Source organism: Blautia sp. HA9023, from assembly GCF_056504095.1.
The window spans coordinates 1-57,671 of record NZ_JBWLUR010000004.1; the positions used below are offsets into that span (position 1 = coordinate 1).

General features: G+C 43.9%; 51 protein-coding genes, 4 pseudogenes and 1 riboswitch (1 of these 56 running past the window's edge). Of the genes and pseudogenes, 47 read left to right on the top strand and 8 right to left on the bottom strand.

The annotated features are described in order from the left end of the window. Nucleotides 1-167 precede the first annotated feature (167 nt). The 8 genes from AC04Q6_RS03665 (at nt 168) to AC04Q6_RS03700 (ending at nt 5,135) form a co-directional block, all read left to right on the top strand. The gene (locus AC04Q6_RS03665) at nt 168-380 is read left to right on the top strand and encodes a DUF6219 family protein (protein WP_005421604.1); all 213 of its coding nucleotides are present in this window, start codon (nt 168-170) and stop codon (nt 378-380) included. 3 nt (nt 381-383) lie between these two features. Beyond that, a complete protein-coding gene (gene bcp / locus AC04Q6_RS03670) occupies nt 384-839 on the top strand; it encodes a thioredoxin-dependent thiol peroxidase (RefSeq protein WP_005421605.1) in 456 nt (151 codons plus the stop codon). Beyond that, on the top strand, nt 839-1,585 hold the full coding sequence (gene yaaA, locus AC04Q6_RS03675) for a peroxide stress protein YaaA (protein ID WP_118069882.1): 747 nt from the start codon (nt 839-841) through the stop codon (nt 1,583-1,585). The genes bcp and yaaA overlap by 1 nt, the downstream gene beginning before the upstream one ends. 75 nt (nt 1,586-1,660) lie before the next feature. Continuing rightward, complete coding sequence (locus AC04Q6_RS03680) at nt 1,661-1,819, top strand: rubredoxin (RefSeq protein WP_005339874.1); 159 nt, start codon at nt 1,661-1,663, stop codon at nt 1,817-1,819. 153 nt (nt 1,820-1,972) lie between these two features. After that, nucleotides 1,973-2,719 carry an SDR family NAD(P)-dependent oxidoreductase gene (locus tag AC04Q6_RS03685; protein ID WP_005421611.1) on the top strand — a complete coding sequence of 249 codons (747 nt, stop codon included), beginning with the start codon at nt 1,973-1,975 and terminating at the stop codon, nt 2,717-2,719. Nucleotides 2,720-2,805: 86 nt separating this feature from the next. Then, nucleotides 2,806-3,111: a thioredoxin gene (trxA, locus tag AC04Q6_RS03690; RefSeq protein WP_005421612.1), complete on the top strand. Its 306-nt coding sequence runs from the start codon at nt 2,806-2,808 to the stop codon at nt 3,109-3,111. A 10-nt stretch (nt 3,112-3,121) separates the two neighbouring features. Further along, nucleotides 3,122-3,442: a rhodanese-like domain-containing protein gene (locus AC04Q6_RS03695; protein ID WP_118069884.1), complete on the top strand. Its 321-nt coding sequence runs from the start codon at nt 3,122-3,124 to the stop codon at nt 3,440-3,442. Nucleotide 3,443: 1 nt separating this feature from the next. Beyond that, complete coding sequence (locus AC04Q6_RS03700; protein WP_118069886.1) at nt 3,444-5,135, top strand: FAD-dependent oxidoreductase; 1,692 nt, start codon at nt 3,444-3,446, stop codon at nt 5,133-5,135. Nucleotides 5,136-5,246: 111 nt separating this feature from the next. On the opposite strand, the gene AC04Q6_RS03705 is transcribed toward AC04Q6_RS03700, so the two are convergent. Then, nucleotides 5,247-5,930 (bottom strand): Crp/Fnr family transcriptional regulator, encoded by a 684-nt coding sequence (locus AC04Q6_RS03705; RefSeq protein WP_106492460.1) that lies wholly within the window; start codon nt 5,928-5,930, stop codon nt 5,247-5,249. A gap of 166 nt (nt 5,931-6,096) precedes the next feature. Here AC04Q6_RS03705 and AC04Q6_RS03710 point away from each other — a divergent pair, with 166 nt between their 5' ends. From AC04Q6_RS03710 to AC04Q6_RS03730, 5 genes are all read left to right on the top strand, one after another. After that, nucleotides 6,097-6,420: a thioredoxin family protein gene (locus tag AC04Q6_RS03710; protein ID WP_015524989.1), complete on the top strand. Its 324-nt coding sequence runs from the start codon at nt 6,097-6,099 to the stop codon at nt 6,418-6,420. 15 nt (nt 6,421-6,435) lie between these two features. Next, nucleotides 6,436-7,359, top strand: a complete 924-nt coding sequence (trxB, locus tag AC04Q6_RS03715; RefSeq protein ID WP_118069888.1) for a thioredoxin-disulfide reductase — start codon at nt 6,436-6,438, stop codon at nt 7,357-7,359. A gap of 365 nt (nt 7,360-7,724) precedes the next feature. Beyond that, on the top strand, nt 7,725-9,266 hold the full coding sequence (locus AC04Q6_RS03720; protein ID WP_106492201.1) for an ASKHA domain-containing protein: 1,542 nt from the start codon (nt 7,725-7,727) through the stop codon (nt 9,264-9,266). Between the two features lie 80 nt (nt 9,267-9,346). Then, nucleotides 9,347-9,577 carry a hypothetical protein gene (locus AC04Q6_RS03725; RefSeq protein ID WP_242997124.1) on the top strand — a complete coding sequence of 77 codons (231 nt, stop codon included), beginning with the start codon at nt 9,347-9,349 and terminating at the stop codon, nt 9,575-9,577. A 92-nt stretch (nt 9,578-9,669) separates the two neighbouring features. Beyond that, nucleotides 9,670-10,260 (top strand): HD domain-containing phosphohydrolase, encoded by a 591-nt coding sequence (locus AC04Q6_RS03730; protein ID WP_476389529.1) that lies wholly within the window; start codon nt 9,670-9,672, stop codon nt 10,258-10,260. A gap of 175 nt (nt 10,261-10,435) precedes the next feature. On the opposite strand, the pseudogene AC04Q6_RS03735 reads toward AC04Q6_RS03730, so the two are convergent. The 6 genes and pseudogenes from AC04Q6_RS03735 to AC04Q6_RS03760 form a co-directional block, all read right to left on the bottom strand. After that, nucleotides 10,436-10,651: pseudogene (locus AC04Q6_RS03735) on the bottom strand (GyrI-like domain-containing protein); the annotation flags it as partial. A gap of 118 nt (nt 10,652-10,769) precedes the next feature. Then, nucleotides 10,770-11,027: pseudogene (locus AC04Q6_RS03740) on the bottom strand (MmcQ/YjbR family DNA-binding protein); the annotation flags it as partial. A 36-nt stretch (nt 11,028-11,063) separates the two neighbouring features. After that, nucleotides 11,064-11,958, bottom strand: a pseudogene (locus AC04Q6_RS03745) (radical SAM protein). Between the two features lie 79 nt (nt 11,959-12,037). Then, entirely contained in the window at nt 12,038-12,508 is a 471-nt protein-coding gene (locus AC04Q6_RS03750; protein ID WP_008707691.1) for a GNAT family N-acetyltransferase, read from the bottom strand. Then, nucleotides 12,508-13,983, bottom strand: coding sequence for an amino acid adenylation domain-containing protein (locus tag AC04Q6_RS03755; RefSeq protein ID WP_118069890.1), 1,476 nt, complete (start codon nt 13,981-13,983; stop codon nt 12,508-12,510). Before AC04Q6_RS03755 ends, AC04Q6_RS03750 begins: the two co-directional genes overlap by 1 nt. Before the next feature lie 20 nt (nt 13,984-14,003). Continuing rightward, on the bottom strand, nt 14,004-14,678 hold the full coding sequence (locus AC04Q6_RS03760; RefSeq protein WP_055058584.1) for an alpha/beta hydrolase: 675 nt from the start codon (nt 14,676-14,678) through the stop codon (nt 14,004-14,006). 129 nt (nt 14,679-14,807) lie between these two features. Between AC04Q6_RS03760 and AC04Q6_RS03765 the strand changes: the two genes are divergently transcribed. Continuing rightward, nucleotides 14,808-15,353 (top strand): winged helix-turn-helix transcriptional regulator, encoded by a 546-nt coding sequence (locus tag AC04Q6_RS03765; RefSeq protein WP_118069893.1) that lies wholly within the window; start codon nt 14,808-14,810, stop codon nt 15,351-15,353. Nucleotides 15,354-16,347: 994 nt separating this feature from the next. On the opposite strand, the pseudogene AC04Q6_RS03770 reads toward AC04Q6_RS03765, so the two are convergent. Continuing rightward, nucleotides 16,348-16,557: pseudogene (locus tag AC04Q6_RS03770) on the bottom strand (transposase); the annotation flags it as partial. 286 nt (nt 16,558-16,843) lie between these two features. On the opposite strand from AC04Q6_RS03770, the gene AC04Q6_RS03775 reads away from it, so the two are divergent. The 33 genes from AC04Q6_RS03775 to AC04Q6_RS03935 form a co-directional block, all read left to right on the top strand. Next, nucleotides 16,844-17,806, top strand: a complete 963-nt coding sequence (locus AC04Q6_RS03775; protein ID WP_476389530.1) for a S1 RNA-binding domain-containing protein — start codon at nt 16,844-16,846, stop codon at nt 17,804-17,806. 91 nt (nt 17,807-17,897) lie between these two features. Beyond that, nucleotides 17,898-18,350, top strand: coding sequence for a zinc-finger-containing protein (locus AC04Q6_RS03780; protein ID WP_055066318.1), 453 nt, complete (start codon nt 17,898-17,900; stop codon nt 18,348-18,350). An 18-nt stretch (nt 18,351-18,368) separates the two neighbouring features. Then, entirely contained in the window at nt 18,369-19,025 is a 657-nt protein-coding gene (locus AC04Q6_RS03785) for a hypothetical protein (RefSeq protein WP_118069895.1), read from the top strand. Between the two features lie 73 nt (nt 19,026-19,098). After that, nucleotides 19,099-19,785 carry a hypothetical protein gene (locus tag AC04Q6_RS03790; protein WP_476389531.1) on the top strand — a complete coding sequence of 229 codons (687 nt, stop codon included), beginning with the start codon at nt 19,099-19,101 and terminating at the stop codon, nt 19,783-19,785. A 4-nt stretch (nt 19,786-19,789) separates the two neighbouring features. Beyond that, complete coding sequence (locus AC04Q6_RS03795) at nt 19,790-20,248, top strand: hypothetical protein (RefSeq protein WP_110103104.1); 459 nt, start codon at nt 19,790-19,792, stop codon at nt 20,246-20,248. A gap of 113 nt (nt 20,249-20,361) precedes the next feature. Continuing rightward, entirely contained in the window at nt 20,362-20,589 is a 228-nt protein-coding gene (locus AC04Q6_RS03800) for a cold-shock protein (protein ID WP_005423033.1), read from the top strand. Nucleotides 20,590-21,065: 476 nt separating this feature from the next. Continuing rightward, nucleotides 21,066-21,197: a hypothetical protein gene (locus AC04Q6_RS03805; protein WP_005423021.1), complete on the top strand. Its 132-nt coding sequence runs from the start codon at nt 21,066-21,068 to the stop codon at nt 21,195-21,197. A gap of 18 nt (nt 21,198-21,215) precedes the next feature. After that, nucleotides 21,216-22,328: a hypothetical protein gene (locus AC04Q6_RS03810; RefSeq protein WP_118031066.1), complete on the top strand. Its 1,113-nt coding sequence runs from the start codon at nt 21,216-21,218 to the stop codon at nt 22,326-22,328. Between the two features lie 56 nt (nt 22,329-22,384). Further along, the gene (locus tag AC04Q6_RS03815) at nt 22,385-22,903 is read left to right on the top strand and encodes a hypothetical protein (protein ID WP_110103106.1); all 519 of its coding nucleotides are present in this window, start codon (nt 22,385-22,387) and stop codon (nt 22,901-22,903) included. Between the two features lie 16 nt (nt 22,904-22,919). Beyond that, nucleotides 22,920-23,633: a hypothetical protein gene (locus tag AC04Q6_RS03820; protein WP_119248216.1), complete on the top strand. Its 714-nt coding sequence runs from the start codon at nt 22,920-22,922 to the stop codon at nt 23,631-23,633. Nucleotides 23,634-23,669: 36 nt separating this feature from the next. Further along, nucleotides 23,670-24,824, top strand: a complete 1,155-nt coding sequence (locus AC04Q6_RS03825; RefSeq protein ID WP_119248217.1) for an ERF family protein — start codon at nt 23,670-23,672, stop codon at nt 24,822-24,824. Between the two features lie 64 nt (nt 24,825-24,888). Beyond that, complete coding sequence (locus tag AC04Q6_RS03830; protein ID WP_476389532.1) at nt 24,889-26,154, top strand: DNA primase; 1,266 nt, start codon at nt 24,889-24,891, stop codon at nt 26,152-26,154. Nucleotides 26,155-26,309: 155 nt separating this feature from the next. Beyond that, nucleotides 26,310-32,828, top strand: coding sequence for a SpaA isopeptide-forming pilin-related protein (locus AC04Q6_RS03835; RefSeq protein WP_476389533.1), 6,519 nt, complete (start codon nt 26,310-26,312; stop codon nt 32,826-32,828). Between the two features lie 64 nt (nt 32,829-32,892). Then, on the top strand, nt 32,893-33,678 hold the full coding sequence (gene srtB, locus AC04Q6_RS03840; RefSeq protein WP_119248218.1) for a class B sortase: 786 nt from the start codon (nt 32,893-32,895) through the stop codon (nt 33,676-33,678). A gap of 703 nt (nt 33,679-34,381) precedes the next feature. Continuing rightward, complete coding sequence (locus AC04Q6_RS03845) at nt 34,382-34,921, top strand: hypothetical protein (RefSeq protein WP_118069909.1); 540 nt, start codon at nt 34,382-34,384, stop codon at nt 34,919-34,921. Nucleotides 34,922-34,946: 25 nt separating this feature from the next. Next, a complete protein-coding gene (locus AC04Q6_RS03850) occupies nt 34,947-36,956 on the top strand; it encodes a leucine-rich repeat protein (protein ID WP_119248219.1) in 2,010 nt (669 codons plus the stop codon). A gap of 61 nt (nt 36,957-37,017) precedes the next feature. Then, nucleotides 37,018-42,198 carry an Ig-like domain-containing protein gene (locus AC04Q6_RS03855; protein ID WP_244832567.1) on the top strand — a complete coding sequence of 1,727 codons (5,181 nt, stop codon included), beginning with the start codon at nt 37,018-37,020 and terminating at the stop codon, nt 42,196-42,198. A 74-nt stretch (nt 42,199-42,272) separates the two neighbouring features. Further along, nucleotides 42,273-42,806, top strand: coding sequence for a DUF4430 domain-containing protein (locus AC04Q6_RS03860; protein ID WP_119248223.1), 534 nt, complete (start codon nt 42,273-42,275; stop codon nt 42,804-42,806). 94 nt (nt 42,807-42,900) lie between these two features. Then, a riboswitch (cobalamin riboswitch) is annotated at nt 42,901-43,056 on the top strand. 55 nt (nt 43,057-43,111) lie between these two features. Continuing rightward, the gene (locus tag AC04Q6_RS03865; RefSeq protein WP_119248224.1) at nt 43,112-43,966 is read left to right on the top strand and encodes a leucine-rich repeat domain-containing protein; all 855 of its coding nucleotides are present in this window, start codon (nt 43,112-43,114) and stop codon (nt 43,964-43,966) included. Nucleotides 43,967-44,265: 299 nt separating this feature from the next. After that, complete coding sequence (locus AC04Q6_RS03870; protein WP_330428474.1) at nt 44,266-45,012, top strand: energy-coupling factor transporter transmembrane component T; 747 nt, start codon at nt 44,266-44,268, stop codon at nt 45,010-45,012. A 5-nt stretch (nt 45,013-45,017) separates the two neighbouring features. Further along, complete coding sequence (locus AC04Q6_RS03875) at nt 45,018-46,739, top strand: ABC transporter ATP-binding protein (RefSeq protein WP_119248234.1); 1,722 nt, start codon at nt 45,018-45,020, stop codon at nt 46,737-46,739. A gap of 477 nt (nt 46,740-47,216) precedes the next feature. Further along, on the top strand, nt 47,217-47,588 hold the full coding sequence (locus AC04Q6_RS03880; RefSeq protein ID WP_476389545.1) for a hypothetical protein: 372 nt from the start codon (nt 47,217-47,219) through the stop codon (nt 47,586-47,588). Continuing rightward, on the top strand, nt 47,585-48,232 hold the full coding sequence (locus AC04Q6_RS03885; RefSeq protein WP_476389534.1) for a TIM barrel protein: 648 nt from the start codon (nt 47,585-47,587) through the stop codon (nt 48,230-48,232). The genes AC04Q6_RS03880 and AC04Q6_RS03885 overlap by 4 nt, the downstream gene beginning before the upstream one ends. A 106-nt stretch (nt 48,233-48,338) precedes the next feature. Then, on the top strand, nt 48,339-49,307 hold the full coding sequence (locus tag AC04Q6_RS03890) for a prenyltransferase/squalene oxidase repeat-containing protein (RefSeq protein WP_119248227.1): 969 nt from the start codon (nt 48,339-48,341) through the stop codon (nt 49,305-49,307). 96 nt (nt 49,308-49,403) lie between these two features. Beyond that, nucleotides 49,404-50,144: an AAA family ATPase gene (locus AC04Q6_RS03895; RefSeq protein WP_476389535.1), complete on the top strand. Its 741-nt coding sequence runs from the start codon at nt 49,404-49,406 to the stop codon at nt 50,142-50,144. Continuing rightward, nucleotides 50,110-50,265 (top strand): hypothetical protein, encoded by a 156-nt coding sequence (locus AC04Q6_RS03900; RefSeq protein WP_476389536.1) that lies wholly within the window; start codon nt 50,110-50,112, stop codon nt 50,263-50,265. The genes AC04Q6_RS03895 and AC04Q6_RS03900 overlap by 35 nt, the downstream gene beginning before the upstream one ends. Nucleotides 50,266-50,532: 267 nt before the next feature. Next, the gene (locus tag AC04Q6_RS03905) at nt 50,533-50,874 is read left to right on the top strand and encodes a hypothetical protein (RefSeq protein WP_476389537.1); all 342 of its coding nucleotides are present in this window, start codon (nt 50,533-50,535) and stop codon (nt 50,872-50,874) included. Further along, the gene (locus tag AC04Q6_RS03910) at nt 50,846-51,451 is read left to right on the top strand and encodes a DUF58 domain-containing protein (protein ID WP_476389538.1); all 606 of its coding nucleotides are present in this window, start codon (nt 50,846-50,848) and stop codon (nt 51,449-51,451) included. The genes AC04Q6_RS03905 and AC04Q6_RS03910 overlap by 29 nt, the downstream gene beginning before the upstream one ends. After that, nucleotides 51,364-53,688, top strand: coding sequence for a transglutaminase TgpA family protein (locus AC04Q6_RS03915; RefSeq protein ID WP_187306458.1), 2,325 nt, complete (start codon nt 51,364-51,366; stop codon nt 53,686-53,688). Before AC04Q6_RS03910 ends, AC04Q6_RS03915 begins: the two co-directional genes overlap by 88 nt. A gap of 13 nt (nt 53,689-53,701) precedes the next feature. Continuing rightward, nucleotides 53,702-55,072 (top strand): DUF4430 domain-containing protein, encoded by a 1,371-nt coding sequence (locus AC04Q6_RS03920; RefSeq protein ID WP_173761653.1) that lies wholly within the window; start codon nt 53,702-53,704, stop codon nt 55,070-55,072. Further along, nucleotides 55,072-55,704, top strand: a complete 633-nt coding sequence (locus AC04Q6_RS03925; RefSeq protein ID WP_476389539.1) for a hypothetical protein — start codon at nt 55,072-55,074, stop codon at nt 55,702-55,704. The genes AC04Q6_RS03920 and AC04Q6_RS03925 overlap by 1 nt, the downstream gene beginning before the upstream one ends. Next, on the top strand, nt 55,691-56,731 hold the full coding sequence (locus tag AC04Q6_RS03930; RefSeq protein ID WP_476389540.1) for a hypothetical protein: 1,041 nt from the start codon (nt 55,691-55,693) through the stop codon (nt 56,729-56,731). Before AC04Q6_RS03925 ends, AC04Q6_RS03930 begins: the two co-directional genes overlap by 14 nt. 27 nt (nt 56,732-56,758) lie before the next feature. Further along, nucleotides 56,759-57,671: the start of a cadherin-like beta sandwich domain-containing protein gene (locus AC04Q6_RS03935; protein WP_476389541.1), read on the top strand. Its footprint extends 2,969 nt past the window's final position; only the first 913 of its 3,882 coding nucleotides appear in the window; its start codon is at nt 56,759-56,761; the stop codon falls past the right edge of the window.

Here is a 57,671-nt window from a genome sequence, read left to right on the forward strand (position 1 = left end):
CACAAGCTTTTTGTCAATTATTTCAAAGAAAAATTAAAGGATAACAATACATAGTTTTGACAATGATATTTTGAAAAAATTTATAGGAATGCTCTATTATCAAATTGACATAGGAATATGGTAGCGTATAATTAGAATTGAATACACTGAAAAAATGGAGGAATTACATGAAAGCACATAAATATTGGTCAGTAGGAGCATTGATCACAATGCTTGGGACTTTTTACACTGGATATAAAAAGCAAAAATCAAGTCACAAATACTTTGCTTTAAGTTCTATGTTATGTATGGTAATGGCGATATATACAGGTCATAAAATGATTACCGGGAATAGGAAGAAAAAGGCGAATAAAGAGAAAGATACAGAAAGGGAGGGATAAATAATGTTGGAAGTAGGGGTTAAGGCACCGGATTTTGAGTTGCCAGATCAAAATGGGAAAATACATAGATTATCGGATTATACAGGAAAAAAAGTGATTTTATATTTCTATCCCAAGGATAATACAGCGGGATGCACGAAACAGGCATGTGGGTTTTCTGAGCGATACCCTCAGTTTACCGAAAAAGGAGCAGTTATTCTTGGAGTCAGTAAGGATTCTGTATCCTCTCATAAGAGATTTGAGGAAAAATATGGATTGACATTTACACTTTTAGCAGATCCAGAGCGGAAAGTTATTGAAGCATATGATGTATGGAAAGAAAAGAAAAATTATGGCAAAGTCTCTATGGGAGTAGTAAGAACCACATATCTTATTGATGAACAGGGGATTATTATAAAGGCAAATGATAAAGTCAAGGCTGCAGATGATCCTGAAAATATGCTCAAGGAATTAGATTAATGAAAATAATATTATCCCCTGCTAAAAAGATGATTACAGATACTGACAGCATAGCGCCGGATGGATTGCCTGAATTTATTGAAAAGACGACAGAGATACAAAGTTGGTTGAAAAGTAAGTCAAAAGAAGAACTGAAGACTATCTGGAAATGTAATGACAAAATTACAGAACAGAACTTCAATAGATTGGAAAACATGGATCTTTATCATTTACTTACCCCAGCTGTCTTATCATATGAAGGAATTGCTTTTCAATATATGGCTCCATCCGTGTTTGAGGACAGTCAGTTCGAGTATGTACAAAATCATTTGAGAATAATATCTGCATTTTATGGTGTGCTAAAACCAAGGGATGGTGTGACACCTTATCGTTTGGAAATGCAGGCGAAGGTTGGAATAGGAGAAACAAAAAATCTGTATGAGTACTGGGGAGATTTATTATACCGCTCAGTGATTGATAACAGCAGGATTATAATCAATCTGGCATCGAAAGAATACTCTAAGTGCATAGAAAAATATCTGACACGACAGGATAGATACATTACGATTATATTTTGTGAGTTATCAGGAGATAAACTGGTGACAAAAGGTACATATGCTAAGATGGCCCGTGGTGAAATGGTTAGGTTCATGGCTGAAAACAGAATTGAAAATCCTGAGGATATTAAGAAATTTGATAGACTAGGCTATTCATTCCGCTCTGATTTATCATCAGATGCAGAATATGTTTTTGAACGGAAAAAATGATGATTGAATGATTATTTTAAATAAAAGGTAATCAGTAATATTGATTATTATAATAATAGAAGGAGGAACAAACTAATGAAATATGTATGTGACGTTTGCGGATGGGAATATGATGAAGAGGAAGGTTATCCTGAAGGTGGTATTGCACCAGGAACAAAGTGGGAGGACGTTCCAGAAGATTTTGAATGCCCATTATGTAATGTTGGAAAAGATCAGTTTTCAGAAGTTGAATAAAATTCTGATTATTTAAATACGGATAGATAAACAAAAACCCTGGTGCGTGTGAGCAACAGGGTTTTTTATTGCGATCGTTTGTGATGATATCACAGAAAATGATTTACCTTTTGCTTATAATGTAACTACAAACAAAGTAAGGAGGTAGTCTAAATGAGATTAAAAGATAAAGTTGCAATCATTACGGGTGGAAGCCGTGGTATAGGATTTGCTACAGCTGATAAATTCTTGAAGGAAGGTGCTTCAGTTGTGTTGGCAGCAAGTTCACAGGAATCGGCAGATGTTGCTGTAGATAAATTAAAAGAAAAATATCCCAATGCAATAGTTGCTGGAATTAGTCCAAATCTGGCAAGCATGGAGTCTGTCAGAAAGGCTTTTAAAGAGGCAACTGAAAAATATGGATGTGTCGACATACTGGTAAATAATGCAGGGATTTCAGAAAACACCTCATTTATGGATTATACAGAGGAGACTTTTGATAAAGTCATGGATCTAAATGTAAAAGGAGTATTTAATACTACTCGTGTAGCAGCAGAATGTATGGTGGCAAGAGGCAAGGGGGTCATTCTCTCAACTTCTTCCATGGTGAGTATTTCGGGACAGCCAAGTGGGTTTGCTTATCCGGCATCGAAGTTTGCAGTAAACGGATTGACTGTATCATTAGCAAGAGAACTAGGACCTAAAGGTATTCGTGTTAATGCTGTTGCACCTGGGATTACAGAAACTGATATGATGAAGGCCGTGCCAAAGGAAGTTATCGAACCTATGATTGAAAGAATTCCATTGCGTCGTCTTGGACAGCCAGAAGATATTGCCAATGCGTTTGTGTTTCTTGCTTCAGATGAGGCGAGTTACATTACAGGTGTTATATTAAGTGTAGATGGTATGGCAAGAAGTTAAGTTAATGAGGTATGGTGATGTAATCACGGAAAATAAATGAAATTAAGACTATAATAACTCTACAAAAAGATAAGGAGGACTGTAAAATGTCTGCTATTAATATCAATAAAAATAATTTTCAGAACGAAGTACTGAATTCCGATAAACCCGTTCTTTTAGATTTTTGGGCATCTTGGTGTGCGCCTTGCCGTATGGTAGTACCTATTGTAGAGGAGATTGCAAGTGAGCGTAGAGATATTAAAGTTGGAAAGATTAATGTAGATGAAGAGCCTGAACTGGCAAATAAGTTCAGTATTATGAGCATTCCAACTTTAGTGGTTATGAAGAATGGGAAGATTGTACAGCAGGTTTCAGGGGCGAGACCTAAGAATGCGATTTTAGAAATGCTTTAGGGGGGTGCTAATGGGATTTTTTGATCTCTTTAAACAGTCGAATATTAATCAAGGCATAGAAGAATATAAAAGGACTGATGATGCAGTTCTGCTGGATGTACGTACACCGCAGGAATATCAGGAAGGACATATACCAGAAAGTAAAAATGTGCCGTTGCAGCAACTTGACAATATTGCTTTTGTAGCGAAGAATAAGGATATCCCACTGTTTGTATACTGTTATTCCGGTTCACGAAGCCGCCAGGCAACTGGGATACTGCAACGAATGGGATATTCTAAAGTAAATAATATCGGTGGCATTGCAGCTTACTCAGGAAAGGTGGAAAAATAAGATGAAGGTAATAATTGTAGGAGGTGTAGCCGGAGGAGCTACAGCCGCAGCAAGAATACGCAGACTGAATGAACATGCTGAAATTACTGTGTTTGAAAGATCCGGATACATATCCTATGCAAATTGTGGACTTCCATATTATATTGGAGACGTGATCACAGACCCGGAAGAACTTACACTACAGACACCAGAGAGTTTTTTTAAACGCTTCCGTATTAACATGAAAATTCATCATGAAGTTATCTCCATACATCCGGAACGTAAAACGGTTTCAGTGAAAAATTTAGAGAATGGTGAGATATTTGAAGAAAAATATGATAAGCTGATCCTCTCTCCAGGTGCAAAGCCAACACAGCCGAGACTTCCCGGAGTAGGTATTGATAAACTTTTTACACTTCGTACTGTAGAAGACACTTTTCGGATAAAGGAATATATAAATAAGAATCATCCAAAATCGGCTGTATTGGCAGGTGGCGGTTTTATTGGTCTGGAACTGGCAGAAAATTTGAGGGAGCTTGGCATGGATGTTACGATTGTCCAGAGGCCTAAGCAGCTGATGAACCCTTTTGACCCGGATATGGCATCCATGATCCATAATGAAATGAGAAAGCATGGGATAAAACTGGTACTGGGCTATACAGTAGAAGGATTTAAAGAAAAAGACAACGGAGTGGAGGTCCTGTTGAAAGATAATCCATCCCTTCAGGCTGATATGGTAGTTCTGGCAATCGGAGTCACACCAGACACAGTATTAGCAAAAGAAGCCGGTCTGGAACTTGGCATCAAGGAAAGTATTGTAGTGAATGACAGAATGGAAACCTCTGTACCGGATATTTATGCTGCAGGTGATGCAGTTCAGGTAAAACATTATGTTACGGGTAATGATGCGCTGATTTCTTTGGCAGGACCAGCCAATAAACAGGGCAGAATCATTGCTGATAATATTTGTGGCGGTGATAGTCGTTACCTGGGCAGTCAGGGAAGCTCCGTTATCAAAGTATTTGATATGACAGCAGCTACTACAGGTATCAATGAAACCAATGCCAAAAAGTCAGGGTTAGATGTAGATACAGTAATTCTTTCTCCTATGAGTCATGCCGGTTACTATCCTGGTGGAAAAGTGATGACCATGAAGGTGGTTTTTGAAAAAGAGACTTATCGTTTGCTTGGTGCTCAGATTATTGGATATGAAGGTGTTGATAAACGTATTGATGTGCTGGCAACAGCAATTCATGCAGGACTGAAGGCAACCCAGTTGAAAGATTTGGATCTCGCATATGCACCGCCATATTCCTCTGCAAAGGATCCTGTAAATATGGCCGGATTCATGATAGACAATATAGCAAAAGGAACCTTAAAACAATGGCATTTGGAAGATATGGATAAGATTTCTAAAGATAAAAATGCTGTGTTGCTGGATGTGAGAACAGTAGGTGAATTTAGCAGGGGCCATATTAATGGATTTAAAAACATTCCTGTAGATGAACTGAGGGAACGTATCAATGAAGTTGAGAAGGGAAAGCCTGTTTACCTGATATGCCAGAGTGGGCTACGCAGTTATATTGCAAGCCGTATTTTGGAAGGAAATGGATATGAAACATACAACTTTTCAGGTGGATTCCGCTTTTATGATGCAGTGGCTAATGACCATGCACTGATTGAAAGATCATATGCATGTGGTATGGATTATTAGAAATAAATAAAATATTTTTATAGTTTGATTGTAGTATAAAAAGATCCCCCATTTATTAGAATGACTTTCATAATTCTGATAAATGGAGGATTCTTTAGAGAAAAAAACGTTTTATGATCTTTGTAGTGTTTCCAGTCTTTTCGAATCAAGGATTGTTATTTTGCCGCGAGAGAGTCTGACGAGTCCTTCGCCTTGAAAGTATCGAAGCATTCGAGTAATAACTTCCCTGTGGGAACCAAGATGGTTTGCGATAGTTTCGTGAGTGATTTTCAGTTCATTTGTTCCTTCAATGGATGTTTCTTCTAAAAGAAATGAAGCAACACGCTTATCCAAACTCTTCCACATAATCTGTTCAATCAGCCACATGACATCAGAAAAACGGGTAGCCATTAACTCATTGGTATAGTTTGCGACAGGAGCAGATTCTTTCATGATGCCCTTATAGATTTCAGCAGGGATGATCCAAAGATCCGTATCTTTTTCTGCTTCAATGGTTACTTCAAATTGAATAGACCGCATGATACATGAGGCGGATAAAAGACACATATCCATATCGAACAGACGGTAAAGTGTAATCTCCCGTCCTTCATCTGAAAGTATGTAAGTTCGAAGCTGCCCGGATTTAACCAGTAATAATCCAGTACAGTCCAGGTTTCCATTGTGAATGATCGTTCCTTTTTTTACATCCCGTGTGATTAAATTGTCTGAAATTAGTTTTTTCTGTGCTGTATTTAAGTCATTCCATAGTGGAAAACAATTTTCGAAGTTCATAACCGTTATCTCCTTTACGAACATAGTATACTTGCTTTTTTTAGATGCGTCAATTATATAACTGGCATATGCCATAAATAGAAATAAAAAGAAGTGTAATAAAGTAAATTATCTTTTCTGTGATATCATCACGGAAGCAAGCACTTATTTGGGGTATATTAAGTTCAAATAGGAGAAGGAGTTGAAAAATATGACATCTATAAATATAAATAAAGAAAAGTTTGGACAATTAATTCATAAGGAAAAACCGGTTTTGGTTGATTTCTGGGCACCTTGGTGTGGTTATTGCCGTAGAATTGGAGCAGCTTATGAAAAAATAAGTGAAGAATACAGCGATATTCTTGTTGCTGGAAAAGTAAATATTGATGAAGAACCACAGATTGCAGAAGCTGAAAAGATTGAGGTGATTCCTACGCTGGTTTTATATCGAAATGGAAAGGCAATAGATTCTATTGTTGCACCTGAATCAAAAATAATGATAGAGAATTTTATTAATGAAGCATTGGAAAAATAAAAGGAGGACTGCTGTATGAATGAAAATCATGTTTACGATATGATTATCGTGGGGGGAGGACCTGGAGGGTATACTTCAGCATTATACGCAGCCAGAGCAGGATTTGATACCATTGTTTTAGAAAAATTATCTGCAGGTGGTCAGATGTCATTGACCTGGCAGATTGATAACTATCCTGGTTTTGAAAATGGAATTGACGGATTTTCATTGGCAGAGAAAATGCAAAAACAGGCGGAAAAATTTGGCGCTAAAAGTGAATATGCTGAAGTTTTTAATATGGATTTAACAGGAAAGCTTAAGAGAGTAGAAACTAGTTCGGGAATTTATATTGGGAAAACAGTAGTGATTGCTACTGGAGCAAATCCAAGAGAACTTGGTCTCGCTAAAGAAAAAGAATTGATAGGTCATGGGGTTGCTTATTGTGCCTCCTGTGATGGTATGTTTTATAAAGATAAGATCGTGGTGGTTGTTGGTGGTGGAAATTCTGCTGTATCAGATGCTGTTCTTTTAAGTCGAATTGCTAAGAAAGTCATCATTGTTCATCGAAGAGATACATTACGTGCAACGAAAATCTACCATGACCAGCTGATGAAAACTGAAAATATAGAGTTTCGATGGAACAATACAGTAAATGAACTGATTTATGGAGAACGATTGACTGGTGTGCGGTTGAAAGATACAGTTACAGGAGAAGAAAACATTATAGAATGTGACGGCGTGTTTGTGAGTATAGGAAGAAAACCGACAACAGATTTTTTAGATAATCAGATAGAACTGGATAATAAAGGATATATTGTGGCAGGTGAAAACACTGAAACGAGTATTCCGGGTGTTTATGCTGTAGGAGATGTCAGAACAAAGTTACTTCGTCAGATAGTAACAGCAGTGGCAGATGGTGCTATGGCAGTACATATGGCAGAAGAGTATGTGGAGAAATAATAATCAGAATTTGAATGGTGAACTTTTCATACTAAAATATGTACAATTTCAATAATGACATGAACTTATGGGAATGTATTGCGGATACTTTGTGAACTTTATCCTGATACAATGATTATGCTGATGAAAGAAGGCATCGCCTGGAGATGAAGGCGAAAGCTGAAATAGAAGATACCAAAAATCTATATGACTATTGGGGTGAAAGATTATATCGCTCAGTGCTTGATGACAGCAGGATTATCATTAATCTTCTCAGAAGTATAATAAATAACAATGAAAAGGAAGGATGTCAAGTATGTGATATAACGGATGACCTTCTTTTTTTACAGAATAAAAAATGCACAAATTGTAGGGAGATGAATACTATGAGAGGTCTTAGCCGAAAATTATATCTTGATCTTTCTGTTCCAACCGAAGAGGATCAGCGTTCAGACCAGCAGCGCATTCTGGAAGCTTTATCCGCGGAGGGCGTGAAAGAGGAGGTTCATATTCCGGTTCGCATGTTGAGACAACTATATCCATTACTTGATCGTGCAGGTTGGAAAATAACCGTTTCGCTTTCCTGGAATGGAGAAAAATGGGAGCTGGTTGATATAGAAAGCGGAGATACAGCCAGACAGCATTATGGGCTGGCTGTGGATCTTGGAAGTACAACGGTAGTGGTGAGACTTTTAGATTGTAATAGTGGTGAGATATTGGGAGAAGAGAGCTGCTTTAATAAACAGATTCAGTGGGGAACCGATATTTTATCACGTATTTTTTTCTGCAAAGATGACAGGAAAAAACTGGAAGAGATACGGCTTGCTACAGTTGAGTCTATTATAGAGTGCATGGATAAGCTGGATGTAAAGCATCCGGTGTCACGAAAATGTCTGTCTATGGTAGTAGCAGGCAATACCACCATGATCCACTTTCTTTTGGGAATAGATGCTTTCTGTGTCTTTTATACGCCACATGCTGTTCATGCAGACCGTCCGGGATTCCAGCCGGCAAAAGATCTGGACATTCCGCTGAATGGTTATGTATATTGTTATCCGGCGAAGTCTAATTATCTGGGTGGTGACATCATCAGTGGAATGATTGAAACGGAATTATATAAAAAGGATGGAATCAGTGTTTTCTTTGACATTGGAACCAACGGTGAACTTGTGATAGGAAATAAAGATTTTCTTCTTTGCGGCGCCGGTGCGGCGGGGCCTGCATTGGAAGGCGGTGTAGTACATACCGGGATGAGGGCAGATGCCGGAGCAGTGGACAGCGTGAGGATAAGAGGTGGAAAAATCCATGTTCATGTAATTGGTAACTCTTCAGGAAAAATTAGCCCTAAGGGTATCTGCGGTTCCGGTATTGTCGATCTGATTGCGGAACTTTTTTTAGAAGGATGGATAGATATTCGTGGTAAGTTTTCTCCTGAAAAAACGAATCTTATTCAGAAACGAGAAGGTCAGCTTTGCATAGAATATGCTCCGGGTCTGTATTTTTATCAGAAAGATATCGACGAATTTATTCTTACCAAAGCCGCAGCACATATAATGGTTGAGATCATGCTCCGGGAATCTGGACTTGAACTGAATCAGGCAGATCGATTTTATGTAGCCGGCTCTTTTGGAAAATATGTATCTGTGGAATCAGCCATTACCATTGGGATGTATCCTGACATGGAACGGGAGAAGATGATCAATGCTGGAAATTCTTCGCTGGAAGGAGCACAGAAGCTTTTGCTGAACAAAGAACTTCTTGCAGATATTGATCAGATACTGGAAGAAATGACTTATATACAATTTGCGGAAGTGGATGATTTTCTGGAACAGATGGTAGCTGCCCAGGCCTTACCTCACACAGATTATAAAAAATATCCAACGGTCATGGAAAAATTAAAGAAAAGACAAAACATATGCTTTTATTGATCCGAGGCTGAGAAATCTGTCATGGTAAGCATATTCCAGATTTCTCAGAAAACAGAACAAAGGAGGAGACAAGATCAAAAATGAAATTTGATGTGCTGGGGTTATTAGCAGCCTGCTCATATGCATTGGACTGTGTAGAGGCAGAGCTGATTAAAGTAACAAACAATCATTCTAAACGTGTGGCATATATGGCGGTTTGTACTGCTGAAAAAAATGGGTATACAGGGTCAAAGTCTGCAGGATCTGGCAGAGTGTGCATTGCTGCACGACAATGCAGTGGCACAATATATTCAGGAAGAGCTTCAAAATGACGCTTTACGTAACGGGGTGACGAAGCTGGGAAGGCATTGTACCATAGGAGAAAAAATTCTGAAAAATATACCGTTTCATAATGATGTATCTAATGTCATACTGTACCCCCCCCCATGAAAACGCTGATGGAAGTGAACCTTTTGGAAAACAATGGAATGAAGTACCGTTTTTTGCAAGGATTATCCATATGTGTGATACGATAGATATATTTTGCCGATCTATGAAATCAGATTCGGATGAGTGGAAAAGAACAGAAGAATTTGTAATAAAGTCAAAAGATAAATTGTTTGATTCCTTCTGCGTGGAAGTTTTTTTTAATGCTTTTTCAGATGAAAAAATTCATATGATTGATAATGAAACCCTGGATACGATGTTGTGGAAGAAAGTACCCAGAATAAAGCTGGAACTTAATTTTGCACAGATTAAAGCTATTGCAGATCTTTTTGCCCATATTGTGGACTATAAATCACCCTTTACAAGTAACCACTCAATGGGTGTTGCGGAAGGTGCGGAAAAAATATCAAGGTTCATGGGATTTGATAAGGATATCTGTCAGAAAATGTATATTGCCGGAGCTTTACATGACATAGGAAAGGTCGCAATCGGGAATGAGATTCTGGAAAAACCAGAAAAATTAACCGATGAAGAATTTAAAACGATGAAACATCATGCAGTATTATGACTGCCAGAATGGAAAGCCAGAAATAATCCATTCGGATTTCTTCATATTTTTGATGCTCTCCCCTAATAATAAAATATAGAGTACTTAAAACAAGTTCATTTAAACCATTTTACCATGTTTTGTACTTAAAATGTACTTGTATTATGAACTTATTTTGTACTTATCAAATGGAGAGGAATCCTTCAATTTTATAATCAGTCTTGTAACTCATTTTTAATGTGTATGCAACAGCATATAGAACACTGATTGCTTGTTGATATGCTCCGCCTTCTTCATTTGGATTGCCTTTTTCTCTAACTGCAATATAATTTGCCTTAGGTACATTTACAATCTCTGGTTTGTTCTTCGGCATATAGAATTCTTTATACTCTTTTTTAAAATCAAAAGCCATAATAACCTCCAAAATTCCGATTTTCTCAATTCTCCAAACTTGAATTTATCAGTATCTCTTTTTGCATGTTTTGGGTATCGTTGCTTCATAACTCATATCAAGCAACATTTTGATTTTGTCATCTGATACGCTGCACATCCAGTGCAACAGTAATCCAGCTATCCTTGCTCATGTGATACGCCGGGAAGAAGCCGGGTTCCTCTCGTAGTGTGCCAATCAGAATTGGGTCACATTTGAAATCGACTACTTCCAGCATTTCTTCGCCTTGCAGCCCCAGCTTGTTCTTTGGTACATCCATAATCAGAGCAAACCACTTCCGATTATTACAATGCCGGAACACCTCATAATTCGGATATTTGAGCCACGGATAATCTGTCTCGGCGTTATATGTCTGATTCTAATTCTGCGCGTTTCATAACCTCACCTCTACAACTTCTAGCTTTCTGCATGTTACTATATAGTTTTGATTACCTGTTCTTCTGCATTTTGGCCGAGGGATTATCTCTTCGTTGAAAAAATAATTGACCACGATAGGCGGATCGTTGAAAGGGCGTTTGATGGAATCATCATCCTGGACATACAGTAGCCCTTCCTCTTGGCAAAACTGCCGCATCTGCGCATCCAGCATTGACCAGTAGCTGCGTTCTTTTTTATTGTAAATGGTATCGTACAGCGGCAGCAGGTCTGGATGTTTTTCCGTTATATAGTCAAAAATCGTTTTCTTATAACCGCCCCGCAAGTTTAGGTTTTCCAGCCAGACCAAATTACATTGATTCTTCGCCCGGTGGATGATGGAGGGCAGGTCGGTGAGGCCGGGGAAAATCGGCGAGATAAAGCAGGTGGTGCGCACACCAGCATCATGGAATGCTTTCATAGCGGCCAGCCGCCGCTCAATGCTCACTGCATTGTCCATATCAGCGCGAAAATCTTCGTCCAGTGTGTTTGATCGACCAGGATACCCGCGCATTGGGGAATGTTTTAATGAGGTCAAGGTCACGCAGCACCAGGTCAGACTTGGTAGCAATACTGAGGCTACATTCACTGCCCTGCATCTGCTCCAAAATGGCGCGGGTGCGGCAGGCGGTTTCCTCCAGCGGCTGATATGGGTCGGTCACGTAACAGAGAAACAGTTCTTTCCCTGCATACCGCTCCGGGTGTTTGATTTCCGGCCAAAATTTAACGTCTATGAACTCTCCCCAGGGCTCCGGGTGATTGGTAAAACGCTTCATAAAAGATGCGTAGCAATATTTGCAGCCGTGGCCACAGCCCACATAAGGATTGACCGAATAATAATCACTCACAGGCAAATTGGATTTTGTGAGGACGCTTTTTACTTCAACGTTTCAGATGATTGGCTCCATTGTATGTATGCTCCTTTGATTTTGCTTATTTTTCACGGGACAGTTTCATCATATCCTTCATATCGGCAAAACCGATTGTTTGATACAGCGGCCTGCCTTTGTCTGAGGTTTCAAGATATATTTTTGAAATATGCCGCTGACGAGCCTGCTCTACAAGCCACCTGACGATTCTGTTCCCTATGCCGTGTCCGCGAAACTGCGGCCGGGTATAAATGTTCATCAGGTAGGCACATTTCCCGTTTAGATTGTCCGGTGAGGGCATCTCATGATAGAGGCATATCCCGCCGCAGCCGACGATTTCCTCCCCTACGTAGGCAAAGCAGGCAATATGTCCGCCCTGCGGCAGTTCTGTTTGATAGTAGCGGCGATTTTCCGATTCCAGCTCTGTTACAGACCGCTCCGAGGGGATGGAGAATACCTCATGCAAGACTTCCATTCGCCATTGCATCAATACATTCAGGTCCTGGATCGTGGCCTGCCGGATCTGAATCTCCATTATAATGCCCCCGCTTTCATTACCACCGGCAGTTTCGACACATCCGGCTTACCGTTGACATTCAAAGGAATCTGCTTCATCTTCACAAAGAACTCTGGGATCATAAAGGAAGTCAGATTTTCAGACAGTTCTTTTTTTACTTCCGAGACTTTCAGCTTATTGTCGGAAGGCACCACATAGGCGGTCATATAGGACAGTCCATCCTCGTCTGTAAAAGCCCGGACAATAGCCTGCTGCACATCCTTGCACCGATAGAGCCGGGACTCCACCTCGGCAAGTTCCACCCGCTTGCCGTAAATCATGATCTGGTCGTCCTTGCGGTGCAGGAATGCAATGTTGCCATCCGGCAGGATATAGCCCAAATCGCCGCTGCGGTACATGGTGCTACCGTCCGGCTGCCGCTCAAAAGCGCTGTTTTCCTCGGCATGGTCGCCAATGTAGCCCAGAGATACACCGCCGCCATAAATGCAAATCTCACCCGTCTGCCCTTTGGCAACCTCGTTGCCAGACTGATCCAGAATCCTGATCTGCGCACCTAGTACAGGATGACCGATGGGATAGGTACCGTCCTCCAGCACAGTTCCACTATTACAACGGTAATAGGAGGCGCAGACCGTTGTCTCGGAGGGGCCGTAGGTGTTGTAAACCTCTGCTTTGTTCAGCAGGTGATCCACATAAACGCCCCGCAACACATCGCCGCCGCTGATAAGCAGCCGCAGAGAGGACGGAATGACAGACAGGTGGTTCATTTCTGCCAGCAGATACGGAAAGCCGCTGATCATAGTCACATGGTGACGTTCCACAAAAGCCATCAACGCATGGATGTCGGCCTTATCCTCGTCAGCGGGGATGGCCAGAGCGGCACCATTCAGCAGACTGGTGAACACTTCCTCCACAAAGATGTCAAAAGAACAGACGGAATATTGCAGCATGACATCACCGGGGCCGGGATGGAACTCGTTGGCAAAGGCACGGACATAATGGCAAACATTGCGGTTGGTGACACAGACACCTTTGGGCCGCCCGGTGGTACCTGACGTATACAGCACATAGGCGGGGCGTTCCGGGTCTTCGATGGCGTTGCGCTTCCAGGAGGGCGTCTCCACGCCGCAGATCTCACAATCTGTATAGCGGATGGGGAAACTGCTCAGTTTGGGCGCAAAGGCGTGTTCCGTCAGCACAAAATCCACCTGTGCCTCGGTCATCATGTCATGGATGCGCCCGGTGGGAAAATCCGGCTCGGCTGGGACATATCGGCCGCCGCATTTGAGTACCGCCAGAATCGAGGCAATCATCTCGGTTCGGTGACGCATGACGATGCCGATGCTGTGTACTTCCTGCGGAAAGCTGCACGTGATCATATCTACCATGTTGGACAGCTCTCCAAAAGTCATGGCGCGGTCGTTTTCAATGATAGCCGGGGCATTTTCATGTTCTTTAACTACTTTCTGAAAAAGCGAATAAATCGTATCCATCGTTTTATCTCCTTGTCGGTTTATCTATTTAATATCCAGTGAATGCCAGCCGCTGTGCGCTTGTTGCACGCCTGATAGTGGCTGCCACTGTTCAGTACGAAGGTGGTTTCGATGCCTTTCCCGTGGCACAGTGTTTCTATCTCCTGCGTATTCTGCTGCACAACGTTCAAAATCGGATTATCGGTGGAGCTCTCCTTGTCTCCGAGAGAAAAATACAGACAGTCAGGTTTGCGCTTCATCTCATGGGAGCACACATATTCCATGATGCCCTCAAACCAGAAGGAACCTGACATACTCGCTGCGCGGGCAAACACATCCGTTTGGTAGAGAGCGTAGAGGGCGAACAGCCCAGCCAGCGAGTAACCGGCGAGGCCCCGCCAGGCGGGCGCACCGGGAAGGAGCGCTTCCGCTTCCGGCATAATTTCATCCAGAAGCAGTTTCAGGTAATCATCCGCACCCCCGGTGCAGGGCGTATCGTGTTTAGAGATCGGCCCCATATACCACGGTGTCATGTCATGATCCCATTTCAGCTCACTGACCGCCACCAGACAGAAATCTGGGCAGCCGAGCGCCATCAGGTTTTTATACACACTGTTAACGGCATTGGAAAAGGTGTTGAGATAGATAACTGGGCTGCCCGGCTTTGCGCTTGGGTATATGTCCACTCTTTTTTGTTCTATGGTTAAAGAAGTCACTTTGTTGCCTCCTCTCTTGACGATTCATTGTATAAATATTGTACGGTATCCGAAAACGAAAGCAAGTACGCAGAAAGTTCGTACATAGTATCAAACTACTGACCAAGGCTATAAACAGGAGGAATCAAGATGGATCATATCATGACATATGAGGAATATCTGCGCGATGTCAAGAAGGGAATCGTCACCGATCTGGGCAACAGCCCGGTCACGCCGCTGCTTCTGATGCTTCAGGGAAAGTGGAAAACACAGATTCTCTATGAGCTGTGCATCCATGATACGGCCCGCTTCGGCACCTTAAAAAAGGAACTTCCGGGCATCACCAATACCATGCTGACCAACTCCCTGCGGGAACTGGAACGGGACGGTTTCATCAACCGGGTACAGTTCAATGAAATCCCGCCTCATGTAGAGTATTCGTTCACCGAGCGGGGCCGTGACCTGATGCCGATTTTTTATCAGATCATGCTTTGGGGGTTCAAACACGAAAAAGACAATGGTCGAAGTTTTCCATTGCTTTTAGGGATATATACCCTAATTGATGGCTGTGGTTTGTATGATTTTCTTTTCAATCTTTCTACCAAGTCATCTATGTTTTGTTCCAGATTCCTCTCGTATTCTCTCTTCGTAATCTCATCCATACCAACTGCCTTACTTCCGTCTAATTCTTTGTGACATTGCAGAAGCATTTCTTTATTGATTAGATGATACAACGATGTGAAACTTGGTCTCGGCGAACTTGCCGATATTTCTGCTATTCTTTCCAATTTTGTTTCCATCAATACCTCCGTCCCTGAGTACGGTTGATGTGTCCTCAGAAAGACCATTATTATGTAGCTCCCTTCCCTCCATTGGCATTACCCAACTTCTTCAGTACTATGAAGCTATCCGACTGCCTGCTGTTCTTTTGGCATTCTCCCTTTTGCAGTTGTTTGCCATACTTGCAATGACAAGAAACAACAGGCTCTCCCCAGTTGACTGAATAGTCACAATGTAAAACATAAAGTGCTCTTTGACCCCGCAGAAGCAAACCATTTCTTACCATGACGATTTGGTTTGTGTTGCTTTCCGCTGGAATTAAAACGTCAGCCTTCTAGATATCAAAATTTCGAGGCTCAATCACACTCTCTATTTTCTCGCTGTCTACGCTTAGCAACTACCATTACTGGCAGTCACCCAGGACTCGCTACTGGCGGTTGGTTAGACCTTACCAGACAGGCATTCCACCTGCTAGACTACTCGCCCTTGTCTGGGCGCACAATTCCGATTTGTTAAATTCATATCCGCATTATAGCATAAAAATAACGACACTGTATATCACTTTCGTAACATACAATGCCGTTACTTTTATTTTCTTCGATACACCAAACAAAACATATTCCTGTATACGATAATATCATATACAGAGTTCGACTTGTTCAGCTTTAGTGGGGAAAATGTAAAGTAAACTCCGCCTTTTGGCATAGGAATTGTTTTGTTAAATTAAATAATGAAAAAGAAAATAGTCATTTTGATAGAACATATTAACTATAAATAATCAGAATTTGAATAGTGAACTTTTTACACTGAAATATGTACGATTCTAATAATGACATGAACTTATGGGAACGTATTGCGGATACTTTGTGAACTTTATCCTGATACAATGATTATGCTGATGAAAGAAGGCATCCCTTGGAATATCAATCTCCATATCTCCGTAACTGGTATGTAACGTTTTCTGGGAATGTCCATTCCTGGAATTATCGGTTTCTTTATTTCGATAATCATATTTGGAATATCCCAGTTCTTCATCCAGTTCCTGATCAATGGCGCCTTCCAAAATGATAGACATCATATCCCGCATAATGGAATTAACATCTGTTCCATGAGATGGAATTTTCTATAAGGACACAGGAATCTGGCAGTTCTTAGTGTTACCAAATCCTTCTGTCGTACAGGCTTCATAAAAGGAACTAATATGCGACACTATTGCAATCGAGGTAATATTGACATAGAATTCCATGTATTATAGAATGGTATCTGTAAAAAGAAGGCATGAAGAAAGCAGCTTTAAACGGGCTGCTTTTTTTGTGTCTTCTTTTGTCTTTCTTGAGTACCGGAGGAAAAGGAGTTTTCTGGATGGAGCAGAGAAGACAAAAATAAATAAGAACAGGAGGAAGTATATGGAGGATACCAAAAAAACAGTTTTGGCGGGAAATGGGGAAAAAGATGTTCCGCGTGCAGTCTACGATGGTGTTTTGACAATCGATGTAGACGCGCAGGTTGAAAGCATGGAGGAACAGGAAGAAGCCAGATGGCATCAGCTTTTGAATGCACATCGTACCAGAAAGATCCTGACGGGCCAGCTTGGGGGCATTGAAAAACTGGAGAGCGGATGGATGGTTGCTGTTACATACTTTAATGGTTTTCGGATCATTATCCCAATGAATGAAATGATGATCAACCTTCAGGGAGACGGGCGTGAAAACGCGGATACCTTAAACCGTCAGGTCCGTATTGCTAACAACATGCTCGGCTGTGATATTGATTTCATCATCAAAGATCTGGATAACAAGAGCCGGAGTGTTGTAGCATCCAGAAAAGATGCAATGCTTAAAAAGAGGCAGACTTTTTACCTTGGGGAAGATACAGAAAAACCAATGCTCTATGAAGGCAGGATCGTAGAAGCAAGGGTGATCGCGGTAGCTCCCAAAGCAGTCCGCCTGGAAGTCTTTGGTGTAGAAGTATCTGTCCGGGCCAGAGATATGGCATGGGAGTGGATGGTAGATGCCGGAGAAAAATTCCAGGTAGGCGATCTGGTGCTGGTCATGGTCAATAAGGTGGAAGCAAGCTCTGTTGACCAGATCATTATAGAAGTGGATGCAAAGAGTCCGACAGCCAATATCAATAAAGATAACCTCCGGAAATGCCATAAACAGGGAAAATATACAGGGATTATTACGGAAGCTCATAAGGGAACCTATTTTATCCGCCTTGATATCGGAGTCAATGCCGTGGCACATTCCTGCAATATGTCCGCACTTCCGGGAAAGAAAGATAAGATCGGATTTGTGGTGACCCGCATCAACGACAACTATGAAGTGGCAGAAGGCATTATCACAAGGCTTATCAAAAGAGCTTCCTGAAAATGTTTTTATGATTTTCAAAGAATTCTGTTGACACAGAAAAAGGGAATTCTTTAATATCGGAGAAAAAGATGGAAAGGAGTGACGTCAGATGGCAAAAAAGAAGAAAAAACAGATGAGGGAAACCTTGTACTGTCCATATTGCAAAAGACCCGGGGTACTTAGGCCGGCAGCCTATGTCTATGGGGATAACAACCTGGATCCGGAGAAATACCTGTATGTATGCAGCGGCTATCCTTCCTGTGATTCATACATTGGGGCACACAAAAAAAGTATGCGTCCCATGGGAACCATGGCTGACAGCAATCTGCGTAATAAGCGGATCGAAGCACACAGAGCTTTGGATGCAATCTGGAAAAATGGTTATATGACCAAACACAGCACATATATCTGGCTTCAGAACCGTTTGAATCTCCGGGAAAAGGACACACATATCGGGAAATTTTCTTATTACCTGTGTGAACAGACCATCCGGGAATGTACAGACTATATAAAAAGCCGAGAGGAAAAAAAGAAATCCCCGGATAAAATAAGCGTGGCATGACGGAAAGGATGGATGCCCTTGAGACTACAGGCGACAGAAGATGATGTATATCATCTGATGGACCTTAAAGAACAGTATTTTATTATGACAGCAATATGCAGTGTGGCAGAGGGAATCAGCGCATACTTTTTCATATACCAGAAAAGATGCTGGGATCTTGCATATTTGTGTACTGCACTGGCGCTTGCGATAATCCTGCTTCTTCGTCAGGCCATAAAAATCAGCCGGAGGATCATGGAGGCAGAAAACTGTTATATGGCACTTGAAGAGGACAGCCAGGCAGTCTGCCAGCCGGAAAAAAACGGAAAATATGAGTCCTGCAGGATCTTTTACGATGAGATGGATAAGATCGTAGAAGGAACCAGACGGGGAGTTCCGGAATTTTATATCGTGATCCGAAAAGAAGGGAAAGAACAGAAAAGCTTTTTCCTTTTGGATGAAGAAGAACAGGAACGGGATGTTTTCTGTGTACGATCCTTTGGCTTTGACAATCAGGGATTCATGGAGTTTTATCGGAAACTCAGGTGGATCGTACCGGGAAGAACAAGGATTATCGGGACCAAAACACAGGAAGTATGGAAACTGCGGCGGCCGAATATCGGAATCTGTACGGCAGCAGGCATGCTTTTGGGGTATGTACTTCCAAAACTCCTGGAAATGATGATGTATGGGTAACAAGTTATGAAAGAAAACAGATCAGAAGCAGAGATTAGAAAGAGTGAAAATGACAAGGAGGAAATGTCATGAGATGGTATACAGCAATCGGAATGAAAAAAAGAATGATGCAGATGGAAGGTTTTGTGTCTGGGTAGATGGGGAAGAAAAAGTACTTACAGAAATGGAAACTATTTTGTGGGCTGCGCTCACCTGGTCTTTCTGTGAAGAGGATAAGGTCCACTCCCAGATGCATCGTCTTCTTGTATTTAGCCTTGGAGAAAAACAGGCACAGGAATGGGCGGACAAAGAGGATTTTCAGTTTTGCCTGAACCGTCTGGTAAAGCGGGGCCTGGTTGTGCTGACAGAAGGATGTACCAGAGAGGAAGCTGTATACAGCATTATCAGACGGTCAGTCATGGCTCCCATGGCCTTTTCACGGACAGAACGCATGAAGCATTTTATGGAAGCCCTTTCCATGGGAAAAGGACTGAAGTTTTCACTGAGGGCTTTTAAAAAGCCGCTGCTTACAGAAGAGGAATACCAGATACTTTCCAATCTTCAGAGAGAAGGGGATGTTTCCTGCCACCTGAAATGTTTAAAAGAAGAGGCAAAAAGCAGGGAACCCAATTTAGCAGATTCCCTCCAGGAACACATCCAACGGGAATTTATAAGCCGTGTAGCGCAGCTTTACTATAAGAAACAGCTTGTGATCGACAACATAAGAAGGGAGGACTGCCTTGAAGCAAACGGAACATCCGTATTGGCACAGGCTGTATAGATGCTTGGAAGATTTTGGAACACGTTATCAGAATATACCGGATTTTTTTAAGGACAGGATCCAGCGATATGGTATCCTGTCTCTTTTTATCCTGCTTTTCGGATCATTTATGGGAACATGGATGAAAGACAAAACTTTTATTTTCTGGTCTTTCCTGCTTGGGATTATCGGGTTTATAAGAACATATCTTATTTTCCGCACCGCGGATAAAAAGACCTATGAAATCGTGGAAGGGCTGGTAACCGGGATAGACGGGAAAAATCCCTTTGCAAGATTACGGAAGATCCGGGTAAGTGATCCGGCCGGACGGCAGAGTGAACTTTTGCTGGATAAAAACGTAAAAGTTTTGGAGGGAAAACGTTACCGGTTTTATTTTGGCATAAATGAAAAGAAGCTGGTAGGAATCCGCCGGGTGGATGCAGCACTCAATAACGGGACTTTTTTGGGAAACGAAGAAATATAAGAGGAAGAGATCCATTTTATAGCAGGGAGGGGAGCACCAGGCATGGTTCGATTCCATGCTGCCCTGTTTCCGCAAAAGACTATTGCGGGAAATACAGCAAAGGAGAGAAAGATATGTCAGAAACACTACAGGGAACCGTGAAATGGTTCAGCGCACAGAAAGGATACGGTTTTATCACCGGTGAAGACGGGATTGATTATTTCGCCCACTTTTCGGAGATCCAGATGGATGGATACCGGAAATTAAGCGGTGGCCAGCCGGTCCTTTTTGAAGCAGGGACGGATGCCAACGGGCGAAGCCTTGCCAAAAATATTTCCCCGGCGGATCCAAACGCTGAGTAAGACGTTTTCATAGTGCATGTACAGATTACCTATTCCCCTCAGATACATGCATTTATGCAGACGGATGAAAAGACAGGCGGTATCATGCCGCCTGTCACAACATGTAACAGAATAATAAAGATAGCTCACACAATAACACAATATATAGTTAAAAATAATTGACAACCACAAAATGTTGTGGTAGTCTTTAAATGAAAAATAATTTAACAGTCTATAAAAGACTGTGGTTATTCTTTAGTTCCGGACATTCCGGAAGAAACACTTTGGGGCGGTCTTGCCCTTAATGAGAAAAAATGGATATGCAAAATATAAGGAAGATGCAAGAAGGAAAGAAGATTCTTTTTGTGTCTTTTTTTATTGCATAAAAAGCAGAAAGGAGGAGCACGAATGAAACTGTCAGTTAAGGAAACTGCAAAAAGAAATACCTTAAGAACATCAAAAAAAGAAAACACATTGTAAAATCAGGAGGGTCGATTATGGAGACAATTAAATGGGAAAACGCAAATGCACTGGAAATTGGAATGCTTATGGAGATGGCAGAAGACGGCTATGTATTTTGCATCGAAGATGGAAAGATACAGGCTGTTGAAGTCCGGATTTTCAGCTAGCGTGGAAAGGCGGACATTATGTATTATAAAGATGACTTTTATAAGGAGTTCCGGACAGAAAAGGAACTGTGCGAGTATCTGGAAGAGATAGACAGCCGGGCAGAATGGATCCGGATCACCAGTAAGAAATTAAAGGTGGCAGCTGCAGGAGAGGAAACCTGTACAGAGGTTCCGGGCATTTCCCTGGAAGCACTGGAAAAAGATACCTTATCTCATTCCAGGCTGGTTCTTATCCTGCCCGAGAGGATCTGTTATATAGGAAATTCAGCAATCAAATCGTTGAAAGGACGGGCCAGGATTGATGGCAAAGCCCTGGCAGATGTCGATAAGAAAACACTGGCAGAGATCTTGAATAAATGCCTGAAGGTTGCAAGAGGAAGAGCACTGATCCGTTTCTGTGAAGGAAAAATAAGGGCAGTCCTGTCCGGTGATGAAAAAGATTATGCCATCATATCCATGCCGGATATGTACATGGTTACCTCGGCATATATCCATGGAGATTATGAGAAGGCAACGTTTTTAAACGGCTATGCAGATCATTATTCTGTTACGGCGTCCTGGCAGCTGGAAGATACGAAACTTACAGATGTTTATAAGGAACTGATGCAGAATTATGGAAGAAAGACCGATAAGGACATAAAAGCAGTTGTACGGATCACTACGTCAGACGTTGGTGTGTCCGGAGCGAATATTTTTTATTCGCTGCAGGAGCCGACAAGAAATGTAATCCTTGGCAATGCCCTGAAGGTTACGCACAAAAACTGTAAAGGAATGGAAGATTTCACGGAAAACATAGAGTCGATCTTCGATTACTACCGGGAAGTCTTAAAAGGGGTCATGCGGCTGTGTGATATCTGGATCGAGCATCCGGCAAATGCCATGGCAGGGATCATGAAGCAGGCGGGATTTGGAAAAAAACTGCTTGCAGAAACCGTGGAGCAGTTTAAGGCTACTACCGGGGATGAGCCATGCAGCGCATACGAGATCTACTGCGGGATCTGTGAATCCATTACCATTGCAAGGCAGGAAAAGACGAATGAGAGAGGACTTTTAGCTCTGGAAGAAAAAATTGCCGGCTGTGTGTCAAAACGCTGGCATGAATATGATATTCCTGGCACTGTAAAATACTAACAGGATTTAAAAGAATGGAGACAGCATGGACTGTCTTTTTTTGATGGGAGGAAAACATGAAGGTTACGAATGGAAAAGATGTGGCAAGGCTGCTGGTAGATGAATACTTGAACTGCCATCCCACCGGACACAAAAAATTTATGGAGTCCATGGCAAAAGAGCAGCAGGAAATAAAAGACAATTACACTTATCTTGGGTTTGCCTGGCTAAAAGGTCTTTCAGAGGTCAGATATTACGACCTTCGAAACGAAGCATCGAAACTGATGGCCGATGATCTGTGCCTGCATGTAAAGGAACAGCCAGAAAGGGTGCGCCTGGTGTATGAAGGTGCAGAGGAAATGGAGATCAATCCTTCAGATGAAGAGCAGATGGCAAAAATGTTTACCTGCTACCTGCTTGCAGGAAGTATGGACGGATATGGGGAATTTGTGGATTATGCCCTTGATACCCACCGGACACTGCAGCAGAACCTGACACGATTTTTTGTGGAATGGTTTGCAAAAGCAGAAAAAGGCTCTGCATTTTTAAAACAGGCAAAGATGGTGTATTCCAGGTATTCCCTGCCATATATCTAAATTACGGAGGTATGTGATGGATAGAAAACTTCCGGACTGGTTAAAAGAGAGCAGGGAGGCAGAAAAACTGATCGCATGGCTGAAATCGCCGGATTGTGAAGTAAAAGAATTTTCCGGACAGCTGTTTATAAAGGCAAGATATGGAAACTGTTTCTTTTTCTTTGATTGTTTAAAGGAAAACAGAAAAACAGACCGGAACTGGTGTGCCGTGATCCACATGCCGGAGTATTCCCTTTATGAAGCAGAAGATATTTTTCTGAAACCGATCGGGATACCGGATGATTTTGGTTTTCCTGTGCGTGAGGATCTGATCCCGAAACTGGAAACACAGATAAGCCGCATTGGAAAGAAACTTATCCGGGAACAATGGGATGAACTTTTGTTAAAAGGCGGGTATGCAGCTGCACAGATGATCCCGGAGATCAGCAGGGTTTATATCCAGCTAAATGCAGACCGTTTTATTAAAAAAGGAAAGCGGCCGGAGGATCTGATCTATCAGCCGCAGTTTCATTTTGCGGATATGAAGTGGGAATTTTCTGACTGGATGTTTCTGGAATATTTAAGCAACCCACAGCGGGCAGCAGAGCTTTTCGCCCAGAAGTGGCTGCTTGAAAAACTTCCGGAGATCTCAAAAAAGAAGATCTGTATCGGATGTATCCGGGAGGAAATGGAAGAAATGTTAAAAAAGACTGGGACAGGGCCGGAGGCAAGCCTTCCGCGTTCTGCTTAGTATAAAAAATGAAAAAATCAGGAGGAAACGAATAATATGGGTAAATACAATTACATGAATCTGAACCAGAAGATGATCAGGATTAGAAAAAAGGTGCCGAAGCTGATCCGCAAACGGTACAGTGAGGACGTTACTTATGATTTTGTAAAACTGGATGATATCTATGAATGCCTGACACCGGCCCTTAATAAATACGGGGTCGATTTTGACATCTTAAGTGAAAGGCCGACACAGATGGACGAACAGGGCAATTCCGTGTTTTTAAAGGAAATGGGAGCGCTCTGGAGATATGAGGCTGACCTGGAGCTGTGCTGGACCAATGCAGACCGTCCGGGAGACAAGGTACGGAGCTTTTTGCATGTCATTGGGACCAATGAAGCACCGGATAAAGCAAAAGGTGCGGCATGGACGTATGGCCTGAAGTATTATTTCTTAAATAAATTCAACATCATGCAGGCATCTGGAATAGACGATCCGGACATGCGTGGGACGGAAAAAGAAGAAATGCCGAAGCAGGAAGCTTCCGTAAAACCGGAAAAACCGAAAAAGAAACAGGAAAAGGCAGAAAGAAAAGAAACTGCAGCAAAGCCGGAGCAAACGGAACCGGTCAGGGAAAAGAAAACGGACCGTAAAAAACTGCGTGATGGAAATGCCATATCAGAAGGTACTGTAAAAGTGGAATATGCAGTGACGGATACAGAAGAAAACCTTCCTGGACAGATGACTTTTGGAATGGAAGAAAGTGAAAGCGGACTGGAAGAATTTTCCGATGAAGAAACCAAAGCGGAAGATCCGGTTCAGACCGAGGAAATCTCCGTAGATGAGGAAATTACTGCCGAGACGGATGCAGACGGTTTCCGTGCAGTAGAAGAAACGGATGAAGTTCCATTTGATGAAGATGATGAGATTTCTTTTGATGCAGAAGAAGAAACACCAGAAGAGACTGCTGAGGAAGTGTTGGAGGATATGGCTCACGAAGAGGATGCAGAGGATGAAGTGAAATGGGCAGAAAAGGTTATCTGCAATTTTGGTGTCTATGCCGGAACCCCTCTTGGGGAAATGATGCAGGATGCCAGAGGTTACCAGACGATCAAATGGCTGGTACAGCGTTACAAAGGCCAGAATCAGGAAATACAGAAAGCTGCGAAGATTCTTTTGGATCATGAAAAGGAAATGCAAAAAGCAGCCTGAAAACAGAGAAATAGTTTGAGGTGGCTCCGGGAACGGGGCCATCTTTTATGAAAAGGAGGAAGGCATGTATGCCAGAGAATCGTTTACGATCGCAGAAGTAGCAGATCTTTTGTCAATCCGAAGACTGAGTGATTCTTACCAGGACGAATTTCCGGTGGAATGTCCTTTTTGCGGGGATTTAAGAGGAAAATGCAGTTTTTGCATCCGCAAAAATGGAGAACTGAAAAATGTTTACCATTGCTATCATTGCGGAGCATCCGGAAACATGCTGACACTGTATGCGGAACTATCCGGCATTTACGGGAGAAACCGGTATAAAGAAGCCTACCGGGAGATAAAGCAGGCACTTTCTTTTTCTGGAACGGATAAAAGACAGCAGTCCACGACACGAAATGGTTTCGCTTCTATCGTTTCTAAAAAGAAACGCATTTCCCTTACGGAAGAGGAATGGGATTACCGGGACCATGTATATAAGGAAATGCTCACTTTTCTTAAGCTTAAGGAAACACACCGGAGGAACCTTCTCCTGCGTGGGCTGACGTTAAATGAGGTCAGACAGATGGAAGAACGAGGTTTTTTAAGTACGGATGAGGAGAATTCCGTGGCCATTGCCAGAAAGCTCTTAAAAAAGGGATTTCGCCTGGATGGGGTTCCTGGATTTTTCATCAACCGGGATGGTGACTGGGAAGCTGCTTTTTATAGGAAGAATAACGGGTATCTTTGCCCGGTCCGGGATGGGAAGGAACGGATCATAGGATTCCAGATCCGGCTGGATATTCCTTTAAAAGAACGGAAGTACCTCTGGTTTACCAGCAGCGGCTTAGAAAAAGGCACATCAAGCGGCAGCCCGGCAGGAGTGTTTGGGAAAATAAAGGATGGCACGGTTTACGTAACGGAAGGGATCTTAAAGGCAGAGATCGCATGGATGTGTACAGGAAATCCTTATATCGGAGTCCCTGGAGTTTCCAATCATAAAGGACTGGAAACTGTCTTGCGAAAACTGAAAGAGCAGGGGTTAAAAAGAGTTTACGAATGTTACGACATGGATAAAATGATGGAATTGTCCTGTAAGCACGATGAAAAAAGTGCGTGCCGGCAATGTGAACATGGAATTTATCTGTATCATGGAGAATGCCCCAGAAAGCGCAGAAAGCGGGACATGATCCGAAAAGGCTGTATAAAACTATATGAGATCTGTGAGGAACTGAATGTATCCTGCAAAAGAGTCACCTGGGATACCGATGCATCCGGTACCTGGATGAAACACTACAAAGGCGTGGATGACTGGATCCTTCAAAAAGAGGAAAAAGGAAACAGAAAGACGGCATAAAATGGTTTGGTCAGATAAAAGGGAAACTGGGATTTTTTTCAGTTTCCTTTTTATCTGGCTGAAAAAGCCGGAAGAAAGGAGAAAGCGATGCAGATAAGAGACGGACCAAAAGAAAACTGCAGGGAAAAAAGCGATCATGAAAGGAGAACGTGCACTTGGAAAAAAACTGGAAGAAAAGATGGATGGCGGGTGCGATGGCTTTTGCTCTGTGCTGCACTACGCTCTTGCAGACGGGAGCTTCTGCAGTATCCGCCGCTGAGGTGGGAGGCGTTTCCGCACAGAGCGAGACGCAGATCGAGGTACAGACAGAAACACAGACAGAAACGCAGACGGAGAAAAGCGAGGAGGAACTGATCGAGGAAACCGTTGCTGATCCGGAACTTGCGCTTATGGTTACCGAAGGGGAAGCCTTTGATATCCAGAATGATTTTACAGGACTGAAACTCTCTGACGGAGACCATGTGGAACTGAAAAAAGCAGCAATGGAAGACGGGACTGTATTTGATTATAACCATGCGGGGACCTATAAATGCGTATATCTTGTTACGCCCGCATCGGGAGAAGCCTATCTGGTTGCCAGAAACATTACGGTGACACCAAGGGAAGCAGAAACAGACGGATCCAATGGCGGCCAGGAACAGGAAACCGGCGATGACGAACCGGAGGCAGACCCCGTCCTCCCGACCATAAGCCCGGAAGATGCCCCGGAAACTCTGGAAGAGCCGGAAGAAACGGAGGAGCCAGAAGAAGAGGAAGCAGAAGGATTTTCCGATGAGGAAACAGAGGATGGAAGCCATCAGGTTGACATCGTACAGGGAAATGAATTCAATATTGAACTGGACCACGAGGACGGACGTTACCAGACGGGGGAGACGGTCAACTTTTCCGGTGATATCCCGCAGGGAAGCCTGATCGCAGTGGGAACAAGTCTTGTCGAAGCAAACCAGACAGAGAATACCGAAGATCTTCTGTATGCAGAAGTAAGCTACGATGAGGGAACAAATTCCTTCAGCTTTGAGATGCCGGAAGATGATGTTGCATTAAGTGTGCTATATGACCAGGCTGAGGGCGGTATTAGTACCGTGGCAGCTTCCGATGGAGACTTGTGGGATGATTCAACAGACATTGAAGCTAATACCTATTACTACTATTCAGATGGAAAACTGCATCCTTTTGATTCTGTTATGGGACAGGGCGGAAATGATTCCTATAAGTATATCCGTTACAAAGCAGGCGGAAAGACTTATACCGTCTATGCATACTGCATGCAGCACAGTAAACAGTCCCCGCCAAGTGGAACGACTTATAAAAATATGGTCGAACTGGATGAAGGCGGCGATGACCGTTATTTAAGGAAGGCCATGTTTTACGGATATGGCGGTCCCGGATGGGGCGGCACATTCAACGGCTATAATATCAAATCCATCATGGAAAAATACGGCTGTTCCTCCGAGACCCGTGCAATGCAGCATTATCTGGTCGATTATTTATATGACGGGGAATCCGGATTTGGCGGCTCCCTTTCGACAACTGCCAAAAACATGTTAAAAGAGATCAAGGCAGCCCTTGCAAAGATGCCGGATCCAACGACCATGGAACTGACACCAGGGCTCAGTGCTTCTGCAAATGGAAACCAGAGCCCGACATTTACATGGAAGGCAAATGCAGCTTTTGTGATCACGATCCATCTGGAAAACGGGGTCTCCCTTGTAAATGAGACGACAGGGAAAACCGGGACCGGAAATGTGAGCGTAAAGGGCGGTGAAAAATTCCATCTGGAAGCAACCACCCAGAATATTGGAAGCCTGAAAGGAAAATATGCGATCACATCCAACTATCCGCTTAATTTCCATGCCATGCTCTTAAAGCTGGCGAACAGCCAGGATATCGGATTTGGATATTATACCGATACACTGGAGCTGAACCTGGAGGTAGACTGGCCGGATGAAGCAACGGTCAAGATCATCAAAAAAGATAAGGGAAGCAACGCGCTCCTTGCAGGTGCCGTTTACGGCATCTATGCAGATGAAGCCTGCACGAAACTTATCAAAAAAATGCCGGCAACAAATGCAAAAGGGGAATCCGAAGTAAAGATCACCAAAACACAGGATACCGTTTACCTTCGTGAGATCTCAGGCCCGTCCGGATACGTGCTGGATACGAAAGCCTATGGGGTAAAACTGGTCGTAGGGAAGACCGCTTCCAAGAACTTAACGGATAAAGAGCAAAAAGGTGCACTCACCATTTATAAAGAAGGAGAAGTGCTCACCGGAGCTGCCGTCACGGAAAATGGTGTGACATTTACCTACGAAAAACGGAAATTGAAAGGAGCCGTTTACAGTGTTTATGCAGGTGCAGATATCAAGGCGGCAGATGGCACCCTCATCTATAAAAAAGGTGCGCTTGTCAAGGATAATCTGGTTACCGGAGATGACGGAAGCGTTACGTTAAAGGATCTCTATCTTGGCACCTACACAGTAACCGAGACGAAGGCTCCGGATAATTATGTATGTAAAGGAGAGTCCAAGACGGTTGAACTTGTGTATGCAGGCCAGACCGTAGAAGTGCAGACCGGCAGTGCCACCTTTTTAAATGAACGCCAGAAGGCAGCAGTCCGTGTGGAAAAACAGGACGAAGAGACAAAAAATCCGCTTTCCGGAGGTATCTACGGGCTGTATGCAGCAGAAGATATCAAAGTTGACGGTAAGACCGTTGTTCCCAAAGGAACCCTGATCGAAAAAGCAACGACCGGAGCCGATGGAAAAGCTTCTTATAAAGCGGAACTTCCGATCAATTATAGCTACAGCATCCGGGAGATCCAGGCACCGGAACTTTACCTTAGAAACAGTGAGGATACTTACACCTTCACTTTTAAGTTTACCAATGATAAGGAAGAAAAAGTAAACTTTAGCCATACCTTTACAAATAAGCGTGTAAATGCAACGATCGACCTGGTAAAAGAAGACAGCGAGACAGGAAACAGCGCACAGGGAGATGCAGTATTTGAAGGAGCCATTTACGGGCTCTATGCAAGGGAAGACATTAATCATCCGGATGGCAGGAGCGGAGTCCTTTATAAAAAGGACGAGCAGGTAGCTACCCTGACGACCGATAAAACGGGAAAAGCAAGCGTAAGCAACCTGTATCTTGGAAAGTATTATTTGAAGGAGATCACGCCTCCAGTAGGTTATCTTCTGGACGAAGAGGAGCATGATGTAAACTGCGACTACGAAGGAGACCAGGTAGAGACGGTAAAACGAAATACCGTTTCCAAAGAAGACGTGATCAAACAGCCATTCCAGTTGATCAAAGCAGCGGATAATGATAAGACCGATGCGGATCTTTTAAAAGGTGCCGGATTCTCTGCTTATCTGATCAGCAGCCTGACTGTAAAAGACGATGGAAGCTATGACTTTACAAATGCGACCCCGATCGTTCTTACGGAAGACGGAAAAACAGAAATGTTTACCGATGAACGCGGCTATGCGTGCAGCATCCCGATCCCTTATGGACGCTACATTGTCCGTGAGACCACAACACCGCATAATTTCATGCCGGTAGATGATTTTACCGTAACCGTAACCGAGAACAGCAGCACACCGCAGGTATGGAGAGTCCTTTTGGACGATGAGTTCAAAGCAAAGCTTAAGATCGTGAAACAGGATGATGAGACCAAACAGCCGGTCCTCCTTGCCAATACAGAATTCAAAGTGTACGACCTGGATGCGAAAAAGTATGTGGAACAGGTAACGACCTATCCAAATACGGTTGTCCATAAATCCTATTTTACGGACGAAAATGGTTACCTGATCCTTCCGGAATCCTTAAAATGCGGAAATTACAGGATCGAGGAAGTGAGCGCGCCGGATGGCTACACTCAGAATACCCAGTATGTGGAGATTAAAGTTGACAAGAATACAGCTTATCAGATGGATTCTGTCAGCGGGGATGCCATCATTACCGTGACCTATGAAAACCATCCGGTCAAAGGTAAACTGGTGATCCATAAATCCGGTGAAACCTTAAAATCCTTTAAAAAGGATTTTGTATACGAAGAAACTTCCCTGGAAGGGGCAGAATTTGAAATCTACGCAGCAGAAGATATTTTCACACCGGATCATCAGGTGGACGAGCAGGGAAACCGTCACGTGATCTATGCAAAGGATACCCTGGTAAAAACAGTGACCACTAATAAAAATGGGGAAGCTGTGATCAAAGACCTTCCGCTTGGAAAATACCGTGTGAAAGAAACAAAAGCACCGGCCGGATTTGTCTTAAATCCAGACAGTCAGGAAGTATCCTTTATCTATAAGGATCAGAACACACCGGAGATCGAAGAAAAACTGGAATTTTCCAATGAACGCCAGAAAGTAGAGCTGAGTGTGGAAAAACAGGATGCCGAGACCGGAAAGGCTTTAAAAGGTGCAACCTTTGGATTATACAATAAAGAAGCAATTTCTTCCGGCGACAAGGTGATCGTAAAAGCAGATACACTGCTTCAGGAGATCACAAGCAACGAAAAAGGTAAGGCAGCGTTTACGCTGGATCTTCCGCTTGACAGATACTATGTGAAAGAACTGCAGGCGCCGGCGGGTTATGTATCTTCCGATGAGATCCTGGAATTTGATGCCACATACCAGGGCCAGGACGTAAAAACGATCAAATTAAAATCCGTGAAGAAAAACCAGCCGACAACGGTAGAAGTGACAAAAGCAGACATCACGACTGGAACAGAACTTGACGGGGCCTCCATGAGTGTACTGGATAAGGATGGCAACGTGATCGATTCCTGGACATCCGTAAAAGATTCCCCACATGTGATCAAGAGACTTCAGGTTGGAAAAACATACATTCTGCGTGAGGAGCTTGCACCATACGGTTACTTACGTGCAACAGACGTAGAGTTCACGATCTCTGATACTGCAGAAGTACAGAAAGTCAAAATGGAAGATGAAGTCCCGGTAGCAAGACTTCTGGTAAACAAGAAAGGGGAATTCTTAGACAGTGTATCCCTTCTTGACAATGCAAAAGGCATGATCGAGCACCTGTTCAACTATGTGACCGGAAACCTGACCGATGTAACCTTCAATGTTTACGCGGCAGAAGCCATCCGTGCAGCAGACGGGGTAAGTGCAGATTATTATGCGGCAGATGAACTGGTCGGCTCCATTACAACAGATGGAAATGGCATCGCACAGATGGATAACCTTCCGCTTGGACGTTATTACATCGTGGAAAAAGAGACTGCACATGGTTACGTTCTGGATAATGAACGAAGATATGTGGATCTTACATACCGTGACCAGGATACACCTCTGGTTACTTATAGTGCCGACTGGCAGAATGCACGCCAGAGGGTACAGGTGGAAGTCCTGAAAAAAGAAAAGGACAGTGACAAAGTACTTTCCGGGGCGATCTTTGGCCTCTATGCAGCAGACGACATCGTATCTTCAAAAGGAAAAGTACTCCTTGCGAAAGACACCCTGATCGAACTGAAGACCACAGATGAGGATGGAAAGATCCAGTTTGTTGCAGACCTTCCGGTTGACAGCAGGTATTACATTAAGGAACTTGCCGCCCCGGATGGCTATGTGACAGACCAGGAACCGCAGGAATTCACTTTTGAGTACCAGGGCAGTGGAACCAGTGTTGCAGAGTATGCGTTCACCTTTGAAGATGAACAGACTACGGTAGAACTTTCCAAAGCAGACCTGACGGACAAAAAAGAACTTCCGGGAGCATCCTTAAAGGTAACAGATGAGGATGGAAATACGGTGGATGAATGGGTATCCAAAGAGGAAGCACATATCATCAAGGGTCTTATCGCAGGAAAGAAATACAAGATGACAGAAACAAAGCCGGCAGATGGTTATGTGACTGCGGAAAGTATTGAATTTACCGTCGAAAACACAAAAGAAGTACAGAAACACCAGATGCTTGATGATGTGACCAAAGTGGAAATCAGCAAGAAAGACATTACGGATTCCAGTGAGGTACCGGGAGCAAAACTGTTCATCCTGGATAAAGATGGAAAGAAAGTTGAAAGCTGGACGTCCACAGATAAACCGCATATGATCGAAAAACTTCCGGTAGGCGAATATACCCTTCGTGAAGAGCAAGCCCCGGATGGATACCTCATTGCGGAAGATGTGAAATTTACGGTAAAAGATACTGGAAAAGTCCAGAAAGTCAAAATGAAGGATGCACATCCGTATGGAAAACTGGTCATCAAAAAGACCGATTCCACCAGTAAGGCAGCCCTTTCAGGAGCAGAATTTGAACTGCGTGAAAAGGAGAGCGGAAAAGTCGTAGAAAAACTGGTAACGGATAAGACCGGAACAGCGACAAGCGGCAAGATTCCGATTGCTACTTATAAAAATGGAAAAGTAGAGAAAACCGTGGAATATATCCTGGTAGAGACCAAAGCACCAAATGGTTATGAATTAAGCAGCAAAAAAGAAGAGATCCGCTTTGAATACAAAGACGGAAAAACCAAGGTGATCGAGATCGTAAAAGAGATCAAAAATACCAAATCCCCTTCCGGCAGCACACCGACAGGAAACAGCCCGAAAACAGGGGACAGCACCAACATCTGGCTTCCGATCCTTCTGGCAGTCCTTTCTGCCTGCGGCATTGGCGGCGTGATCTGGTATAAGAAGAAAAAAGGAAATTAATACGGTTCTGGGCTGCTCGATTTACGGGCAGCCCTTTTTCCAGGAAGAATAATCGGAGGTTTGTATGAGACACATAAAAGAAATCATGATCGTGGCAGTCTGCCTGATGGTACTCAGCTTTTGCGTATGTACCGGTTTTGGCATTTACTTTATGTACCGGGAAGGTGTGCAGGAATATGAAGACCTGCGTACATACGTCAAGGAAACGGATGAGGATGACCATACCAAAGGAACAGATGGAAACGATGGAAAACAGACCGTGGTTGATTTTAAGGCATTAAAAAAGATCAATCCGGATATCGTTGCATGGATCCGAATCCCGGATACCAGCATTGATTATCCAGTAGTACAGGGAAACGATGACTCCTACTATCTGACGCACACTTTTAAGAAGACAGAACATGTGGCAGGAGCCATTTTCCTGGATTCCGATAACAATGCCGATTTTTCTGATGACAAAAACATCATTTATGGCCACAATATGAAAGATGGCAGCATGTTCCGCGGACTTCGAAATTTCCTTGACGATGAATTTTTAAAAGAACACCGTATCCTCTATCTGTATCTTCCGGATGAAGGAGTATGGATCTTTGTGATCGTAAAATGCGAGTATACACCGGCAGATGGAGATGCTTTCTTACTTGGAACGCAGGAGGAAGTTCCAACGCTTCTGCTTTCTACCTGTGGAACAGATGCCTCCAAACGTCTGGTCATATGGTGTGAAAGGCAGGAAGAGAAAGGTGGGCAGATAGGATATTCTGACGAGGAAGCAGAAGTACAGGAAGCCGGGGATGATCTTGCTTTCTTAGATGGGGAGTTTGTGGAAAACGAAACCCATGATTTTATTTAAAAGTTTGCAGAAATTTAATGGATAATTTCTAAAAAATATAACATTTTATTTTTCAGGTCTTTCTGGATGGACAGGAACAATCATGGTCTATCCGGAAAGGCCTTTTTTTATTGCAGGAATGGCGTAAAATGGCACTTTGATGGAAATATGATTGTAGAAAAAGGAAGAAAGAAAAGTGATGTTAGTTGCGACTACTTTAAAAATTGAGAAGAAAAATGTCGATTTTTCTCGAATTTTGTTTATAAAAACATATGACGTTTTCTGCTATTTCAAGACAAAATGATTGACAAAATATGGAAAAAAAGTTATGCTATAAAAAAGGTAATATTGTAGAGATTTTATATATGAGTGGTTCGACAAAGACTCATATATAGGAAGTTCGGTGAAAATCCGACACAGGAACGCTACTGTGATGAGCAAAAGCTACAAGTCAGGTCTATCCCTACAATATTGTGCATCAACCCTCGGTTTCAGGGCGGCACGGGTATTTTGTGACTGGGTCGTGCCATGCGTAGGGTGCGGCTTATTTTTTTACAAGAAAAACCGCACGTTACCATCACATCTCAGAGCACCAGGATATTCCCAATACGGGAGAGGAGGAGAAAGGCAGGTCCAGACTCGTGATCTGTACGGGACAGAAACCGCTGTCCTAAGGAGAAACTACGAAAAATGAGCATCTGAAAAGAAAAGGAGAGAAAAAGGTATGAGCAAAAAATTCAAAAGATTATCAGCAGTCATTTTAGCAGTTGTTATGATGCTTGGTTCAACTGTAATGGCTTCCGCAGCAACAATGCACATTTACATCAGAGAATGGGAACAGGGAACAAGCAGTAATACTTATTTAGGAACTCCGAAACCGATTTCTGGAATTACCAATCCTGTAGTTACTGTAACTGGCGTGGATCCAAATGGTACTTATAAAGATGCTCTTGATTTAGCAGATACTAAAAATCAGCTTAGTGTCACTTGGAATGAAAAAGCTAATGAGTATTTAACAGCACTTGAAGTTCCAGGATATGCTAATGCAAACGACGGAAAAAATATTAACCCGACATATGATGAAAAGGGTAATATGATTCATGCTACATGGCAGGGAAGTTCTTGGATGTGGTATCCGGGAAATGATGTTACTTTGGAAGACACTTCTTCTTATCCGCAGACAACATTAGGTGGAACAAAGGTACCATCAGCCAATGAATTTTCTATCGTATTGAGCTATGATACTACTCACTTTGATTGGTAAGTAGTAGAGCGTTGGAGGAATTGTGATGAAAAAAAAATATCTTGCCTATTGCCTTGCTTTATCCATGGTTTTAAGTACTTCGGCTCCAGTATTGGCGTCAGAACAGGTAGATGTTGTTGCTGAAAGCGTAGAAGAACCAGATGTGACGGTTGATTCAGAAATTGAGACAATTGAACCAGAAGATGATGTTGCTGTGTTTGAGAACAACTCTATTCTTACTGAATCTGAACAGGAAAGTGTAGAAAATAGTGCAATAGATTCTTTTGATGATGGTAGTGATAGCACTGACTTTGCAAGTGAAGAAGACGGTTGGATACAGTCAGAAGAGGTTACGGGACTTTCTTTTAAGTATGATAGCAGTAACCAGACATTTTATATGAAAAGTTCTATTCCGGTAGCGTTACCAGATAATACACAATCAGGTTGGACAAGTGAATGGCGAAATAAATACGGAACAGAGCTTAATAATGCTAAGACTGTAGTAATTGAAGGTGAAATCACTCAGATTGGAAAATTTAATTTTGATAATGGCCGACCAGGAGCTTATGATAATCTGGAGAAAGTAGTACTCTCACCAAATGTTACTAAAATTTCGACAGCTGCATTTAGTGATATAGATGCGTTGAAGAGCATTAATTTGAATAATGTCCAAATAATTGAAAACGCTGCATTTGCAGATTCTGGCGTGGAAAGTGTTACATTTGAAAACGAAGAATTGGAAATTGGAGAATATGCTTTTCAAAATTGTACAGCATTAACTACAGTAACAGCGAAAAAAATTCAAGATTTGGGAAGCAATGCATTTAATGGATGTACATCATTAAAAACATTTAATTGTGAAAGCAATATTGATAAAATTCCAAAAGAATGTTTCAAAGGAACGGCACTTACTGCATTTGATTTTAAAAATGTAACAAGTGTTGGAAGGAATGCCTTTAATAAATCAAGCTTGAAATCAGCTTGTTATGCTGGAACAAAAGAACAATGGGATTCTATGATTCCGGCTGCAAGTTGGTCCGGATCGACAATTCCAGCGGGAACTATTGTTCATTGCAAAGCAGATGCTATAGAATCAAAAGATGCAACTTGCACAGAAAACGGCTGGAAAGAAGTTGGTGTCTGCGAAGTATGCGGAGAACACTATTCTTATCCGACAGAGGAAAATGCGATTCCTGCTACTGGTCATACATGGTCCGAGGATTATGTAGTAGATAAAGCAGCAACCTGCACAGAAGCTGGTGAAAAGAGCAAACACTGTACAGCCTGTGATGCCAAAGAAGATGTACAGGAGATTCCGGCACTTGGACATGATTTTGTTTCCAAAGTAACCAAGAAAGCAACCTGTACAGCAGATGGTACTCTTACTTATACCTGCAGCAGATGCAACGAAACAAAGACCGAAACTATTAAAGCGACAGGCCATAAGTGGAGCAACTGGAAAAGAACAACAGCAGCTACAGTATTTAAACCAGAAGTTCAGACCAGAAAATGCTCTACATGCAATAAGAGCGAGGCAAGAAATGTTGGCAAAAAGCTTGCACCGAAAGCAACTCTTAATGCCTCTACTGTAACCTTAAAAGTAAAACAGTCTACTTCCAGACTTAAAGTTACCGGACTTGCAAAAGGCGATTCTGTGAAATCTTGGAAATCTTCCAATCGTAAGATCTTCACAGTAAGCGGCAAGTCTAACGGAACCTGCAAGATTACTGGTAAAAAGAGTGGAACTGCGAAACTGCAGATTACCCTTGCCAGTGGACTGAAGAAGACAGTTAAGGTAAAAGTTCAGACAGCAGCAGTAAAAACCTCAAAAATTACAGTATCCAAAAATGTAACTGTTCGGAAAGGAAAGAGAGTGACACTGAAGCCAGTCGTAACTCCATTCACATCCAGTCAGAAAGTTACTTATACAAGTTCCAACAAAAAGATTGCAACCGTTTCTTCCAAGGGCGTTGTAACCGGAAAGAAAAAAGGTACTGTAAAAATAACAGTAAAATCCGGATCTAAATCCGTTAAAGTGACTGTCAAGGTAAAATAATTAAGAGTTGAAGAGCTCTTCTTCCGTGAGGAAGAGGAGCTTTTTTTAAAGGAGGGACAAAATGAAAAAAACAAAATTGTGGAAAAGGATTGCCGGATGGCTGCTGGTATTTTTGTTAGCACTACAGCTTCCGGTAAATGCATTTGCAGAAGACTGGAATGCTAATGAGGCGTATACATCCGAAGAAACAGATTTGGCCAGTCAGGATATTCTGGAAGAAGATATTTCTGCAGATGAGCAGGTGGATTCGGAAGAAGGGACACTATCCGATGATCAGGTTGATCTTACGGAAGAAGATACGGATGATATTCAGATTGCTGAGGATGGAGATTCCGAGTTTGATCTGGAGATGGAGGAGCCGGTTACAGGTGAAAGTGAATTTACAGATGGGAGTGCCGCTCTTTTCAGTGATGGAACAGACCAGTCTGAAGGAGAAACAGGAGAATCAAAAGAAATACAGGTAACTGTCAGTGTCAGTAAAGATGGAGAGTTTCTTGATGACAAAGATGGAAAACCTATGGCAGGACGTGTAATAACGTTAAGCGGACAATCTAGCTATACTATGGATGATGCTCTGAGGGTAGCTCATGACTTGTATTATCCAGGAGGAGCAGAGGCTGGTTATGATTACCACGCGGATGACGCAGGTATATTTGATGGCGTGATTTACCGGTTATGGGGATATGACAAAAAGAATGTACCATATATTAAGTCTTCGTTAAATCGTAACAGTGCCAATTATGGTTCTGCGCTTGGAAGAACTGTAGAAAATGGTGACGAGATGCATTTTTTCATACAGCAGAAAAAGGACCAGGATAAACTTGCATTTTTTACAGAAGAAGAACAGACCGTTACAGAAGGACAGCCGATCGTTCTCAGACTCAGACAGGAAGATGATGCCGGACGTGCATATTCAAACTGCGAGGGAGCGTCTATCTATATAGATGGAAAAAAGCAGGAAAACATTATAACAGATGCAGAGGGAAAAGTAACACTTCCAGTGCTGGAAGCAAGAGAAACTCCCTACTTTATTACAGCAGAAAAACAAATCAATAATAATGGGACAGAGAGTACTGCGATTTCAGCAGCATATGCAAACATAACCGTTGTTCCGGGTGGAGTTGATAAAGGCGATTATATCAGCAGTGTGAGACTCTGCATTAAAAACAGTGAAACTGAAGTAAAAGAGGAATCAGTCAACGCTTTTGATGGGACGCAAGCATTTAACTTTCCAATAGGATTCAGTCATGGCGAGTTTTATGTAAATGTAAGTACAATGGAAAGCATTCCAGAGGGTTGTACTTTATATGCAGTTTACACCAGTCCATTGGATGATACAGTAAAAAGAGTGAAATTGTCACAGGATTCCTCAACTCTATTAAAAAATACGAGTGTGAAATATTCTTCAAAAGCAATTCTTTCTATTGGCTTTGAAGTAAGAAAGAATGGAAATATTTTACAGTCAATTGAAGTTCCAATACATTATAAAGCACGTTTAAATAAGCTGACAGTCAGTGATTCCTGGGGACATGAATTTCCTACAGGTTTGCAGGATACTACAGAAAGTCAAAACCTCGAGGTGACTGTACCGAAAAATACGGAATATATTGACATTGCCGGAAGTGACAATGACTGCTATGGCTCAATTGCGGAACATCCGGAATTGATTGCGATGGATGGTGTTGAACTTATTAAACGACCACTTGGTGGGGCTTTGCGGTTCACGCCTGATTGGAATAGTCATTCGGAGTATACAGCTGTCATAATATTAAAAAAAGATGATGCAAAGTATGTTTCAGAAGATACAGTATATACGCTTACCATAAAGTCGGGGGAAATTGACTATACTCCAATACTTACTGATAACAGGGAGCCAAATGGAGTAGGGATTATGCAAGGCGAGAAAGCTGAGCCGTTTATAGTGCAAGCTTCTGTTTTACAGGAAAATGAAGGAAAACTTTCTTATCAATGGTATGTAAGTTCAAGTGCAAGTTCGGATATTAAAGATTATGATAAAATAGAGAATGCAGTTGAAAATTCATACACAATAAATACAACTCAGCCACAGTATTATAGATACTATAGATGCCTTGTTTCTTATGAAATAAATACACATCTTTATACTGCGACAAGTAACGTTTTTTCAGCAAGAGTATACCCACATGTAGCAGATAAGCCTGTAATACTCCAACAGCCTAAAGACACAACCTATGTCAAGGGAATCCCTATTACAGAAAAATTGGAAATAGTTGTACAAAAATCTAACGATTTTCGCGTTAAAACAGAGTATCAGTGGTATCAAAATAGAGTAAATTCAACGCAAGATGGAATATTAATATCTGGAGCGACTGAAAATACATATAGTCCAGAAATAAAAGAAACAGGAATAACTTACTATTACTGTAAAGTAAAAACAAATATTCTAGCATATATAAATGGTGATGGTGTAAAGATATCGAGTGAAGAGATCTGTTCGGATATTGCCTGTGTCACCGTCACAGAAGCTCCTCTCCCATGGGAGGGAAACGGAAGTGAAAGCTCTCCATATCTCCTTAAGACAGCTTCAGATGTAGAAGCACTGCGGGACAAAGTAAATACAGAGGGATTTTCCTTTGAAAATACATACTTCCAGCTTACGGAAGACATCACCCTGCCAACTGGATGGAAGCCTATCGGTGTGACTAAGGATGGAAGGAAAGACCTGAAAAATGGCGAGAACCTTAATGCATTCAGCGGTATTTTTGATGGAAATAACCATACCGTAATAGTACCGGAGGGCGGGCTGCCTCTCTTTGGTTATGTCCGTAATACAAGGATCCGTAACCTGAACATCTATGGAAAGAAGATTGCCGGTTATGGCCTTGTCAATAACTTTGAAGGTGTGGGACTTTCCGGAATGGCAGTTGAGATCGACAATGTTACCCTGAAAAGTGGTTCCAGTACCCTGAAATCCGGCCTTCTGGGTGCGAATAAGACGATGAGCCCTTATGCCGGATGTTCTTCAGCCTTTGAGGCAACGGTACGGAACTGTACGATTGAGAAAGATGTTGTCATCGGATATGACAGAAATGAGAATGAGATCGGGGCCATTGCCGGACGTATGCAGGGTACCGTAGAAGACTGTGTAAGTTATGCGATCGTTTACGGAACCAGTTATGTAGGCGGTATTATCGGAACCAGGGACAATGCCATGGGCAACTGCTCTGTGATCGGCTGTAAATTTTATGGCACCGTAGAGGCTTCTGGTGAAGTGGCTGGTGGTATTGTGGGCGGCGGTTATGACAATTCCACAGCCCCGAACGGATGCAAGATAACTATCAACAGCTGCAGTTCAGAGGGAAGCATCACCGGTTCTGACAAGGTCGGAGGAATCCTTGGTGGAGACCTCTATGTGGCACAGACCTGGAACAACTGCACTTATACCTTTAAAAACAATTCCTTTACAGGAAAGGTACAGGCAACAAAGGCAGACGCAGCATATGTAGGAGGTATCATTGGTTTTTATGACAGCCTGAACCGGATCGATGACATCACCAACAATTATTATGCAAAAGACTGCGGGGCAGATAAAGGAATCGGTTTTGTAAGATACATTGATACCAACTGTCTGACCCATGAGACGGCAAGCGGAGCCACTTATGTCAATACAGAAAAAGAAACCACCAGCTGCCCGAAGGTGGAAGGCTGCGGATGGCAGACCGGATATAACCGGACGGATGATCCACTGGGGGCAGACCAGGAAAAACTGGTCTCTACAGAAGGCCTGCGTGTTTATGTGGATTCCCTGGAGCTGACTGGTGATTACCGGACAGAGTTTTACCTTGGGGAGGACCTGGATCTCAGTGGAATGAAAGTGGTTGCTGTGATCAGTGACGGAACCAGACAGGAGCTTTCGCTGACAGATCTTACCATAGAGGGATATAACAAGGATAAACGTGGGGAACAGAAACTGAAAATTTCCTATAAGGAAGCATTCGTGGAACTGACCGTTAAGGTATTGAAAAAAGATGCCGGTACGATCACGGTAAGCTTTACGCTTCTCGGAGACTCTGTTCATGGCAGTGCAAAGGAGGATCAGGAACACACCCTGCGAAAAGGAAATCTGGATACCTGGATCGCAGCAAAAGATTACACGATCGATGGAAATGCCAACGTCCTGGAACTCTTAAAAGAAGTGCTGTCCAAAAATGGAATGAGCTGTCGTACATTGAGGGATGAGACCTACATTGCCGGAATCACGAAGGATGGTCAGGAGCTTGCAGAATTTTCCAACGGACAGAACTCCGGCTGGATGTATACTTTAAATGGAATCCACCCAGATCTTGGAGTAAAAGAGCAGTACCTGGAAGACGGGGATGAGATCGTATTCCATTATACCGATGATTATACCCTGGAACATGACCATGTATGGGACAGCAAATGGAATTTTGATAAGGATGCCCACTGGCATGAGTGTGTTGCCATGTATGGAAAATGTGACATCACGGATAACACGAAAAAGGGTGGTTACCAGAAGCATTCCTATGGAAAAGGAAAGCAGATCAAGGCTGCTACTTATAAGACAACCGGACTGATGAGATATACCTGCCAGGTCTGCGGATACGAAAAGACGGAAACGATTCCTGTAATTGCACATACGCATAAATACACCTGGAAAACTACGGCAAAAGCTACGGTATTCCGTCCGGCGAAGCAGGAAGGAACCTGTTCCCTCTGCGGTAAAAAACAGACACGGAATTATGGAAGCAAATTAAAGGCAACTATAAAACTGAACGTATCCTCCATTAACCTGCGGCGGAAACAGGCCACCACAAAGGTGAAGGTTTCCATGGCATATGGAGATTCCATAAAGTCCTGGGCTTCCAGCAACAAAAAGATCGTGACCGTTGATAAGAACGGAAAGATCAAGGCCGGAACCAAAACAGGAACGGCAAAGATCACCGTTACTTTAAAGAGTGGAAAGAAAGCGACTCTGAAAGTAAAAGTCCAGACTGCAAAGGTAAAGACTACGAAGATCAGCGGCCTCAAGAAAAAACTGACCATCAAGAAAGGAAAGAGTGTTACTTTAAAACCAGTGGTCAGCCCGATCACTTCCCAGGAGAAAGTGACCTACCGTTCTTCCAACAAGAAGATTGCAACAGTCAGCTCGAAGGGCGTGGTTAAAGGCCGGAGAAAAGGAACCGTTACCATCACAGTTAAATCTGGAAAGGTGACAAAAAAGATAAAAATTACAGTTAAGTAAACAGAGTAAGGGTGTAAAAGGTATCAAAAATCAAATAGTGTTTTTGGTACCTTTTCATCCGATAGAGGATAATTATGAAGCAACTGAAAAAAATATATTGGAAACGGATCGGGGTAATAGGAATCATCTGTTTTATGCTTTTGTGGAGCTGTCTCCTTACGGGCTGTGGAATCGGGAAAGGGGATTCCGGAAAGCCTGCTGCCTGTACCATTTCGATAGACTGCCAGACGATCCTTGACAATATCGGTGATTTAAAAGAAACCAAAAAAGAATTTGTTCCGGAGAATGGCTGGATACTTCCGGAAATGGAAGTTAAATTTACTACGGGCGATACCGTATTTGACATCTTAAAAAAAATCTGCGGGGAAAAGAACATCCAGCTCTCTTCCAAATACACCCCGTTATATAAAAGCTATTACGTGGAAGGCATCAATCAGCTTTATGAATTTGACTGCGGAAAAAATTCTGGCTGGATGTACAGTGTAAATGGAGAGTTCCCGAATTATGGGGCTTCCAGTTATAAGCCCAAAGATGGGGATAAGATTGAATGGAAGTATACCTGCAATCTTGGAAGTGATGTTGGAAACCCATACAAAGATAAGAAGTAAAGAAATTGTGAAAAATAGTTAAACTGGTATGAGATAAAGACCAGAAACATTGGCGAACATTGACAGAAATAAGGCGTATCGTTATAATTAGAATAACAAAAAAATCGAGCGTGGTTCGGCTGATGGCAGCCGATTTAAGGAAATCCGGTGCGATTCCGGAGCTGCTTTTCCCTGTGTGAAATGTATCGACTGAAAAACGTCTTATGAAAGCATTTTGAGCCAGTATATCCAACACGTCAGGTAAAGAATACAAACATGTAAAAGATATACAGTTTGTATGAGCCGAACGTTGGAAAGGAGATCATATGCGCTCACAGAATGATAAAGCAACATGGAGTATACTGCGATTTAATCATCGTACATTTACGGCACAGCTTGCCAGTATGCAAAGAAACAAACAGGTAGCAGCAATTCCTGAAAAATATATTTATATTGATGATTGCTGTTATAAGGGCAACGGGAAAATAAAAGAGATAATCCTGCCATCCGGCTGCAGAATCATAGGAAAGGAAGCTTTTGCAAGCTGCCAGCTCCGTAAGCCCGTTGTATTCCCACAGACCGTTAAAGAAATCAAAGAGAGTGCTTTTTCGGAAAATCATTCTCTCAGAGAAGTAACATTTCCGGCATCTTTGGAAATTTTGGGAGATTATAGTTATAAAGGATGCACAACCCTTAAAAAGGTAGCATTTGAAACCAGTTCAGAATGCCGCAGGATTCCGGAGTGCTGTTTCCATTCCTGCACGCAGTTAAGTAAAGTGGTATTCCCGGAGCATTTAAAGAGTATAGGAAGAAGAGCTTTTTACCGCTGTAAGGAATTAAAGGAGATCACGCTGCCGGATACACTGGAAGAAATTGGTTTGGAAGCCTTTTACTTCTGTTGCTTTGAAACCATAGTCTTACCAAAAGAAATTAAAAAATTAGATCAGAGGGCCTTTTTCGGATGTAAGAAATTGAAAGAGGTATATATTCCGGAAAATATCATGTATCTTGGAGAGGAAGTCTTTCATGGATGCAATCGGCTGGAATATCTGGAGATACATCATGATCCTGAGCATATTGGCTCAAAAATCGTGAACAAAAACTGCACGATACGTTGCAAAAAGGGAAGCAAAGTGGATTTGTACTGTGAAGAGCAGGGATTAAAGAGGGAGTACATTTAAACGTGTTATCAACAAATAAGACCGAGAAAAGAAACAGACAGCCTGCGGATCAATCCATCATTGATGCTTTTTCCACATGCCATCCATTTTTGAATTTTTTTTATTTTGCTGTAGTACTGTTATTTACTATGTTTAATCAGCATCCCGTCTTTATCTGCATTTCTTATGCGGGTGCTTTGTCTTATTCCATCCTTCTGCTTGGAGGAAAAAGGACACTTAGGCAAAGCTTTCTCTTTACCCTTCCCAGTCTTTTGATCGTGGCTCTTCTGAATCCACTTTTCAATCATTATGGGGTCACGATGTTATATTACGTAGAAAGCAGTGGAAACTGGATCACTTTGGAGGCCTTAGTCTATGGAGTAGTCCTTGGAGCGGTCATGTTCGTAGTGATTCAGTGGTTTTCCTGTTATAATAAAGTTATGACAAGTGATAAATTTATTTACCTGTTTGGAAGGCTGATACCGGCCCTTTCTCTGATCCTTTCCATGGCGCTTCGCTTTGTCCCCAGATTTACGGGGCAGCTGAAAGTGATCCGGAACGGTCAGAAATCCATGGGAAGGGATGTTTCAGAGGGCAGTCTTTTTAACCGCATCCGTGCGGGATTTAATATGCTGTCGATACTGGTCACATGGGCTTTGGAAAATGCCATAGAAACTTCGGATTCCATGCGGAGCAGGGGATATGGATTAAAAGGCAGGACTGCTTTTTCCATTTACAAATTTACGAAGAAGGATAAAAGCCTTCTGGCAGTGATGGCAGCTTTATTCCTTGTATTTGCCACTGGCTGTATGAATGGGGCTTCTTATGCAAGTTATGATCCCCGTATTTTACTTGCTGGTTTTACCATTCAGGGGCATCAGGCTCCGGTATCTGTTCCAGTAGTTGAAGCAATGCTTACATACATCTGTTTCGCATGTTTTTGTTTCATTCCGGTGATCCTGGATGTGACGGAGACTATCCGTTTTGCCAGAAGCCGGAAGCATTGTGAAACAGATCTGGATATGACTTACAAAAAAATCTACGAAACTCTGGAACAGGAAGGATAATGATTATGAATCTTGTAGAAGTAAAGGAGTTTAGCTTCGCATACCCGGAATGTTCCAGGAAGGTTCTGGACCATGCGAATCTGAAAATAGAAGAAGGAACGTTAAATGTGATCTGCGGACGGAGCGGATGCGGCAAAAGCACGCTGCTGCGCCAGTTAAAAACCGTGCTGGCCCCGGTTGGAAAGTCAGAGGGAGAAATCTTTTACCGGGGGATGCCGCTTTCGGGGATTGACCACCGGACACAGAGCCAGGAGATCGGTTTTGTCATGCAGAACCCGGATAATCAGATCGTAACGGATAAAGTCTGGCATGAGCTTTCCTTTGGACTGGAAAGCCTGGGATATGACAATGCGACTATCCGGCTGCGGGTTGCGGAGATGGCCAGCTATTTTGGTATCCATCAGTGGTTTTATAAAAATGTCTCAGAGCTGTCAGGAGGGCAGAAGCAGATCTTAAACCTGGCTGCGATCATGGCAATGCATCCATCCCTTTTAATACTGGATGAGCCTACGTCTCAGCTGGACCCCATCGCTGCTTCTGATTTTCTGGAAACCGTAAAAAAGATTAACCGTGATATTGGAACAACGGTGCTCCTTACGGAACACCGGCTTCAGGATATCATCCCTTATGCGGATAGGGTATTTGTCATGGATAAGGGGAATGTTTATCTGGAAGGAACTCCCAGGGAAATCGGGGTAAAATTAAAGGAACAAAAACATGGCATGTTTCTTTCCATGCCGATTCCTATGCAGATCTATGGTGAGACAGACAGTCAGGCAACCTGTCCGCTGACAGTCAGTGAGGGAAGACAGTGGCTCTCCCGTTACTGTAACGAAAAAGGAATTGCTTCGGATAGTCAGCGAAAGAGCGAAATTACTGAAAAAGTCAGATACACAAAAACAGATAGTTCGAAGAAAGAATTGTCCATTCAGGCGAAAGATGTCTGGTTCCGGTATGAAAAGGACAGTCCGGATGTTGTCCGGGATCTTTCCCTGGAGGTAAAAAAGGGAGAGTTCTATGCACTGGTAGGTGGAAACGGTACGGGAAAGAGCACTACGCTGTCTCTTTTAAGCCGGGTGCGATGTCCATACCGTGGGAAGATACTTCTGGAAGGGCGGGATATCCGTTCGTATAAAGACCGGGATCTGTATTGTGGGCTTTTGGGAGTCATGCCGCAGAACCCACAGAGCATTTTCTTAAAGAAAACAGTCCTGGAAGATTTGTATTCTGTGATCGGGGGCAGGAGAGAAAAAATGTCTTCGGAATATCAGATTCATATGAAAAAAGAAAAGGCTATAGAAGGGATCGTAAGCCTTACCAGGCTGGAAGGGCTTCTGGAAAGACATCCTTATGATCTGAGTGGCGGGGAACAGCAGAGGCTGGCACTTGCCAAAGTCCTTTTGCTTCGTCCGAGGATTCTCCTGATGGATGAACCTACGAAGGGAATGGATGCAGAATATAAAGAAGAGATCGGAAAGATCTTAACCCGGCTGAAACAGCATGGCCTGACGATCTTTATGATCTCCCATGACGTGGAATTTGTTGCAGAGTATGCGGACAGGGTAGGCCTGTTTTTTGAGGGAAACATCGTTACCAGCCAGAATACCCGGGAGTTTTTTGCCGGAAATAATTTCTACACAACTGCAGCAAACCGGATGGCAAGACATTTGTTTCCGGAAGCTGTGACTGGAAAGGATGTGATTGCATGCTTACGGAACAGCAACTAGACCAGTTTATAGATGAATTCTGGGAAGACATTCCAAATGAAAGGGCAGAAGATGGGCCGGCAGAAGATCTGGAAGAATACACCCTTCCTTCTGATGGGATGATCATCCGGCAGATGGAAAAGAAAGGGAAAGTGAACCGGAGGACCTGGTTTGCCCTTATCTTGATGCTGTTAGTGGTTCCGCTGCTTTTGTATCTGTCGGTCAGGTTTTTCCATGGAAGGAAATATCTGATATGCAGCCTGATTGTGATCGTGGCTGCAATGCTCCCGTTTTTTATGATGTTTGAAGGACGCAAACCAAAAGCACGGGAAATCATGGTGATCTCTGTCCTTGCAGCGATTGGTGTTGCAGGCAGGGCTGCCTTCTTTATGGTACCCAGTTTCAAACCGGTAGCTGCTATTGTGATCCTTACCGGTGTTTCTTTTGGGGGAGAGGCGGGGTTTCTCGTTGGCTGTCTTATCACGCACGTTATCCAACATGTTTATGGGACAGGGTCCCTGGACACCATGGCAGATGTTCTCTTTTGGCATCATCGGGTTCCTGGCAGGAATTCTTTACCAGAAAGGAATCTTAAAAGCAAGGAAGCGGGATCTTTGTATCTATGGATTTTTAAGTGTGGTGCTCATCTATGGCGGGATCATGAATCCGGCAAGCATCTTAATGTCTTACGGATACATCACACCGGCCAGCCTGGTTGCTTTTTACATTTCAGGGATCCCTGTGGATCTGGTGCATGCACTGTCAACTGTGATCTTTTTATGGTTTTTGAGCAGGCCGCTTCTTGAAAAACTGGAACGCATTAAGAAAAAATACGGGCTGATTGAGTCCGGGAAAGAGGAAATGCTTTGATCTATGTCAGCCATTTGATCTGCGACGAAGATATGAAAGAGCTCTGCTGCCAGTACGGGACTGGGGTGGAGAGCATTGAGTTTTCCATTTCCGACAATTTGGACCAGCTGGAAAGAAAAATAGAACTGTATCAAAAAAGGCTGGGGCAGATGGGAAATCCGCCGCTTACCCTGCATGGGCCTTTCCTGGACTTAAACCCGGCATCTTTTGACAGTCGGATAAGGAAAGTGACGATGGAACGGTTTGACCAGTGTTACCAGGCAGGGATCCGCCTGGGGGCAGAAAAGATCGTATACCATTCCGGGATGATCCCTACGGTATATTTCCGGGAAGGATGGGCGGAACAAACAGGCCGGTTTTTCCGGGAGTTTTTAAAAGACCGGGAAGGCCCTGAGATCGTCATGGAAAATGTCCTGGATGAAGACTGGCGGCTTCTTTTGGATGTATATAGAATCGTAGATCATCCAAAGTTTAAGCTGTGCCTGGATATGGGGCATGCACACTGCTATTCGGAAATCTCTGTCCTTAAATGGGCGAAGGAACTTGCTCCATATGTCGGACATGTCCATATCCATGACAATACAGGGGACAGGGATTCCCATTTGGGCTTAGGAAAGGGCACAATTCCATGGAAAAGGTTTTAAAACTTCTTCCCTGCACAAAGGAACGGACCTGGACGATAGAATGTTCCAATAAAGAAGATGTGATTCTCAGCGTAAAACAGATAAAGGAAAAAATGAGGGGGAAATTATGAACAGATTAAAAAAACGGACATGCCAGTTTCTGGTGTTAGTTACCACAGCGGGGCTTTTGACAGGCTGCGGGGGCGGAACCCCAAAGCTGGAAGATGCACTGAAAAAGACAGCTGCTTATGAACAGGAAACCGTAACTTCACCGGCATCAGATACCCTGGGTGGGGAATGGACAGTGATCGCACTTGCCCGTTCAGGAGAAACGGTAGATGAAAACTATTTTGAAAAATACCGGGCCAATCTTGAAAAACGTGTCAAAGACCAGGAAGGCGTGCTCAGCGATAACCGTTATACCGAGTATTCCAGGGCAGTCATGGCCCTGAAATCCATAGGGAAAGATCCGACAGATATTGGCGGCTATGATATCGAAAAGTCGCTGGAAGATTTTGATGCAGTGGTCTCACAGGGTTTAAACGGTGCCATCTATGCACTGATCGCCTTAAATGCCGATGACCCGGATGCCAATAAAGACGGGGAACTGGAACAGAAATATCTGGATTACATATTGGAACGGGAAAAAGCAGATGGCGGATTTTCCCTGGATGATAACGCAGAAGACGGGGATGTGGATCTGACCGCCATGACACTGCAGAGCCTGGAACCCTACCAGGATGAAGAAGATGTAAAGGAAGTCATTGACAAGGGTGTGGAATTTCTGGCAGATATACAGGACGATGATGGCGGTTATACCGCATTTGGCGCAAAGAGCTCAGAATCTATTTCCCAGACCGTGATCGCCCTCAGTGCGGTAGGCGTAGACTGCAATGAGGATGAACGCTTCCAGAAAGATGGAAAAGGCCTGTATGATACCCTGATGACTTTTTATCAGAAGGATGGAAGTTTTAAACATACCCTGGACGGGGAAAGCAACCCCATGGCAACAGACCAGGGATTCTGTGCACTGGTGGCTTACCAGCGTTACCAGGATAAGGAAAACAGCTTTTTTGATATGACAGACCACAGATAAGGATGGAGGAAAGAAAATGCCGCAGAAGATAAAGAACTCCAGAATCAGCTGGAGAAAATCATTAAAGGAAAAAAAGATATTACAGATAAGATCCTCATGGCAGTGCTCGCAGAGGGACATGTCCTTCTGGAAGATGTTCCTGGTGTCGGTAAGACGACGACCGCACTGGCACTGAGCCGTCTCATGGGGATGGAATTTAACCGTATCCAGTTCACCCCGGATGTTGTCCCTTCCGATGTGACCGGATTTACCATGTATGACAAACAGAACGGACAGTTCTCCTATCATGAGGGAGCGGTCATGTGCAACCTTTTATTGGCAGATGAGATCAACCGTACTTCCAGTAAGACCCAGTCTGCCCTTCTGGAAGTAATGGAAGAAGGAAAGGTGACGGTAGACGGGGAAACCCATTGTGTGCCATCCCCGTTTGTAGTCATTGCCACAGAAAACCCGGTGGGCTCTTCCGGTACACAGCTCCTTCCGGCATCACAGCTTGACCGTTTTTATGATGAGTGTCAGCATGGGATATCCGGATCACCAGAGCCTGTGGTGGAACTGTTACGGGACAGACAGAAGGAAAATCCCCTGGAAAATGCAAAGACCGTAGTTACCCGGGAGGAGGTGCTGAAACTCCAGAAAGAGGTACAGGAGATCTATGTGGCAGACCAGGTGCTTGATTATGTGGCACATCTTGCAGAGGCTACGAGAAATCATGAACTGATCACACTGGGATTAAGCCCGCGTGGAACCCTGGCACTGGTAAGGATGGCAAAAGCAGCTGCCTATATGAAAGAAAGGGATTATGTTATTCCAAAGCGACGTACAGGATGTCTTTAAGGACGTTGCGGCACACAGAATGATTCTGGATTCCAAGGCGAGGTATCAGGAAAAATCTGCCCGTGAGATCCTTTCTGAGATTCTGGCAGACGTGGCGGAACCGAAGGTGGAAGGACGATAGAAGGAACAGGAGGCCCTGTGGCTCTCGTGGCTGGTCTGCATGGCAGGAGCAGCAGTAATTACAGGCACATGGCTTTTTGCAGCGGTTCTTTTGCTCACCGTTCTTATTTTGATCTTTTCTGCAGGGAGTGTGGTTTTGTCCGGAAAAAAAGCCGTTATCAAACTGCATCTCCCAAAGGCATCAGAGAGAATGGGAGTGTTTCCATGGAAAAATGTATTTGGAAAATCAGTCTGCATGGCCGGTATTTGGCGGAGCAGGAGTGCTCAGATGGGAAAGTCTTTTACCGGTGGAAAAGGAGAGATCCCTCTTTCCTTTTCCCTGGGAGGAAAGGAAAAACAGGTCATCGGGTTTGAGACCGGAAGCAGCTGGTGCGGCTGTATCAGATTTTGTTTTTCTGACTGGAAATGCCAGGATTTTTTTCGTGTCTTTTCTTTAAAAAGGAAGGCTGATACATCTGCTTATACCGTTGTAATGCCGGAAAGACAAAAAGGTGAGCTTTCCCTTTTTACAAGGGAAGGATTCGACATGGAAAGTTTCCGCTATTCCGGAAGCCGCCCGGGGGATGATCCGGGAGAAACTTATGACATCCGGGAATACCGTTCCGGGTGACAGTATCCGGCAGATCCACTGGAAGTTGTCCGGAAAGCTGGATGACATTATGATCCGGGAAAAAAGCTTCCCGGTGGATGATACGGTACTGATTCTGGCGGAAGCATTTCAGGCAGACCGGGATCCGCAGCGTGCGGAAACGGTGGCAGAAGTCTTTTCAGCAGTCCTTCAGAGCTTTATGGAAAAGAAGATCTCCTGCCAGGCCGGAGTCTATGACCACAGCACTGGGAAGTTCCGGCTGGAGAAGATCCGTACAGAAGAGGACCGCGAAAACATCCTGTACCGCTTCCTGCGTTATGGAAGTGATGCAAAAACACCGGTCACGGTACGGGAATATCTAAAAGACCCGGGAATACAGAATTTTGCAAACTATGTATATATAACCGGCGACCCGCAGGACAAAGAAGCAGAACTCCTGGCAGCAAAGGGAGAAGTGACTATCGTAGGATGCGGCACAGGCGGCAGAGACAGTGGAGGAGAACAGGTATTATGGAAATACGGATCACAGAATCCAAAAGACAGTCAAAAACAGCATATGGAAAACAACTGTCCGGTATCCTGCTGGAAACTGCACTGATCTGGCTTAGTGCAGGCGGAGGGCTCCTGCTTTTTATGAGTGTCCTTACTGAGCAGGAACGCATGGCACCGATTTTGGGAAGCGTGCTTCTTATGGCAGTGTTCTGTACTGCAACAGAAAGAATGGGAAAATATGGGCTTTATGGACGGCTGGGACTGGGAATGGTTTCCATCGCAGGGATCTTCCTGTTCCATGGACAGCTCTTAGACGGCATGGCATTATACTGGAATGATATGGCAGACATCCTGGGAAGCCGGGCAGGAATTTACCTCAAAAGGTTTGAGACTGCCGGGATACAGGGAGGGGATGCCGCCCGCATGGTATTCCTTATTTATCTTGGAATGGCAGCGGCAGTCTGCGGATTCCTTATCCTGAAATTGAAGTTTTATCTACTGGTGCTTGCCTGGGCTCTGGTACTTCCTGTCCTTTCGGGAATCCTTGGTATGGAACCGGATGCAGGCACAGGAGTTATTTTTTACATGGGGATCCTTTTGGAACTGAATCTTATCCTTTCCCGTTCTGGAAGGAAACGCCACCGGGCAGAGAGCAGCCGGGCATTTTTGACAGGAAGCATCCTGGCATGTGCGGTAATGCTGGCAGCCGGGATCCTTCTGGAACAGTTTATGCCGTCCGAAGACTATGGTTCCTCGACACTTGTCACAGAAGCTAAAAAAGAGGCCCTGGACGGGATCAGCAGCCTGCGGTACAAAAAAGGAAAGATAAATACCCTTCCGGATGGAAAGCTGAAAGAATGCGGTGCTTGGAGTGCCTCAGATGATACGGCACTTTCCGTTACCATGGAAAATCCGGATTCTCTCTACCTGAGAGGATTTGTGGGAAGCGTGTATGACGGTTCTTCCTGGGAAAGCCTGGATACGGAGGATGCCTATAAACAGAGGACGCTCTTTTACTGGCTCCACCAGGATGGATTTTATGGGGAGACCCAGCTAAGCCGTGCAAGGGCATTTGCAGATGATGATGCCCTTTCTGATAAAGTATCCGAAGTGGACATAAAAAATGAAAAGGCAGACAGCCGTTATCTCTATACCCCTTATGAGATCACAGAACTGCCTGCAGGATACAGGAAAGAGACACCGTTTGCTGACAGTATGTTAAAAGCAAAAGGACTCTTTGGAGCAAGAAACTATCACTATCAGGCAAATGGAAACCTGGTAAAAGATTTTACGGTGCTGGGGGCAAGGGTCTATCAGGCACTTGCCAGGGATGAAGGGGATTCCTACCGTGATGATGAGAGTTATTACAACGCATTTGTGTACAGCCAGGATACGAAGCTGTCCGGTGCACTGGAAACCCTGTTCCGCAAAGAACTGGGGGACGGTGGAAACCGGGAACAGGGGCATACCGATTACTATACAGCGATCAGCAGGATCCGTTCCTATCTGGAAAAGAACCTGACTTACAGCACGGCAACCGATCCGTATACCGGACAGGGGGATTTTGCAGAGGACTTCCTGACAAACACCAGGATCGGCCACAGTGTCCATTATGCCACGGCAGCGGCACTGATGTTCCGTTATTACGGGATCCCGTCCCGTTATGTGGAAGGCTATCTGATCACACCGGAAGATATCAAAGATAAAACCCCGGGGGATACGATAGAAGTCCCGGGAAAGAATGGACATGCCTGGACCGAGATCTATATGGACGGCCTTGGATGGGTACCGGTAGAAATGACACCGGAATACTATAATGTCATGGAGGAAGCAGACCTCACGGCAGGCCTGGAGGCAAAAGGAGCCAAAGCAGCCGCCATCCCGGAAGCACAGGACGAACCGCCTGCACAGGAGAACATCCAGACACACTGGAGCTTAAAACTGGCACTGTTCGGAATCGAAAAGCTTCTGATCCTCCTGCTTGCAGTATTTGACCTCTTCTGCCTGATATTTATCTTTACGGTCTGTGTGCTCCGCATCCACGCAAACAGAAGACGGAGAAAACTGTTTGAAAGTGAAGATGACCGCCAGGCAGTTCGCGCCATGGCCGGATATGCGCGACTTCTTTATTATCATGGCCCTGAGCTTTATTCGGAAGATGCCATGAAGTGTTACCGAAAAACAAGCGTTATTGGGGAAAAGGCTGCGTTCAGTCCCCATGCCGTATCAAAAGAAGAACGAAAGGATACCGCTCTGTGCGTGCAGAAGATGAAAAAAGAACTGAAAAAAGCCAGAAGCTGGTATGGAAACTGGATCATGAAATATATAGAAAGGCTGTATTAAGGAGGAAATGACCATGAAAAAGAGAAAAAAGAATAACCGGCTTTCCTTTCTGACAGCTATTGTCTGTCTCCTGCTTTTTGCTGGAGTATTATTTCTGGGAATGAAAAACTATGAACCGGAGAAAAGTGAAAATCCGGTACAGGGGGTGAACAGTGAAAGCTCCTTAAAGGGCTATCTTGGAAAGGGATATGCTTATGCCGGAAGCCAGGAAGATGCTTCCACGGGTGAAGAATCTTCCTTTGAAGAACAGGCACAGATCCTGGAAGATGAACCGGAGGAAGAACCGGAAAAGAAAAAGGAAGAGGCACAGGCGACTGTCACCCCGGAGCCGACATCAGAGCCGGAAGCTTCCCAGACACCGGAACCGGACAGCCAGAAGGAAGATACCCAAAAAGGGGATACCGATCCGGAAGACGGCTCCACAGGCGAGGATAATGACAGCTCCAAAGACAATACCATCCATTATGACAAAAATGGTGACCAGGATGATGACAGCCGGAAAGAAACACCGGACCAGGACGATGACCGGAACCAGGATGGGGCGCAGGTACCGCTCAGTGCAACGCCGACGCCATCTCCGGAGCCGGAACCGACACAGGAACCGGAGGAAGACCATTATCCAACGATCGCCACAGACCTGACTGACGGGGAAACGGTAAATGCCGCATACCGTACATTTTATGTACAGGCGGTAGACTGGTACGGGAACAGCTTATCCTCTACGGCACTGGAAGTATATGGAAACGGTGAAAGACTTTCTTCAAAAGGGGAGCCTTCGCCGGGAATCCTGGCTTACCGTCTGGATCTGAATGAGGGCAGCAACACTGTGGATATCAAGGCAACGGATGATGAGGGATGGAGTACCACGCTTCCAACGTTTACCATCTATAAAGGGAATGAGAGCCAGGAAGAACCTGCCGGCTCCATCACGGTCAGCATTGAGGCGGGGACTGTCGGACTTGGGACAATCCTGCCGGCGACATCCATCGACTTTTATCAGGGCGAACAGCTTTCCTCCGTGGTCTTAAGGCTTCTGCAGAACAGCGGGTTTGACTGGAGGAATGATGGAAGTGCAACAGGAGGTTTTTACCTGAAAGCTATCGGACGCGGCGGCATCACTTCCGGAGCTTCGATCCCGGATGACCTGATGGCGCATCTGACAGAAGTAAACTGCCAGCTGTCCGGGCATGATGCCAACTGGCTGGGAGAATTTGATTTTACCATGAATTCCGGCTGGATGTATTTTGTAAACGGTGAATATATGAACATTGGAATGTCGGGCTATTTCCCGGCAGACGGTGACGAAGTAAGGCTTCGCTTTACCCTGTATTCCGGAGCAGATCTGGGTGTCGGGGATAACGGCGAAGTATGGGGGGACTGGTAATGAAAAAAAACAATTTAAAGAGACCGATCATTAACAAATTTATTATCGGGACCCTTTCTGCAGGACTTCTGGCAGGAGGGGCTGCACCAGAAACAGATGTAATCTTTGTCAGGGAAGTTTATGCAGCAGACAGCACAGAGAGTTCGGAAGGGGAAACGCTGGCAGAACCATCGGTACCCGCAGAACCTACCGCCGTTCCGGAGCCGACTGCAGAACCGGAGCCGACCCAGATACCGGAACCAACCGCTGTGCCGGAACCGACTGCTGCACCAGAGCCAACTGCCACTCCGGAACCAACCGCTGCGCCGGAACCGACGGCAGCTCCAGAGCCTTCCGTTACGCCGGAGCCTTCTGTTACACCGGAGCCTTCTGTTACACCGGAACCGACCATCACTCCGGAAGTTAAAAGCAGCAATGCGGATCTGAAAGAATTATATATATCCAGCTCCGATACCTGGGGAAAAGGGATCTTAAAACTAGATCCCGCATTAAACAAGGACCATGACAGATACAAGGCGGTTTATGACGGGGAACGTCAGAGCCTGAACATCTGGCTGACAGCGGAAGAAGAATGCCACGGTCAAGATCTATGCGCTGAGCGGAGTGAAGCATTCTACCGTGGAAAAAGATGAGACCATCAAAGAAAGCAACGATGGAAAGGGGCATGTTTACTGGAAAATCCATTTCGGAGACCAGGAAAAGGAAGCTATGGTCCGGGTGCAGGTAACCGCACAGGACGGCACCCGGAGGGATTATTACCTGACACTTGGGATTACGGACCAGACCCCGCCGGAACTGAAAAAGATCAGTGCGAGCAGGATATCCGTGGACCAGGCCTCAGTAGTATATAAGACCAGTGAAAGGGGACAATGCTATTACCGTGTTATAGAGGCCGGTGCGAAAGTACAGACCCCGGATACCTCAAAAGAGGGAAGAGAAGTACTGAAAGGAAGCGATACCCTGACCATTACAGGCCTGTCAGAAGGTGAAAAAGATGTGGTGATCGTGGTAAAAGACCTTGCAGGCAATGTAAGCAGTCCGATGGTGATCCGGATCCCTGATGTCAGAAAGAAGAATAACGGGACAGCGGGAAATGAGGGCAATGGAAATTCCGGTTCGATCGCCCAGAGACCCGGATATGGTGGAAATAAAAGTGAAGCCGGAGTCCCGGGCAAAGGCAATAATGGGGAAGGATCCCTTACAAATCTGAAAACGGTTGGCGGAAAAGGTACGGCATCCGGAAAGAACGGATTGGATAGCACAGACGAAAACAAGGAAAAGAAACTGACGGCTTATGCCGGTACGAAGAAAAAAGGCTCCGGTTCCGGTACATCAGGTGAAAAGAAAAGCAGCAAAAAAGCGGATGCCGTAAAAGACAAAACAAAAGAGAAAACAGAAGCGTCATCCACAGAAGAACTGACTGAAAGCAAAGAAAAAGAGACTACATCCGGGACAGCATCCGCTTCCTCCAAAAACGAAGGAAAAAGTATCCCGGAACTGGTAGGAAGTAAAGTAACAGACACCTGGACGCACATGAAACTCTTTACCAGGATTCTATCCTTATTTGCACTGGCAGGAGTTTTGTACCTGCTCTTATGGACAGGAGCGAGACGCAGTTTCAGAAAAATAAAAAGCAGGAATCCACTGCTTCAGCAGTAAAAAATCCAAAAGGGAGGTAAACATCAGATGAAAGGAAGATTAGGAAAATGGCTGGCAGTCCTTCTGTCGGTGAGCATGCTGGCAGGGACAGCTCCGGTCTATGGAGCCGACATATCCATGGAAAGTGATTTTTCTTCCGGGGCAGCAGAGACGGAAGCACAGCCGGATGTCCAGGAAGGGACAGAGATCACAGAAGAGCCGGGAGACAGTGACGTGGAGATCACCGAAGAACCGGAAACAGAGGAACCAAAAGATGCGGAATCCTCAGAGGGGGAATTTAACGGCGAGGATCAGGAGGAACTGGTCATGGACGGCTCTGACGATGAAGATTCTGCAGAACTTACCTTTGAGGATGCTCCATCTGCCGGGGAGAACAGTACGAAAGAATATCTCAAGGATCTCAGTGTGTATTCCGGCTATGGCGTTAAGGATCCTCTGGAGATCAGCCGCAGGGAAGATTTGGATGAAACTTATGGCGGGAAAACCTATACCGTTGAGATCGGATCCAGTTATAATTCTACCGGATTTTATGTAACGGCAGATCTGGGGGCCGATGCGCCGGAGGGATCGACGATCCGGTTATCTGCCTGCGATCTTGATGGAAAGACGGTTGAGAGTGAGATCATTGCAACCGGATATACCGATGGAAAACGTTATAATTTTTCAAATGTTTTTACAAAAGATAATGGAAAAAGGGCTGTTTACACAGTAACAGCCGGTACAGCCACAGACAGCCAGACTTACAAGATCGTAGTGCTCCGGAGGCTGGATCTTTCCATGATCGGCTGTTACCTTCCCTCGGACACGGATATGGCCAAAAACCTGATCTCAGAATTTGACAGTGCCGGTATCACCAGGGATTATGATGTGACAGTGGGTGAGAATACAGAATCTGTAAAAGTTTCTGCAAAAGCCTTTAATGACAAGTGGTATGGCCTTA

What these genes read in the sequence shown, in the direction of transcription:
- AC04Q6_RS03800 (WP_005423033.1), top strand. Translation starts at nt 20,362, where the DNA reads ATGTCAGAAACACTACAGGGAACCGTGAAATGGTTCAGCGCACAGAAA.
- AC04Q6_RS03895 (WP_476389535.1), top strand. Translation starts at nt 49,404, where the DNA reads ATGGCAGTGCTCGCAGAGGGACATGTCCTTCTGGAAGATGTTCCTGGT.
- srtB (WP_119248218.1), top strand. Translation starts at nt 32,893, where the DNA reads ATGAGACACATAAAAGAAATCATGATCGTGGCAGTCTGCCTGATGGTA.
- AC04Q6_RS03825 (WP_119248217.1), top strand. Translation starts at nt 23,670, where the DNA reads ATGGGTAAATACAATTACATGAATCTGAACCAGAAGATGATCAGGATT.
- AC04Q6_RS03810 (WP_118031066.1), top strand. Translation starts at nt 21,216, where the DNA reads ATGTATTATAAAGATGACTTTTATAAGGAGTTCCGGACAGAAAAGGAA.
- AC04Q6_RS03890 (WP_119248227.1), top strand. Translation starts at nt 48,339, where the DNA reads ATGAACAGATTAAAAAAACGGACATGCCAGTTTCTGGTGTTAGTTACC.
- AC04Q6_RS03865 (WP_119248224.1), top strand. Translation starts at nt 43,112, where the DNA reads ATGCGCTCACAGAATGATAAAGCAACATGGAGTATACTGCGATTTAAT.
- AC04Q6_RS03900 (WP_476389536.1), top strand. Translation starts at nt 50,110, where the DNA reads ATGTTATTCCAAAGCGACGTACAGGATGTCTTTAAGGACGTTGCGGCA.
- AC04Q6_RS03870 (WP_330428474.1), top strand. Translation starts at nt 44,266, where the DNA reads ATGTTATATTACGTAGAAAGCAGTGGAAACTGGATCACTTTGGAGGCC.
- AC04Q6_RS03765 (WP_118069893.1), top strand. Translation starts at nt 14,808, where the DNA reads ATGGATCATATCATGACATATGAGGAATATCTGCGCGATGTCAAGAAG.
- AC04Q6_RS03790 (WP_476389531.1), top strand. Translation starts at nt 19,099, where the DNA reads ATGGTATACAGCAATCGGAATGAAAAAAAGAATGATGCAGATGGAAGG.
- AC04Q6_RS03880 (WP_476389545.1), top strand. Translation starts at nt 47,217, where the DNA reads ATGTTTATGGGACAGGGTCCCTGGACACCATGGCAGATGTTCTCTTTT.
- AC04Q6_RS03695 (WP_118069884.1), top strand. Translation starts at nt 3,122, where the DNA reads ATGGGATTTTTTGATCTCTTTAAACAGTCGAATATTAATCAAGGCATA.
- AC04Q6_RS03780 (WP_055066318.1), top strand. Translation starts at nt 17,898, where the DNA reads ATGGCAAAAAAGAAGAAAAAACAGATGAGGGAAACCTTGTACTGTCCA.
- AC04Q6_RS03725 (WP_242997124.1), top strand. Translation starts at nt 9,347, where the DNA reads ATGAAATTTGATGTGCTGGGGTTATTAGCAGCCTGCTCATATGCATTG.
- AC04Q6_RS03805 (WP_005423021.1), top strand. Translation starts at nt 21,066, where the DNA reads ATGGAGACAATTAAATGGGAAAACGCAAATGCACTGGAAATTGGAATG.
- AC04Q6_RS03925 (WP_476389539.1), top strand. Translation starts at nt 55,072, where the DNA reads ATGAAAAAAAACAATTTAAAGAGACCGATCATTAACAAATTTATTATC.
- AC04Q6_RS03710 (WP_015524989.1), top strand. Translation starts at nt 6,097, where the DNA reads ATGACATCTATAAATATAAATAAAGAAAAGTTTGGACAATTAATTCAT.
- trxA (WP_005421612.1), top strand. Translation starts at nt 2,806, where the DNA reads ATGTCTGCTATTAATATCAATAAAAATAATTTTCAGAACGAAGTACTG.
- AC04Q6_RS03755 (WP_118069890.1), bottom strand. Translation starts at nt 13,983, where the DNA reads ATGGATACGATTTATTCGCTTTTTCAGAAAGTAGTTAAAGAACATGAA.
- AC04Q6_RS03915 (WP_187306458.1), top strand. Translation starts at nt 51,364, where the DNA reads ATGGAAATACGGATCACAGAATCCAAAAGACAGTCAAAAACAGCATAT.
- AC04Q6_RS03905 (WP_476389537.1), top strand. Translation starts at nt 50,533, where the DNA reads ATGGGAAAGTCTTTTACCGGTGGAAAAGGAGAGATCCCTCTTTCCTTT.
- AC04Q6_RS03680 (WP_005339874.1), top strand. Translation starts at nt 1,661, where the DNA reads ATGAAATATGTATGTGACGTTTGCGGATGGGAATATGATGAAGAGGAA.
- AC04Q6_RS03665 (WP_005421604.1), top strand. Translation starts at nt 168, where the DNA reads ATGAAAGCACATAAATATTGGTCAGTAGGAGCATTGATCACAATGCTT.
- bcp (WP_005421605.1), top strand. Translation starts at nt 384, where the DNA reads ATGTTGGAAGTAGGGGTTAAGGCACCGGATTTTGAGTTGCCAGATCAA.
- AC04Q6_RS03815 (WP_110103106.1), top strand. Translation starts at nt 22,385, where the DNA reads ATGAAGGTTACGAATGGAAAAGATGTGGCAAGGCTGCTGGTAGATGAA.
- AC04Q6_RS03820 (WP_119248216.1), top strand. Translation starts at nt 22,920, where the DNA reads ATGGATAGAAAACTTCCGGACTGGTTAAAAGAGAGCAGGGAGGCAGAA.
- AC04Q6_RS03860 (WP_119248223.1), top strand. Translation starts at nt 42,273, where the DNA reads ATGAAGCAACTGAAAAAAATATATTGGAAACGGATCGGGGTAATAGGA.
- AC04Q6_RS03685 (WP_005421611.1), top strand. Translation starts at nt 1,973, where the DNA reads ATGAGATTAAAAGATAAAGTTGCAATCATTACGGGTGGAAGCCGTGGT.
- yaaA (WP_118069882.1), top strand. Translation starts at nt 839, where the DNA reads ATGAAAATAATATTATCCCCTGCTAAAAAGATGATTACAGATACTGAC.
- AC04Q6_RS03920 (WP_173761653.1), top strand. Translation starts at nt 53,702, where the DNA reads ATGAAAAAGAGAAAAAAGAATAACCGGCTTTCCTTTCTGACAGCTATT.
- AC04Q6_RS03845 (WP_118069909.1), top strand. Translation starts at nt 34,382, where the DNA reads ATGAGCAAAAAATTCAAAAGATTATCAGCAGTCATTTTAGCAGTTGTT.
- AC04Q6_RS03830 (WP_476389532.1), top strand. Translation starts at nt 24,889, where the DNA reads ATGTATGCCAGAGAATCGTTTACGATCGCAGAAGTAGCAGATCTTTTG.
- AC04Q6_RS03910 (WP_476389538.1), top strand. Translation starts at nt 50,846, where the DNA reads ATGACATCCGGGAATACCGTTCCGGGTGACAGTATCCGGCAGATCCAC.
- AC04Q6_RS03700 (WP_118069886.1), top strand. Translation starts at nt 3,444, where the DNA reads ATGAAGGTAATAATTGTAGGAGGTGTAGCCGGAGGAGCTACAGCCGCA.
- AC04Q6_RS03855 (WP_244832567.1), top strand. Translation starts at nt 37,018, where the DNA reads ATGAAAAAAACAAAATTGTGGAAAAGGATTGCCGGATGGCTGCTGGTA.
- AC04Q6_RS03750 (WP_008707691.1), bottom strand. Translation starts at nt 12,508, where the DNA reads ATGGAGATTCAGATCCGGCAGGCCACGATCCAGGACCTGAATGTATTG.
- AC04Q6_RS03720 (WP_106492201.1), top strand. Translation starts at nt 7,725, where the DNA reads ATGAGAGGTCTTAGCCGAAAATTATATCTTGATCTTTCTGTTCCAACC.
- AC04Q6_RS03875 (WP_119248234.1), top strand. Translation starts at nt 45,018, where the DNA reads ATGAATCTTGTAGAAGTAAAGGAGTTTAGCTTCGCATACCCGGAATGT.
- AC04Q6_RS03775 (WP_476389530.1), top strand. Translation starts at nt 16,844, where the DNA reads ATGGAGGATACCAAAAAAACAGTTTTGGCGGGAAATGGGGAAAAAGAT.
- AC04Q6_RS03730 (WP_476389529.1), top strand. Translation starts at nt 9,670, where the DNA reads ATGTCATACTGTACCCCCCCCCATGAAAACGCTGATGGAAGTGAACCT.
- trxB (WP_118069888.1), top strand. Translation starts at nt 6,436, where the DNA reads ATGAATGAAAATCATGTTTACGATATGATTATCGTGGGGGGAGGACCT.
- AC04Q6_RS03850 (WP_119248219.1), top strand. Translation starts at nt 34,947, where the DNA reads ATGAAAAAAAAATATCTTGCCTATTGCCTTGCTTTATCCATGGTTTTA.
- AC04Q6_RS03705 (WP_106492460.1), bottom strand. Translation starts at nt 5,930, where the DNA reads ATGTTCGTAAAGGAGATAACGGTTATGAACTTCGAAAATTGTTTTCCA.